This window comes from Streptomyces sp. NPDC090022, from assembly GCF_044748145.1.
In the GTDB taxonomy this organism is placed as follows: domain Bacteria; phylum Actinomycetota; class Actinomycetes; order Streptomycetales; family Streptomycetaceae; genus Streptomyces.
Genome location: NZ_JBIVFN010000036.1, coordinates 1 through 57,462, shown reverse-complemented (window position 1 = coordinate 57,462; position 57,462 = coordinate 1). Strand labels below are relative to the sequence as shown.

At 74.1% G+C, this 57,462-nt stretch carries 42 protein-coding genes (1 of these 42 only partly in view); 16 read left to right on the top strand and 26 right to left on the bottom strand.

Features of this window, described 5'->3' with window-relative positions; genetic code table 11:
- From ACIPXB_RS35090 to ACIPXB_RS35055, 8 genes are all read right to left on the bottom strand, one after another.
- Positions 1–235, bottom strand: the 5' portion of a protein-coding gene (locus ACIPXB_RS35090; protein WP_401456705.1) for a GntR family transcriptional regulator. The gene continues 113 nt to the left of window position 1, outside the view; the window shows 235 of its 348 coding nt (coding positions 1–235); it begins with the start codon at positions 233–235; the stop codon falls past the left edge of the window.
- Between the two features lie 69 nt (positions 236–304).
- A complete protein-coding gene (locus ACIPXB_RS35085; protein ID WP_401456704.1) occupies positions 305–817 on the bottom strand; it encodes a carboxymuconolactone decarboxylase family protein in 513 nt (170 codons plus the stop codon).
- Positions 818–927: 110 nt separating this feature from the next.
- Complete coding sequence (locus ACIPXB_RS35080; protein WP_401456703.1) at positions 928–1,146, bottom strand: DUF4287 domain-containing protein; 219 nt, start codon at positions 1,144–1,146, stop codon at positions 928–930.
- Positions 1,147–1,211: 65 nt separating this feature from the next.
- Complete coding sequence (locus tag ACIPXB_RS35075) at positions 1,212–1,889, bottom strand: DUF998 domain-containing protein (RefSeq protein WP_401456702.1); 678 nt, start codon at positions 1,887–1,889, stop codon at positions 1,212–1,214.
- Positions 1,890–2,025: 136 nt separating this feature from the next.
- A complete protein-coding gene (locus tag ACIPXB_RS35070) occupies positions 2,026–4,311 on the bottom strand; it encodes a DPP IV N-terminal domain-containing protein (RefSeq protein ID WP_401456699.1) in 2,286 nt (761 codons plus the stop codon).
- A 78-nt stretch (positions 4,312–4,389) separates the two neighbouring features.
- Positions 4,390–5,061, bottom strand: a complete 672-nt coding sequence (locus tag ACIPXB_RS35065; RefSeq protein ID WP_401456698.1) for a DUF4097 family beta strand repeat-containing protein — start codon at positions 5,059–5,061, stop codon at positions 4,390–4,392.
- 183 nt (positions 5,062–5,244) lie between these two features.
- On the bottom strand, positions 5,245–6,240 hold the full coding sequence (locus tag ACIPXB_RS35060; protein WP_401456696.1) for an NAD(P)H-binding protein: 996 nt from the start codon (positions 6,238–6,240) through the stop codon (positions 5,245–5,247).
- 130 nt (positions 6,241–6,370) lie between these two features.
- Complete coding sequence (locus tag ACIPXB_RS35055) at positions 6,371–6,892, bottom strand: hypothetical protein (RefSeq protein ID WP_401456694.1); 522 nt, start codon at positions 6,890–6,892, stop codon at positions 6,371–6,373.
- Between the two features lie 231 nt (positions 6,893–7,123).
- On the opposite strand from ACIPXB_RS35055, the gene ACIPXB_RS35050 reads away from it, so the two are divergent.
- The 6 genes from ACIPXB_RS35050 to ACIPXB_RS35025 all read left to right on the top strand — a co-directional run bounded on the left by ACIPXB_RS35050 (position 7,124) and on the right by ACIPXB_RS35025 (position 12,567).
- On the top strand, positions 7,124–7,807 hold the full coding sequence (locus tag ACIPXB_RS35050) for a TetR/AcrR family transcriptional regulator (protein WP_401456692.1): 684 nt from the start codon (positions 7,124–7,126) through the stop codon (positions 7,805–7,807).
- A 397-nt stretch (positions 7,808–8,204) separates the two neighbouring features.
- Complete coding sequence (locus ACIPXB_RS35045) at positions 8,205–8,723, top strand: hypothetical protein (protein ID WP_401456690.1); 519 nt, start codon at positions 8,205–8,207, stop codon at positions 8,721–8,723.
- Between the two features lie 121 nt (positions 8,724–8,844).
- Positions 8,845–9,687, top strand: a complete 843-nt coding sequence (locus ACIPXB_RS35040) for a DUF4097 family beta strand repeat-containing protein (protein WP_401456689.1) — start codon at positions 8,845–8,847, stop codon at positions 9,685–9,687.
- A gap of 96 nt (positions 9,688–9,783) precedes the next feature.
- A complete protein-coding gene (locus ACIPXB_RS35035) occupies positions 9,784–10,785 on the top strand; it encodes an ATP-binding cassette domain-containing protein (protein ID WP_401456688.1) in 1,002 nt (333 codons plus the stop codon).
- Positions 10,782–11,597, top strand: a complete 816-nt coding sequence (locus ACIPXB_RS35030; RefSeq protein ID WP_401456687.1) for an ABC transporter permease — start codon at positions 10,782–10,784, stop codon at positions 11,595–11,597. Before ACIPXB_RS35035 ends, ACIPXB_RS35030 begins: the two co-directional genes overlap by 4 nt.
- 100 nt (positions 11,598–11,697) lie before the next feature.
- On the top strand, positions 11,698–12,567 hold the full coding sequence (locus tag ACIPXB_RS35025; protein WP_401456685.1) for an alpha/beta hydrolase: 870 nt from the start codon (positions 11,698–11,700) through the stop codon (positions 12,565–12,567).
- Positions 12,568–12,750: 183 nt separating this feature from the next.
- Here the strand turns inward: ACIPXB_RS35025 and ACIPXB_RS35020 are convergent, their stop codons facing one another.
- The gene (locus ACIPXB_RS35020; RefSeq protein WP_401456683.1) at positions 12,751–12,945 is read right to left on the bottom strand and encodes a hypothetical protein; all 195 of its coding nucleotides are present in this window, start codon (positions 12,943–12,945) and stop codon (positions 12,751–12,753) included.
- Between the two features lie 33 nt (positions 12,946–12,978).
- Here ACIPXB_RS35020 and ACIPXB_RS35015 point away from each other — a divergent pair, with 33 nt between their 5' ends.
- Positions 12,979–14,022, top strand: a complete 1,044-nt coding sequence (locus ACIPXB_RS35015) for a helix-turn-helix domain-containing protein (protein ID WP_401456681.1) — start codon at positions 12,979–12,981, stop codon at positions 14,020–14,022.
- 27 nt (positions 14,023–14,049) lie between these two features.
- Here ACIPXB_RS35015 and ACIPXB_RS35010 read toward each other — a convergent pair whose 3' ends face one another.
- The gene (locus ACIPXB_RS35010) at positions 14,050–15,414 is read right to left on the bottom strand and encodes a serine hydrolase domain-containing protein (protein WP_401456680.1); all 1,365 of its coding nucleotides are present in this window, start codon (positions 15,412–15,414) and stop codon (positions 14,050–14,052) included.
- A gap of 193 nt (positions 15,415–15,607) precedes the next feature.
- On the opposite strand from ACIPXB_RS35010, the gene ACIPXB_RS35005 reads away from it, so the two are divergent.
- Positions 15,608–15,982 (top strand): hypothetical protein, encoded by a 375-nt coding sequence (locus ACIPXB_RS35005; protein WP_401456679.1) that lies wholly within the window; start codon positions 15,608–15,610, stop codon positions 15,980–15,982.
- A 39-nt stretch (positions 15,983–16,021) separates the two neighbouring features.
- On the opposite strand, the gene ACIPXB_RS35000 is transcribed toward ACIPXB_RS35005, so the two are convergent.
- Positions 16,022–17,053: an EamA family transporter gene (locus ACIPXB_RS35000; protein WP_401456678.1), complete on the bottom strand. Its 1,032-nt coding sequence runs from the start codon at positions 17,051–17,053 to the stop codon at positions 16,022–16,024.
- A 70-nt stretch (positions 17,054–17,123) separates the two neighbouring features.
- On the opposite strand from ACIPXB_RS35000, the gene ACIPXB_RS34995 reads away from it, so the two are divergent.
- Positions 17,124–17,996, top strand: coding sequence for a LysR family transcriptional regulator (locus ACIPXB_RS34995; RefSeq protein WP_401456676.1), 873 nt, complete (start codon positions 17,124–17,126; stop codon positions 17,994–17,996).
- 6 nt (positions 17,997–18,002) lie between these two features.
- Here ACIPXB_RS34995 and ACIPXB_RS34990 read toward each other — a convergent pair whose 3' ends face one another.
- Complete coding sequence (locus tag ACIPXB_RS34990) at positions 18,003–19,208, bottom strand: serine hydrolase domain-containing protein (protein WP_401456674.1); 1,206 nt, start codon at positions 19,206–19,208, stop codon at positions 18,003–18,005.
- 129 nt (positions 19,209–19,337) lie between these two features.
- Between ACIPXB_RS34990 and ACIPXB_RS34985 the strand changes: the two genes are divergently transcribed.
- Positions 19,338–20,084, top strand: a complete 747-nt coding sequence (locus tag ACIPXB_RS34985; RefSeq protein ID WP_401456673.1) for a MerR family transcriptional regulator — start codon at positions 19,338–19,340, stop codon at positions 20,082–20,084.
- Between the two features lie 45 nt (positions 20,085–20,129).
- On the opposite strand, the gene ACIPXB_RS34980 is transcribed toward ACIPXB_RS34985, so the two are convergent.
- On the bottom strand, positions 20,130–21,740 hold the full coding sequence (locus tag ACIPXB_RS34980; protein WP_401456671.1) for a tryptophan 7-halogenase: 1,611 nt from the start codon (positions 21,738–21,740) through the stop codon (positions 20,130–20,132).
- 148 nt (positions 21,741–21,888) lie between these two features.
- On the opposite strand from ACIPXB_RS34980, the gene ACIPXB_RS34975 reads away from it, so the two are divergent.
- Positions 21,889–22,116, top strand: a complete 228-nt coding sequence (locus ACIPXB_RS34975) for a DUF6269 family protein (protein ID WP_401456668.1) — start codon at positions 21,889–21,891, stop codon at positions 22,114–22,116.
- A 139-nt stretch (positions 22,117–22,255) separates the two neighbouring features.
- Here the strand turns inward: ACIPXB_RS34975 and ACIPXB_RS34970 are convergent, their stop codons facing one another.
- Positions 22,256–24,844 carry a BTAD domain-containing putative transcriptional regulator gene (locus ACIPXB_RS34970; RefSeq protein ID WP_401456666.1) on the bottom strand — a complete coding sequence of 863 codons (2,589 nt, stop codon included), beginning with the start codon at positions 24,842–24,844 and terminating at the stop codon, positions 22,256–22,258.
- A gap of 206 nt (positions 24,845–25,050) precedes the next feature.
- Between ACIPXB_RS34970 and ACIPXB_RS34965 the strand changes: the two genes are divergently transcribed.
- Positions 25,051–25,356 carry a hypothetical protein gene (locus ACIPXB_RS34965; RefSeq protein ID WP_401456665.1) on the top strand — a complete coding sequence of 102 codons (306 nt, stop codon included), beginning with the start codon at positions 25,051–25,053 and terminating at the stop codon, positions 25,354–25,356.
- A 24-nt stretch (positions 25,357–25,380) separates the two neighbouring features.
- On the opposite strand, the gene ACIPXB_RS34960 is transcribed toward ACIPXB_RS34965, so the two are convergent.
- The 4 genes from ACIPXB_RS34960 to ACIPXB_RS34945 all read right to left on the bottom strand — a co-directional run bounded on the left by ACIPXB_RS34960 (position 25,381) and on the right by ACIPXB_RS34945 (position 31,464).
- On the bottom strand, positions 25,381–28,377 hold the full coding sequence (locus ACIPXB_RS34960; RefSeq protein ID WP_401456664.1) for a BTAD domain-containing putative transcriptional regulator: 2,997 nt from the start codon (positions 28,375–28,377) through the stop codon (positions 25,381–25,383).
- 125 nt (positions 28,378–28,502) lie between these two features.
- Positions 28,503–28,793 carry an acyl-CoA carboxylase epsilon subunit gene (locus tag ACIPXB_RS34955; protein WP_401456662.1) on the bottom strand — a complete coding sequence of 97 codons (291 nt, stop codon included), beginning with the start codon at positions 28,791–28,793 and terminating at the stop codon, positions 28,503–28,505.
- A gap of 12 nt (positions 28,794–28,805) precedes the next feature.
- Positions 28,806–30,353, bottom strand: a complete 1,548-nt coding sequence (locus ACIPXB_RS34950; RefSeq protein WP_401456661.1) for an acyl-CoA carboxylase subunit beta — start codon at positions 30,351–30,353, stop codon at positions 28,806–28,808.
- Between the two features lie 19 nt (positions 30,354–30,372).
- A complete protein-coding gene (locus ACIPXB_RS34945) occupies positions 30,373–31,464 on the bottom strand; it encodes a polyprenyl synthetase family protein (RefSeq protein WP_401456659.1) in 1,092 nt (363 codons plus the stop codon).
- A 331-nt stretch (positions 31,465–31,795) separates the two neighbouring features.
- On the opposite strand from ACIPXB_RS34945, the gene ACIPXB_RS34940 reads away from it, so the two are divergent.
- A complete protein-coding gene (locus tag ACIPXB_RS34940) occupies positions 31,796–33,991 on the top strand; it encodes an MMPL family transporter (RefSeq protein ID WP_401456657.1) in 2,196 nt (731 codons plus the stop codon).
- 141 nt (positions 33,992–34,132) lie between these two features.
- Positions 34,133–34,855 (top strand): hypothetical protein, encoded by a 723-nt coding sequence (locus ACIPXB_RS34935; protein ID WP_401456655.1) that lies wholly within the window; start codon positions 34,133–34,135, stop codon positions 34,853–34,855.
- A 10-nt stretch (positions 34,856–34,865) separates the two neighbouring features.
- Here ACIPXB_RS34935 and ACIPXB_RS34930 read toward each other — a convergent pair whose 3' ends face one another.
- The 4 genes from ACIPXB_RS34930 to ACIPXB_RS34915 are packed head-to-tail and all read right to left on the bottom strand — an operon-like array spanning position 34,866 to position 37,515.
- On the bottom strand, positions 34,866–35,288 hold the full coding sequence (locus ACIPXB_RS34930; RefSeq protein WP_401456654.1) for a lasso peptide biosynthesis B2 protein: 423 nt from the start codon (positions 35,286–35,288) through the stop codon (positions 34,866–34,868).
- Positions 35,285–35,542 (bottom strand): lasso peptide biosynthesis PqqD family chaperone, encoded by a 258-nt coding sequence (locus ACIPXB_RS34925; RefSeq protein WP_401456653.1) that lies wholly within the window; start codon positions 35,540–35,542, stop codon positions 35,285–35,287. The genes ACIPXB_RS34930 and ACIPXB_RS34925 overlap by 4 nt, the downstream gene beginning before the upstream one ends.
- Positions 35,539–37,365 (bottom strand): asparagine synthase-related protein, encoded by a 1,827-nt coding sequence (locus ACIPXB_RS34920; RefSeq protein ID WP_401456651.1) that lies wholly within the window; start codon positions 37,363–37,365, stop codon positions 35,539–35,541. The genes ACIPXB_RS34925 and ACIPXB_RS34920 overlap by 4 nt, the downstream gene beginning before the upstream one ends.
- A gap of 30 nt (positions 37,366–37,395) precedes the next feature.
- Positions 37,396–37,515, bottom strand: a complete 120-nt coding sequence (locus ACIPXB_RS34915; RefSeq protein ID WP_401456649.1) for a keywimysin-related RiPP — start codon at positions 37,513–37,515, stop codon at positions 37,396–37,398.
- Positions 37,516–37,728: 213 nt separating this feature from the next.
- Here ACIPXB_RS34915 and ACIPXB_RS34910 point away from each other — a divergent pair, with 213 nt between their 5' ends.
- Entirely contained in the window at positions 37,729–38,271 is a 543-nt protein-coding gene (locus tag ACIPXB_RS34910) for a hypothetical protein (RefSeq protein ID WP_401456647.1), read from the top strand.
- On the top strand, positions 38,268–40,226 hold the full coding sequence (locus tag ACIPXB_RS34905) for an ABC1 kinase family protein (RefSeq protein ID WP_401456646.1): 1,959 nt from the start codon (positions 38,268–38,270) through the stop codon (positions 40,224–40,226). The genes ACIPXB_RS34910 and ACIPXB_RS34905 overlap by 4 nt, the downstream gene beginning before the upstream one ends.
- Positions 40,227–40,293: 67 nt before the next feature.
- Here the strand turns inward: ACIPXB_RS34905 and ACIPXB_RS34900 are convergent, their stop codons facing one another.
- From ACIPXB_RS34900 to ACIPXB_RS34885, 4 genes are all read right to left on the bottom strand, one after another.
- The gene (locus ACIPXB_RS34900) at positions 40,294–41,088 is read right to left on the bottom strand and encodes an ABC transporter permease (protein ID WP_401456645.1); all 795 of its coding nucleotides are present in this window, start codon (positions 41,086–41,088) and stop codon (positions 40,294–40,296) included.
- Positions 41,085–42,122 carry an ATP-binding cassette domain-containing protein gene (locus tag ACIPXB_RS34895; RefSeq protein ID WP_401456643.1) on the bottom strand — a complete coding sequence of 346 codons (1,038 nt, stop codon included), beginning with the start codon at positions 42,120–42,122 and terminating at the stop codon, positions 41,085–41,087. The genes ACIPXB_RS34900 and ACIPXB_RS34895 overlap by 4 nt, the downstream gene beginning before the upstream one ends.
- Positions 42,123–42,167: 45 nt before the next feature.
- Positions 42,168–52,418, bottom strand: a complete 10,251-nt coding sequence (locus tag ACIPXB_RS34890; RefSeq protein ID WP_401456641.1) for an amino acid adenylation domain-containing protein — start codon at positions 52,416–52,418, stop codon at positions 42,168–42,170.
- 15 nt (positions 52,419–52,433) lie between these two features.
- Positions 52,434–57,462, bottom strand: a 5,029-nt coding sequence (locus ACIPXB_RS34885) for an amino acid adenylation domain-containing protein (RefSeq protein ID WP_401456639.1), incomplete at its 5' end; no start/stop codon positions are given.

The window sequence follows — 57,462 nt, the reverse complement described above, 5'->3', positions numbered from 1 at the left end:
CCGCGGCGACGGTGACGCCGCGGCCGCGCCGGAACTCCAGTACGCCCTCGTCGCGCAGAGTGCGCAGGCCGCGGAGCACGGTGTTCGCGTTGACCCCGAGCGCCCGGGACAGGTCCCGGGCCGGAGGCAGCCGGTCGCCCGGCGCGCATTCGCCCTCGGCGATGGCGCGCCGGATCGCACCCGCCACCTGCTCGTGGAGGGGGCGGCCGTCCGTGGCGTCCAGTCTCAGCAGCATGATGCTAATGGTAATAGCATCATGTGCGTGATGGGTAGCCTCGCCACGGTCGCGGCTCCGGGGTGACCGTCAGCCCCACTGCTGCTCGGCGAGGGAGGTGACCGGCTGGGGCTTGCCGATGAGGGCCAGGGCGATGAAGAAGCTGACCTGGCCGATCGCGATGGTGAGGGTGGCCAGCGCCTTCTCGTCGTAGTGCTCGGCCACCTCGGCGTACAGCTCGTCGGTGACGCGCTCCCGGCCGTGCGGGGCGGGCTGGAGGGTGGCCTCCGTCAGGGCGAGCGCGGCGCGTTCGGCGTCGGTGAAGTACGGGGCGTCCTGCCAGGAGGCCACGGCGGTGATCCGCTCCTCGCTGACGCCGGCCTTGCGCAGGAAGCCGGTGTTCAGGAGGGTCAGGTAGGTGTTGCCCACGATCTGCCCGGCGCGCAGGTGGATGAGGTTCATCGTGGTGCGCGGGACGGATTGGTTGCCCGTGGCCCGGAAGAGGGCGGCGCTGACGTCCTTCAGCTCGGGCACGAACTCGGTCGGGTTCGGCATCCGGGAGATCGAGGGGGCGGTGGGGGTGGTGGCGGTGGCGTCCGTCATGGCTGCTGTGCTCCTTCGGTCGAGGTCTTCACAGCACTGACGGAGGGGGGCGGGTGAATGTGACAGGAAGCGGGAAAGTTTTTTCCGGTGGGCTCTCGGCGGGTCGCTCGTCAGGCCTCCTCGCCGCTGTCCTCGGCGCGCGTGTGCGCGACCAGAGCGTTGGCGTGGCCGTGTCCGAGGCCGTGTTCGGACGTGAGCCAGGAGACGAGCTCCATGTGCTTGGTCAGCGGCGAGGAGCGGATGAGCTCCTGCCACTCGGCGATCGGGCGGCCGTACTTCTTCTCGATGGAGGGGAAGTAGGAGGCGGGGCCCTGTGCGGTGCCGGTCATGCGGATCTCCGTTCTTGAGGAAGGCGGATGGTCGAGGATCGGGTGGTGCGGGGTGGGCTCGGTGGTCAGCTGTTCGCCGTATCCATGAGCAGGCGGGCCGTCAGTGCGGCGAGCCAGGCCAGGCCCAGCCCCGCGCCGGCGGTGAAGGCCAGGACGGTCACGGAGGAGCCGGCGAATCCGGCGAGGACGCCGAACGGGGCGAGGCGGGAGGCCGTGGCCCAGCCGCGATGCCCCCGGGCGGCGAGCGGGCGGGCCAGGACGAGGAAAGCCGCACTCAGGGCGAGGTAGCCGACCATTCCACTGATCATATGCGCGGCGCCGTGCGCGCTGAGGTGCGTGGTCTCGGGGGTGCCCGCGGGGAAGCCGGCGCCGGGGTCGGCGGGGAAGACGGCGGCGGCCAGGAACGAGGCGGCGAACACGCCGACGAGGGCGGGCCCCCGGATCGCGCCCGGTCCGCCGCGCAGCGCCCGGCGCAAGCCGGTCGCGCCCGCGGCGAGGAGGGCTGCGGTGAGCAGGAAGTTCGCCGTCTGGATCCAGCCCGCGTCCCCGAGCGCGAGCTGGCTGATCGCGTTGCGGGTGACGTCGAAGCCGTCGCGCGTGAGGGCCTGGAGGAGTCCCGCGGCGAGGAACAGCGGGCCCGCGGTCACCGCGCCGGCCAGCAGGATCCTCGTCGCCCGGGGTGCCGGGCCCGGCAGGGACGGGCCCGTGCGGTGGGCCGACGGGGCGTCGAGTGTGCGGGGCATTCGTTTCCCTCCTCGTGCGCCGCCTCCGGGGGCGGGGGTACGGCGCTTCGGTGTCGTCGAGGGGTGGACCGGGGCGGGGGCGTGAACTCATCGGTCTCGCGGGCACGTTCTTCCGGCGGCCGCCGGAGGGGCGCGGTCAGGCGAACAGGTCGGCGAGCATGTCCGGGCTGATGGTGATGGGGGCGGGACGGTGGCCGGGGGGCTCGGTGCCCATCAGTTCGCGCACGAGGAAGTCCCAGCAGCGGCCGCGGACGTAGGCCAGGCAGTCGATGAAGGTGTGTTCGGCTCCGGGCACGATGAGCAGCTCGAAGTCCTTGTCGGCGGCGATGAGCCGGTCGGCCAGGCGGAGGGTGTGCTGGGGGTGGACCTGGTCGTCCAGCTCTCCGTGGATCAGCAGGAGCTTGCCCGCGAGGTGGCCGGCGAGGTCCACGTTGGAGGTGCGCCTCCAGGCGTCGGGGTTGCCGGGGCCGTCGTAGGTCTCCACGAAGCCGGGGTTGAAGGTGGGGGCGTCGTGCGAGCCGGAGAGGGCTACGCCGGCCTTGTAGACGTCGGGGTGGTCGAGCATCGCGCGGGCCGCGGCGAAGCCGCCTCCGGAGTGGCCGAGGACGCCCACCCGTTCCAGGTCCATCCACGGCCGGGTCCGGGCCAGTTGGTGGAGGGCGGCCACGTGGTCCTCGAGGTTGCCCGCGTCGGCCAGGTGGCCGTACGAGGCGTCGTGGAAGGCCTTGTCCCGGCCGGGGGTGCCGCGTCCGTCCAGCGCCAGTACGACGAAGCCGAGCGCGGCGAGGGGTTCGGCGTCCATGCCCATCCCGCCGGGGTCGAAGCCGGGGGCGACCCGGTTGACCTGCGGGCCGGGGTAGAGGTTGTCCACCACCGGGTAGCGGCGTGCCGGGTCGAAGCCGCGCGGTCGGTGGAGTACGCCGTACAGGTCCGTCACGCCGTCGGCCGCCTTGACGCGGATCCGCTCCGGCGGGGTCCAGCCGGTGGCGGTGAGGCGGGTGGTGTCCGCGCGCTCCAGTTCGACCAGTACGGTGCCGTTCCAGTCGCGGACGCTGGTCACGGGAGGGGTGTCGACGGTGGAGGCGGAGTCGATGAAGCAGTGGTCGGGGCCGTGGTCGGGGAGGGTGGGGGTGTGGTCCAGGTCGTCCTCGGTGAGCCTGGCGAAGCCGGAGCCGTCCAGGGCCACCCGGCACACCGTGCGCCGGTAGGGGTCCTCCTCGACCAGCCCGGAGGCGGTGAAGTACACCGTGCGCTCGGCCTCGTCGACGCGCAGGATCCGGCGTACGGCCCACGGGCCGGAGGTGACCTGTCCGAGCAGCTCGCCGGTGTGCAGGTCGTACCGGTACAGGTGGCCCCAGCCGTCCCGCTGCGAGTACCACAGCACCTCGTCGGCCAGGATCTTGATGATCGGCGGTTCGAACAGCCACTGGTTGGGCTCCACGCGGGTGGGGCCGCTCTCGCTGAGGACGGTGGTGACCTCGCCGGTGGCGGCGTCGAGGCGGTGGAGGGTGAGCGTGCGCGGGTCGCGGGGGCGGGCGAGGTAGTACACCGCCGAGCTGTCCTCGGCCCACCAGGCCCACTGGGCGGTGATCGGCGAGAACTGCGTCATGAGCAGCGGCTCGGCCTGCGCGCGGATCACCGTGCCCGCGGCGACGTCCAGCACGACCAACTCGGCCCGGGGCAGCCGCTCGTCCCCGGGGTGGGCGTACCGCTGGGTGTGCAGGAGCGGAGCGCCGCCGTCGGCGGGCATGGCCTGGACGAGGTGGGTCTGCCGGACGTCCCGCTCGTCGGTCCGGTGCGCCAGCACTTTCGTCGAGTCGGGCGACCAGGCGACGGCGGGCGGCAGGTGGGGCAGGCCGAGCTTGCGCAGCAGGGTGGTGTTGCCGGTGGCGTCCGGTCCCGGGCCGTAGCCGTGGTCGGGCTCCCCGTCGGTGGTCAGGGGCCAGGTGCGGCCGTCGTCGGACAGTGAGCGGGCGAAGAGGTCGTGGCCGTGTCGGAAGACCGCGGTCCTCCGGTCGGGAGAGGGCACCTCCAGCGGGTTGCCCGGAGGGACGAACTCGGCCCGCTCGCAGGTGTAGTCGTCCAGGTGGCAGCGCCAGTACGCGCCGAAGGCGTCGAACTCGACGGTGTTCCCGGTCAGTCCTATCGCCGTGACCGGCGGGAACTCGGGGTCCGCCTGCTGCCCGGAGGCGACGGACAGCGCGGCGGCGAGCCGGGGGTGGTCGAAGGCCGGCTCACGGGTGCCCGCCGCCGGGTCGACCAGGACGAACCGCTTGCCGGCGCCGTTGCTCACCGCGTACCAGAACCGGGCGCCCCCCTCGATCCAGTGCGGCCTGACCCGGTCCCCGACGACCAGCTCGCCGGGGCGGGCGGGGCGCCGCAGCAGCCGCTCCGCGGCCTGGTAGTCCTCGAGGGTGCTCATGTGGTGCTGCTCCTTCTGGGGTTGGGGGGTTGGGGGGGTTGGGGGGGAGGGTCGGGGGGCGGGGTCGGGTGGGGTGCTTCAGAGGCTGCGGGCCGTGATGTCGCCGTAGGACGTGGTGGCCTGGATGGTGAGGCCGGCGGCGGCGCCGTCGGTGTTCACGAGCGCGTTGTGGATCCGGCCGTAGGCGGTGCCGGCGTCCAGGGAGGCGGAGACGCCGCGGGCGGCGCCGACCGAGATCTCGCCGGCCTCGGTGCCCAGCACGACCGTGCCGCGCATGGCCTCCGCGATACGGATGTCGCCCTTCTGGACGGCGATCTGCGCGGGGCCGCCCAGGCGGCCGATGGTGACGTCGCCCGCGGCGAGGGTGACGCGGGCGCCCTCGGTCTCGTCGAGCTTGACCGTGCCCTGTGCCCCCTCCAGGGTGACGTCGCCGAGCCGTCCGACGCCGCGGAACTCGGCACTGGCGGCCTTGGCCCGGACGTGGGAGCCGGCGGGCATCTGGATGGTGATCTCGACGGAGCCGGTGTCGCCCAGGAGCCGGATCTCGGCCGGCGCGGCGCCGACGTGCAGGACGCCGTCGGCGCAGGCGACCGTGACCCGCTCCGCCGCCTTCACGTCGCGGCTCTTGGAGGCGTCGGCCGGCAGGACCTCGACGGTGGTGTCGGTCCGGTCGGCGGCGATGAAGCGGATACGGCCGGCGGGGATGTCCAGAACGGCGGAGACCGGGGCGGGGGTGGTGAACGTGTGCATCGTGCTCTCCTTCGAGGTGGTGTTTCTGACATGAGAAAAGCTACGTTGCGTTCAAGAATTCGGCAACGCATTCGTTGCGCAAGATTTATGTATTCGCAGGTCAGATAGGCGAAATCGTTGCAACTGGTGTTGGGATTAACGCAACAACGGTGAGGGATTCGTTGCAATGATTGAGAGTGAACGCTACCGCTGGTCGGCGGGGCGGCGGAACGCGTCGATGTTCTCGCCCACCCAGTCGTCGTACGTGCGCGGCGGGCGGCCGGTGATGTCCTGTACGGAAGGCCGCTGTTCGAGCGTCCACCGGACGAGCTCGGCGTACCGGGCGCCGTACTCCTCGAGGGCGTACAGCGTCACGTCGATCGCTCCGTCGGGCCAGCCGCGGCGTCGCCAGACCGCCCGGCTCTCGCCGGGCGCCAGATCGACCGTTTCGATGTCGCGGCCGAGAGCGGCGGCGAGGCTCAGCACACGTGAACGCGTGCTCAGCGGCGGGCCCACCGCCTCGACGACCGTCCCGGTGCGGATGTCGCCGGTCAGGGCCGCGGCCGCGACGGCGGCGAGGTCCTCCTCGTGGATGAAGGGGTAGTGGCCCCGGTCGAGGAAGGCCTCCCGGACCACCCCTTCGGCGCGGATGGTCTCGGGCCAGTCGGACCCCGTCGCCGGGTAGGTCCCTTCGATGACGGAACCCATCACGGCCGACGGCCGGATGTGCGTCCAGGCGAGGCCCGAGCGCTCCACCGCCTTCTCGATCGCCAGCCAGTACCAGGTCTCCGGCGGGTACGCCGCCTCGTACTCCGGCCCGTGGGACGACAGCACCACGACCCGGGTGGCGCCGCCTTCGCGCGCGAGGGTCAGGGCGTCCTCGACCGTCGACGGATGGGCGCCGGCGAGGAACAGGCGCCCGGCACCGTCGAAGGCCCGGGCGCACTCCAGCGGGCGGGTGATGGAGCCTTCGACGACTTCGGTCGTGTCGGGCCAGTCGTCGAGCTGGTCCGCCTCGGCGATCACCCGTACGCGAAGGCCCATGGCGAGGAGGTGTCGTGCCAGGCACCGGCCGACGATCCCGGTCGGGCTGTTGCCTTCTTCCTTGCGCGGGCTGACGGCGGTCAGCAGGCAGACGCCGTCGGATGTCGGGGGCGTGGGGGTGGGCGTGGGCGTCCCGTGCTGCTCGAACCTTTTCACGGCAAGACCTTTCGACGCGTGAGCGGAGATCTTGCACCTGCCCCGGGCACCGGACGGCCCCTGCCGCACCGACGGCCGCGGGATCGAGGCTGCGGATCGAGGCCGGGAAGGCTACCAGGGGTGGGGCGGTTCAGAGCCAGAGCAGGACCAGTACGAGGGCGGATCCGAGGGTGGCGAGGGCGAATCGGGTCAGGACCACGGGGCGGAGCCAGGCGGGGAAGGCGGTGTTGGCGGCGGCGATGAGGGCGGGGGCGTCGACGGTGTGCAGGGCGGGGTCGGCGGAGCGGGCGAACGCGGCGCGGGTGTAGGCGGTGGAGAAGACCTGGCCGGCGGTGATGAAGCCGACGACGACGAGGACGACCGGCTCGATGATCCAGGAGAGCAGGCGGCCGGTGGGGTTCGCGGTGAGGTTGAGGACGCCGAGCACGGTGAGGGTGACGCCGATGGCCAGGGCGAGGGCGAGTTCCCAGGGCTTCTCTCGGAAGGCGATGCCGTGGCGGGCGAGGACCGAGGGGCTGTGGCCCTGGCGGCGGATCTCGGCCTCGGCGGCGTCCTGCGAGGCGCCGCCGCGGAACCAGGCGACGACGGGGATGACGAAGAAGGTGCCGGCGAGCAGGAGCTGGAGGGTGGCGACGAGGGCGATGGAGTCCATGGTGGGGCCTTTCGGGAGCTGGGTGGGGTGGGCCGACCGGGCGGGGCGGGTGTCAGGCGAGGGCGACGGCGGCGAGCGTGTTCACGGGGTTCCTCTTTCTCGGGGTTCGGCGGACTGGCTTTTACTAAGTTCAAGCCCCGACACCGAGAACTGTAGGCCCAGACTTGAACGGTGTGCAAGTGGTCTCTCGAACTTTGTACAAGTCGGCCCTCGGTGACCTATCGTGAGCGCATGCCACGTGACACGCTGACCCGCGAACAGATCGTCCGTACCGCCGTCGAGCTGCTCGACACCGAAGGCCTGGAAGGCCTCAACATGCGCGCCCTGGGCAAGCGGCTGAACTCGGCCGCCACGGCCGTCTACTGGCACGTCAAGAACAAGGACGACCTGCTGACGCTCGCCGGGGACCAGGTCTGGGACGAGGTCCGGCTGCCCGACCCGGACACGGACGGCTGGCGCGCCGCCGCCACCGCCATGGCGCACGACCTGTACGCGATGTTCACCCGCCACCCCTGGCTGGTGCAGGCCTTCGCCACCCACCTCTTCCACGGCGTCGGCAAGGCCCGCCACGACGATCACTGCATCGCCGTCTACGAGCAGGCCGGCTTCGTCGGTCCGCAGGCCGACCGGGCCGTCGCCGCGGTCTTCACGTACGTCCTCGGCAATGCCGCGCCCGCCGCGGCCACCGCCTCGCTCACCCGCCGGATCGAACGCGACGGCGGCGACCCCGAGGAGGTGTTCGGGGCCGTGATGAAGGAGGCCGTCGAGGCCGCCTCGCACTTCCCGCGGCTGCGGGCCCGGATCGACGCGGCCACCGACGCCGGGTACGCCGAGGCGCCCGACGACACCTTCGACTTCGGCCTCCAGTCCCTCCTGGACGGCCTGGAGGCCCGCCTGCCGGGGGCGGACGGCTGACCGCCGCCGGCCCGTCCGGGGAATCCGCCCGGTTCTTCGCGCGGGGCGGGCGGGCCGAGGGGCCGGCCCGGCTGGTTCCGGGGCGAGGACACCGCGGACACGGGGCCCCTCGGGGCCGGGTTCTGTCGTACGGCCACCGGGGCACGACGGTGACGGTTCCCGGACCGGGCGATGACAGGAGGGGGCGGGTGTGGCGCCGGGTGGTGTCATGTGGCGCCATGGGGTGCCAGTGGGCGCCAGGGTGGCTCTTTCTCGGGGTGAGAGTGGGGGTGGCGCCATCGTGAGGCGGGCGGATTGGTTTGCGTTTTCGCAGGTCAGGTGCGGCTGCGGAGTGCGGTGACAGGTCGGGTGCGCTCCGGGGTTGCACATGGCGCCATAGTGGTGCCATGATGACGTCATGGACCTCACCCCGTACGTCGAAAACCTCCACCGTGAACTTGCGGTGGCCGCCGAGGCCGGCGGCGACGCGGCCCGCGAGCTGGCCGAACGACTCACCGCTCCCCTGGAGTCGGCGACCCGGCTGACCATGCTGAACGTGCTCTCCGCCGCCATGGACGAGATCACTCGCGAGCTCGCCCCCGGCTCTGTCGACGTACGACTGCGCGGGCTCGACCCCGATTTCGTGGTGACCCTGCCGCCCGCCGATGCCGGTGTCCACCGGGAGCCGGACGCGCCCGCCGAACCGTTGCCGGCGCCGGTCCCGGCCGAGGGCGACGAAGGGGGCACCGCCCGCGTCAACCTGCGACTGCCCGCCCACCTGAAGGCGCGCGCCGAGGAGGCCGCCGGCCGCGAGGGCCTGTCGGTCAACGCGTGGCTGGTGCGGGCCGTGGCGGCCGCCGTCGACGGTGGCGCCCGGCCGCGGACGGCCGAGAAGGCCCAGAGCGTCGGAACGAGCTTCACGGGGTGGGTGCGCTAGCCCCCCCCGGCCCCGCCCCCGCGCCAACGCAGGTCGCGGGTCGCGGGTCGCACCACACACGTCACCCACATCACGTCCCACCAGCGGGGACGACCCCAGGACTCATGAGGACGGGACAGCCATGCCTTCTTTCGACACCCCCGGAACGATCTCGGTCACGGCCCGCGTGGAGGCCGGTTCCATTCAGTTCACCGCCGACGACCGCCTCGACACCGTCGTCGAGGTGCGGCCCCGCAACCCGCAGAAGGACCTGGACGTACGGGCGGCCGACCAGACCGAGGTCACCTGCGTGAACGGCGTGCTGACGATCCGTACGCCCAAGTCCAACCTGTTCGGCCGCACCGGCGTCGTGGACGTGTCGGTCGACCTGCCCACGGGCTCCAGCATCGGTATGACCGGCGCCTGGACCCAGGTGCTCGGCGAGGGGCGGCTCGGTGAGGTCCAGGTGAAGACCTCGTCCGGTGACGTCCGCCTCGACGAGACCGGCCCCCTGAAGCTGACCGCCTCGCACGGGTCGATCACCGTGGACCGCGTCGAGGGCCCGGCCGAGATCACCACCAGCTCCGGCAGCCTGCGTGTCGGTGTCGTCGCCGGCTCGGCCGTCCTGAAGAACTCGCACGGCGGCACGACCGTCGACGCCGTGACCGGCGAGCTGAGGGTGAGCGGTGCCCACGGCGACATCGAGATCCGGCGCGCCGAGGACTCGGTCACCGCCACCACCGCCCACGGCACCCTGCGCGTGTACGACGTGGCCCGGGGCACCGTCCAGTTGGAGACCTCGTACGGCGCCATCGACGTCGGTGTCCGCGCGGGCACGGCCGCCTGGCTCGACGTCAGCGCCGGCTCCGGACAGGTGCGCAACGCGCTCACCGAGTCGGGGGCCCCCGAGGGTGCCGAGGACAGCGTCAAGATCCTCGCCCGTACCCGGCACGGCAACATCGACATCCGGCGCGCCAGGGTCTGACCGTCCGCCGGGCCGCCGGGCCGCAGAGCGGCCCGGCTCCCGCTCCCCCTCTCGCCCCTCCCCCCTCAACTCCACCCCTTCTTACGGGAGAGCCCCATGCCTTCTTCTGTCATGCCCATGCCCCAAAGGGCGGACGGCTGGCCGGCGCAGGACGCCGTCTCCGCCGTCGGTCTGCGCAAGTCGTACGGCGACAAGACCGTCCTCGACGGCATCGACCTGCGGATTCCGGCCGGATCGATCTTCGCGCTGCTGGGACCGAACGGCGCCGGCAAGACCACCGTCGTGAAGATCCTGTCCACGCTCATCTCCGCCGACGGCGGCCAGGCCAAGGTCGCGGGCCACGACATCGCCACGGCCGCGGACGCGGTGCGCGGCGAGATCGGGGTCACCGGGCAGTTCTCCGCCGTCGACGGGCTGATCACCGGTGAGGAGAACATGCTCCTCATGGCGGACCTGCACCACCTGTCCAAGAGCGAGGGCCGGCGGACCGCCGCCGAACTGCTGGAGCGCTTCGACCTCGTGGAGGCCGCGAAGAAGCCGGCCTCCACCTACTCCGGCGGCATGAAGCGCCGCCTCGACATCGCCATGACGCTGGTCGGGAACCCGCGGATCATCTTCCTCGACGAGCCGACCACCGGCCTGGACCCGCGCAGCCGCCACAACATGTGGCAGATCATCCGCGAGCTGGTCACGGGCGGCGTCACCGTCTTCCTCACGACGCAGTACCTGGAGGAGGCCGACCAGCTCGCCGACCGGATCGCCGTCCTCGACGACGGCAGGATCGCGGCCGAGGGCAGCGCCGAGGAGCTGAAGCGGCTGGTCCCCGGCGGGCACGTCCGGCTCCGCTTCTCCGACCCGGCCGCCTATCAGAACGCCGCCTTCAGCCTCGGCGAGGCCGCCCGGGACGACGAGGCGCTGTCGCTGCAGATCCCCAGCGACGGCAGCCAGCGCGAGCTGCGCTCCATCCTCGACTGGCTGGACTCCGCCGGAGTCGAGGCGGACGAGCTGACCGTGCACACCCCCGACCTCGACGACGTGTTCTTCGCCCTCACCAGCGGCTCCGGCCGCCCCGACTCGAAAGGTACGGCTGTCCGATGAGCGCCCCCGCCGCCACCGCCCGCCCGTCCCGGTTCTCCCTCGCCGTACGGGACTCGTCCACGATGCTGCGCCGCAACCTCCTGCACGCGCGGCGCTATCCGTCCCTCACCCTGAACCTGCTGCTGACGCCGATCGTCCTGCTGCTGCTCTTCGTCTACGTCTTCGGTGACGTGATGAGCGCGGGCATGGGCGCCGGCGCCGACCGCTCGGCGTACATCGCCTACGTCGTACCGGGCATCCTGATGATGACCATCGGCGGCACCGTGGTGGGCACCGCGGTGTCCGTCTCCAACGACATGACCGAGGGCATCATCGCCCGCTTCCGCACGATGGCGATCCACCGCGGGTCCGTGCTCATCGGGCACGTCATCGGCAGCGTGCTGCAGGCGGTCACCAGTGTGGCCCTGGTGGGTGCCGTCGCCGTGGCCATCGGCTTCCGGGCCACGGACGCCACGGCCCTGGAGTGGCTGGCGGCGTTCGGGCTGATGGCGATGGTCGCCCTGGCGCTGACCTGGATCGCGGTCGGGATGGGCATGGTCAGCCCGAACGCGGAGGCGGCCAGCAACAACGCACTGCCGCTGATCGTCCTGCCGCTCATCTCGAGCGCGTTCGTCCCGGTCGACGCGATGCCGGGCTGGTTCCAGCCGATCGCCGAGTACCAGCCGTTCACCCCGGCCATCGAGACCCTGCGCGGGCTGCTGCTCGGCACGGAGATCGGGCACAACGGGTGGCTCGCGGTGGGCTGGTGCGTGGTGCTGTCCGTGCTCGGCTACTTCTGGTCCAAGGCCACGTTCAACCGCGACCCGAAGTAGGGGCGGCGCGATCGACGGGCACAGCGGAATGGGTTGATGATCTTCATATCGGTAGGGTGACGGCGATCGACACGTCCCGGCGCCAGGAGTGAGCAGACACATGCAACCGACGTTCGTACTCGTCCACGGAGCCTTCGCGAACTCCTTCTCGCTGGCGCCGCTGCAGGCCGAGCTCGGCCTCCTGGGGCACCGTTCGGTCGCCGTCGACCTGCCGGGGCACGGCTTCGGGGCGACGTACACCCGGGCCTACCAGACCCCGCAGGATCCGGCGGAGCTCGCGACGGCGCCCGGTGCGATCAAGGGGGTGACGCTCGCCGACAACGCCGCCCACCTGATCGGGATCCTGGAGCGGGCCAAGCGCAACGGCCCGGTCATCCTCGTCTCCCACAGCCGCGGCGGCGTGACGGCGACGGCCGCGGCCAACGCGCGGCCGGATCTGATCGACCGCATCGTGTACGTGTCGGCGTGGTGCCCGGTGGACCTCCCGGTCGGCGACTACTACGCCGAGCCGGAGATGGCCACGGTCGACGCCGCTGCCCTGATGGGGGCGCTGGCGGGCGACCCCGCCGAACTCGGCCTGCTGCGCGTCAATTTCCGTACGGCGGACCCGGACGTGCTCGCCTCGTTCAAGGCGGCGTTCCTGGCGGACGGCACCGACGAGGAGTTCCTGGCCTTCCTGAACACCTTCCAGCCCGACGAGAACCTGGACGCCGGCACCTCGGACGACCGGGCGCAGGCGGCGACCTGGGGGCGGATCCCGAAGACGTACGTGCGGCTGACCGAGGACGCGAGCCTGCCGCTCGCCCTGCAGGACCGGCTGATCCGGGAGGGCGACGCGCTGACGCCGGAGAACCCGTACGACGTGCGCACGCTCGGGGGCAGCCACCTGAAGTGGCTGGTGGACCCGGCGCCGGCGGCGCGGGTGCTGGCCGACCTCGCGGGGCTGGGCGGTACGGGTACGGACGGCTGAGCGTCTGCTCGTCCGAGCGTCTGCTCGTCCGAGCGTCCGCCGCGGGCACAAGAGTGCGGCCCGGGACCACAGGGGATGTGGTTCCGGGCCGCTTCGTCGTCCTGCCGCGGCGGGAGGTCCGCCCGCACCGCTCCCCCGCGGCGCACGTGCTTCGCTCCCTGCCGCCTTCCCGTGGACGGCGGCTCAGGTGCACCACGCTAGGGCCGCGCGGGCCGGCCGGCCCCGGGCCGTACGCGCCAGGCGGAGGACCATCCGCGCCATCGGGCGGGCCGAGTGCGTCATCGGGCGGGCCGAGTGCGTCGTCAGGGGGCCGAGGGCGTCGTCGGGGGGACTCTTGGCGTCATGGTCGGGGCACTCCGCGCCGAGTCCGGTGATCATCTGGTCATTTCCGCTGGTCTATGCTCTGCCCCCGTGGTATCGCAAGCACAAACGCACCGGGGAACGAACTCCGCCGCCCTCACCCGTCTGAGCGTCAACGCCGCGCGGATGCTCGGCGTCCCGGCGAGCGGGTACGCCCAGCTCCTGGGCGTGGCCCCGGAGCACCTGGACGACGACCGGTACCGGGCCCCGGCGGCCACGACCAACCGCATCGCGGAACTGACGACCGGTCACGCCCACTGGAGCGAGCTGGCCCTGGTGCTGGCCCAGCAGCCGGGCCTCGGCACGCTGGGGGTCTGGGACTACCTGATCACCTCCGCGCGCACACCGCTCGAAGGGATCCGGGACGCCGCGGCCTACCTCGCCACCGTCGTCGACCCCGCCACGGACACGCTGCACATCGCGGAGGACGGCGGGCAGGTCACCGTCACCCACCACAACCGGGCCGACGTCGCCCACGAGGCGGCCAACGCCATCCGCGCCGGCGCCCTCGGCATCTACCAGCGGCGGCTGAGCGACGCCGCGCAGCGTCACCTCGTGCCCGTCCGCGTCACCCTGACGGCCCGGGCGCCCCGGCGGCTGGGCAGCCTCACGGAGCTGTACGGCACCCGGGCCATCGCGTTCGAGGCCCCCGCCAGCTCCGTCACCTTCCTCGCCGCCGATCTGAGGGCGCCGGCGCCGCGCGCCCAGCCGGGCCTGTCGGCCGTACTGCGCAGCCACGCGGAGCAGAGCCTGGCCGCCGCGATCCCCCTGCACAACTGGCTGGACCTCTTCCGTACGGCCCTGGCGTCCGTCCACGACGGGGCCGCGCCCACCCTGCCCGCCGTGGCGCAGCGCATGAACCTCAGTACGCGAACCCTCCAGCGCCGCCTCGACGAACACGCCACCACCTGGAGCCACGAGGTCGAGACCGTGCGCCGCGCGCACGTCACCCGGCTGCTGCGCACCACCGACCTCGGCATCGACGCGATCGCCGCCCGCAGCGGCTACGCCGACGCCCGCGCCCTGCGCCGCGCGGTGCAACGGTGGTACGGCACCACGCCCCACGCCCTGCGGCAGGCCCCTGAGGGAGGTTGACCCCGGTCCGGCGCGGCGGTCCGGCGGTCAGGGGCGGCGGGGGAAGAGGCGGCCGGCCAGGTCGACGCCGGTGACGGTGCCGTGCGCGTCACGGGTGAAGAAGCCGAGCTGGCCCTGGAGTCCGCCGTCGGTGACGATGTACTCGTCGCCGTCGCCGGGCAGGAACCCGATGGTGGCCGCGGGGTAGTCCTGCGGCATCTCGACGTCCGACGCCGCCCGGATCTCCGGCTTGATGCCGACCGCGAGGGTGAGGCGCTCCCCGTCCGTGGCGATGTCGAGGTTCATGACGTCGATCTCGTAGCGGCCGCTGACCTCCTGCGCGCGGGCCGCGTCGTACGGGACGGGCTCGGGGTCGCGGTCGACGACGCCGAGGTAGTGCTCCAGGGCCCAGCGGACGACGGACTGGTTGAAGGTGTAGCCGTCCGGGCCGGCGTTGGCGAGGCTGACGACGGCGAAGTTCCGCTCGGGCACGATGAGGATCTCGGAGAACTGGCCGTTGCCCGATCCGCCCTGCCCGAGTGTGCGGACGCCGTCGACCTCGCGCAGGAACCAGCAGATGCCGAGGCCGTCGCCGAGCGAGCTGGCGCGCACTTCGACCGTCTGCTCGCGCATGCGGTGCAGGGCCTCGGTGGGCAGGGCGCCGTCGCCGGTGCCCAGGTGGAACCGGGCCCAGCGCAGCAGGTCGGCGGCCGTGGAGACGGCGCCGCCGCCGGGGTTGTTGCCGCGCTGGCCGGCGGCGTACGCCTTCCACGGCGTCGCGGGGCTCAGGGTGCCGTCCTCGGCGCTGTGGTAGCCCACGGCGAACGAGCGGACCATGACGTCGTCGTGGTCGAAGAAGGTGTGCGACAGGCCCGCGGGTTCGAGGACCAGCTGGGCCACGGCCTTCTCGTACGGCAGGCCGGTGACCTTCTCGATGACGTACCCGGCGAGGTTGTAGCCGGCCTGGCTGTACGAGGCGCGGGTGCCGGGCTCGGCGACGAGGGCCAGTGCGTCCATCTTCGCGACGAAGCTCGCGAGCGAGCCGTCCCCGTCGGTGTCGAGGAGGTTCCAGTCCAGGCCCGCGGTGTGGTTGAGCAGGTTCATCACGGTGATGCTCCGCGTGGCCGTCTCGTCGGCGAGGGCGAGCTCGGGGACGTAGTGGTGCACCGGCGCGTCCAGGTCGACCTTCCCTTCCGCGGCCAGGCGGACCAGGGCGGTGGCGGTGATGGTCTTGGTGGCGGAGGCGATGGGGAACAGCGTGTTCTCGTCCACCGGCCGGGGGTGCTCGACGCTGGTCACGCCGTGGGAGGCGTAGTGCTCCTGACCGTCGGTCAGGACGGCGACGGATACGCCCGGGATACCGAACCGCTGGGCGGTGGCGGCGACATGGGCGGCGAGGTCTTCGTACGGCATGGTGGTGGCTCCTCGGGCTGGCCTTGAACTAAGTACAAGTGGAGCGTAGAGGGTGATTGAACTAAGTGCAAGGAGATATTGCACTTAGTTCAGGAAGCTGGGGGTGGGGGAGCGGGTTACGGTCGCGTCAGCACGCGTGTCAGCACGCGTGACGCGTGTGAGCGCACTGGTGAGGACGGCCGAGGGAGTGGCGATGACGTGGACGGAAGGGCAGCGGGTGCAGCTGGCGGCCGACACCCGGCTGACCGATCCGGTCGAGGTGTCGGGGCTGGTGATGGGGTTCCTGTCGCTGGCCGAGGGCACGGAGGGGACGGTCGAGCGGGTGGTGGAGCACCACCGGGCGAGCGAGGGCGTCCGCGAGTACGAGCGGCTGGGGTCCCTGCTCGACGCCTACGGCCGCGACATGCCCCCGGGGAGCAGGAAGCAGCTGGAGGAGCAGGTCGCCGCCCTGGAACCCGAGTGGCGCGCCTTCCGGGAACGGGGGCCGCGCGTGACGGTGCGCGTGCGGTTCGACAACGGGTTCATCCTCGACGGGGCGGACGAGGAGGTGTTCACCGCGGCCCGCTGACCGGGCGTTCCGGCCGCGGCCCGCGAGGGCCGGTCGTCCTCAGGACGGCCGGCCGGTGTGCCGGGGCGGGCGGTGGGCGGTGCGGGACGCGCCCGTGGTGGCCGCGACGACCAGGGCGATCGCCGCGCACTGGAGGGGTGAGAGCGTCTGGTGCAGGACCAGGAAGCCCGCCAGGGCGGCGAGGGCCGGGGCCAGAGGGGTCAGGACCGCGAACGTGGCGGGCGGGAGGCGGCGCAGGGCCAGGAGTTCCAGGGCGTAGGGCAGGCCCGAGGAGAGCACGGCGATCGCCAGGCCCAGGCACAGGACGTCCGGCCGCAGCAGGGCGGTGCCGGCCGAGCCGATACCGAGGGGGAGGGTCAGGGCCGTGGCCACGGCCAGGGCGACGGCCAGGCCGTCGAGGCCGGGGAAGCGGGCGCCCGAGCGGGCGCCCAGGACGATGTACGCCGCCCACAGGGCGCCCGCCGCGAGGGCGAAGCCGACGCCCGCGGGGTCGAGTCCGGCGAAGGCGAGGCCGTCGCCGCCGCCGACGGCCCCGCCGCCGACGCCGCCGAGGAGGCCGACCCCGGCCAGGGCCAGGGCGGCCCAGAGCAGGCTGAGGGCGCGGCGGGCCATCACCACGGACAGCAGGAGCGGGCCGAGGACCTCCAGGGTGACGGCCGGGCCCAGTGGGATGCGGTCGATGGCCTGGTAGAAGAGCAGGTTCATGCCGCCGAGGGCGAGGCCGAAGGCGACGGCCACGGACCAGTCCGTACGGCTGTGACCGCGCAGCCGCGGGCGGCAGACCAGCAGCAGGAGCAGGGCCGCGAGGGTCACGCGCAGGGCGACGACGCCGAGGGCGCCGGCGCGCGGGAGGAGGAGGGCGGCGAGCGCGGAGCCGAACTGTCCCGAGACCATGCCCGCCAGGACCAGGGTGATGCCGGTGACGCGGCCGGCCGTGGGGCGGGGGGTGTCGGGTGCCGGGAGGGTCGTGGGCTCCGGGGGTGCGGGGGCCGTGGGCGCGGGGGTGGTGGGCGCGGGGGCCGGGGGCGCGGGCGGGGGCGGGGGTGTCGTCGCGGGCGGCGGGGGTGTCATGGGATCGACGTTAGGGATGCGGGCGTACGGTGTGAAATGCCGTTTTGCTCACTGGTTATGCTTGGCAGGCATGACCATCGAGCTGCGGCACCTGAGGGCCTTTCTCGCCATCGCCGACGAGGGCACGATCACGCGGGCCGCGGCGCGGCTGCACACCGGCCAGCCCGCGGTGTCCCGTACGCTGCGTCAGCTGGAGACGCATCTGGGCGTGACCCTGGTCGACCGGTCCACGCACCACCTGGAGCTGACGGCGCAGGGCCGGACGTTCCGGGCCAAGGCCGCCGCGGCCGTGGCCGCCGTCGACGCGGCGCTCGACCCGGGCGCGCTGACGGCGTGGCCGTTGCGGCTCGGCCATCCGTGGGCGGCGCTCGGCGACCACACCATCCCGCTGCTGCGGCGCTGGGACGAACGGCATCCCGGCGTTCCGCTCCAGTTGCGGCGGGTCGACGACCGTCTCGCCGGGCTCGCGCAGGGCGCGGTGGACGTGGCGCTGCTGCGCGGGCCGCTGGCGGAACCGGGGCTCGTCACGGTGCGGCTGCTGGAGGAGGATCGGGTCGCCGTGGTGCCCGCCGGCAGCGAACTCGCGGACCGGGAGTCGCTGACGCTGGCGGACATCGCGGCGTGGCCGGTGGCGCTGAACACGGTGGCGGGGACGACCACGCTGGACCTGTGGCCGCCGCACGCGCGCCCGGCGGCGACGATCGAGGTGACCAATACGGACGAGTGGCTCACCGCCATCGCCGTGGGCCGGGCGGTGGGCATCTCGACGGCGGCGACGCCGCGGATGCACACGCACCCGGCGATCGCCTACCGGCCGTTGACCGACGCGCCGCCGGTGCCGGTCGTGCTGGCCTGGCGCGCCGGTCCGCCGGCGCACCCGGCGATCCCGGACCTGGTGGCGCTGGCACGGGCCGTGGTGGCCGGCGGTCAGGCGGTCGGCTAGGCGCGGCTAGGCGGTCGGGCAGAACTCGGTGCCGAGGAGGTCGGTGAAGGTGGCGATCGGGTCGTTCCAGTCGCCGTTGACGTTGACCGAGAGCACGCGGCGGCCGTCGCGGGTGCCGTAGGTGAAGGTCCAGGAGCCGTTGACCGCGCCGCCCATGCCCCAGACCGTCTCACCGCACGCGAGCCGTACCGAGGAGACGCCGAGGCCGTACGTGGTGCCGGGGATCCAGTTCTCGGTGGGCAGCATGGTGAACATCTCCTCCTGCTGGGCCGGCGGGAGGAGGCGTCCGCCCAGGAGCGCGCCGAAGAAGCGGTCGAGGTCGCCGGTGGTGGAGACGATGCCGCCGGCGGCCCAGCCCCAGGACGGGTTGAGTTCGGTCACGTCGTGGACGCCCGCGTCCGGGGCGGTCAGCATCAGCTTCGAGTAGTGGCGGCCGTGGGGGCCGTGGATCCGCGGGTCGTCGCCGCGCGGCAGGTACGTCGCCGTGAGGCCGAGGGGGCGGGTGATGCGCTGGGCGATGGCGTCGGCGAGCGGCCCGCCGGTCACCCGTTCGACGATCATTCCGGCGAGGACGTAGTTGGTGTTGGAGTACGCCCAGCGCGTGCCCGGCGCGAAGACGGGCGGGCGGGAGAGGGCGATCGCCACGAGGTCCTGCGGGCGGTAGCTGTCGAAGCGGTGCTCCAGGAACGGCAGGCCCACGCTGCGGGAGACGATGACCGGGTCCGTGACGTAGTCCGGGATGCCGCTGGTGTGGCCCAGCAGCTGGCGGACGGTCACGTCCGCGGGCGCCTCGGGGATCCAGGTGCGCACCGGGTCGTCGAGGGTCAGGCGGTGTTCGGCCACGAGTTGCAGCAGCACGGTGGCCGTGAACGTCTTGGTGGTGCTCCCGATGCGGAAGCGGTCCCGCGGGTGGCGTTCGCGGCCGGTCGTGGTGTCCGCCACTCCCGCCGTACCGGTCCAGCGGTCGCGGCCGTCACGGAGCTCGGCGACGATGCCGGGCACTCCGCCGTCGGCCACGGCCCGGTCCAGCACGCGCTGGGCGGCCGCGTGGTCGGGGCGGGGCGTCGTCGCGGACGCGGAGGACGCGGACGCGGTGGGGGCGGACGCGGAGGACGCGGACGCGGTGGGGGCGGCGACGGCGAGGGCGGTCAGGGCGGCGGCCGCGGCGGTGAGGGCGGTGCGGGTACCCGCGGGGAGGAGTCGGGTGAGCATGATGGGGTCCTTGTCCGTGTGATCCGTCGAGCACGGTCTCGTCGCCGTGTTCGTGAGGAGATCGTCCGACCCTGACGCAGGGTCAAGGTCAAGCGGCTGCGGCCGACGGATGTGCGGGGAGGACGTGCGGTGCTGACGATCGGCCAGGTGGCGACGTATCTCGGTGTGACGGTGCGGACCGTCCGCCACTACCACCAGAAGGGGCTGCTGCCCGAGCCGGAGCGCGACGTCTCGGGCTACCGGCGCTACGGCGCCGACGCGATCGTCGCGCTGGTGCGGATCAGGACCCTGGCGGACGCCGGTGTGCCGCTGGCGCGCATCGAGGAGCTGATGCGCGCCCCGGCCGACGAGTTCGCGGTGTCGGTCGCCGCGATCGACGAGGAGTTGGTGGGCCAGGTCCGGGAGCTGGAGCGGCGCCGTGGCAGGATCGCCGAACTGTCCGCCGGGGACCGGATGTTCCTGCCGGAGGAGGTCGTCGTCCTGCTGGAGGGGCTGCGGGAGATGGGGCTCAGCCCGCAGAGCGTACGGACCGAGCGCGACACGTGGATCCTGCTGGCGGCCCAGCACCCCGACCAGGTGCCGGGGTGGGCGCTGCGGAAGCAGGCCTTGTTCGAGGACCCCGCCTTCCGGCGGCTGTACCTGACGGCCGACCGGGCGGCGGGCTGGGAGCGCGACGATCCGCGTCTGGAGCGGCTCGCGGACGAGGTGAACGCCTTCGGCGGGCTGCGGGCGCCGGAGGCGGACGGCGGCGCCGAACCGGTCCTGGCCCTCGACGCCCTGGTCGCGGTCACCCTCATGGCGGCGCAGACGGGCAGGCCGGTGCCGGCCTGGGAGCGGCTGATCGAACTGTGCCGCGCGCGGGCGACGTCCGCCTGAGTCCCGCCACGGGCGAGCCGCCGCCCGCGTCGGCAACGGTCGTGATCAGTACGCCCGGACCCACTGCGGGGAGGCCGCGAGGAGGGTCCGGGTGGCGGCGGCCGGGGCGTGGAGGCGGGTGAGGTAGGCGTGGGCCGGGGGGAGGGTCTCCAGGAGGGTGCGCTGGTGGCGTTCGATCCGGGCGAAGTGGTCCGCGGCCGTGCGCAGGGCGTGCGGGTGGTGGGCCAGGGCCGGGGGCGGGGCGGCCGTGTGGGGCGTGAGGGCCAGCAGCAGGGTGCGCAGCGGGAGTTCGTCGGGGGTGGGCGCGAGGCCATGGCGGTGGGCGTCGAGGGTGGCGAGGGTCAGGGGGGTGGGGGTCAGGGGAGTGAGGGTCAGGGGGGTGGGGGTCAGGGGGGTCGGGGTCAGGGGGGTCGGGGTCCGGGGCGGTTGCCATGTGGTCGGGGTGCGGAGCTGGGTGAGGGCCACGGCGTGGTCGTGGTGGTGGGCGGCGGCCTCGTTGAAGCGGGCGGCGGGCGTCTCGCGGGCGGCCGCCGACGGGAAGTTGCGGACCAGGCGGTCGAGGAGGGCGAGGGTGGCGGCGTGGTCCTCGGCCAGGGGATCGACGACGGAGGCGGCCTCGCCGAGGGCGATGCAGTTCCCGGCCCAGGGGCGGCGGATGTGGCCCGGCCGGTACGGGGTGTGGGTGAGGGCCGGCTCCCGCCGCTGCGGGGTGAGGGTGGCGAGGAGGGTCCGGGCCGCCTCGTCGGGGGCGGTGCGGGCGGCGGCGTAGGCCAGGCCCGCGCCGGTGCGGTCCAGGAGGGGGCGGCGCCAGGTCCAGCCGTGCTCGACGGCGGTGACGGTGGTGTACGGCTCGACGGTACGGGCGCCCGCCTCCCGGGGGAGGGTGAGGGTGACCGCGGTGTCGGTGGGGACGTGGTCGGCGTCGCTGGTGAAGGGTTCGGCGAGGACCCCGGTGATCAGGAGCCGGTCGGCGCCCGTGCAGTCGAGGAACAGGTCGGCGTACAAGGTGCCGCGGGTGGTGTGCAGCGCGGTCAGCATGCCGTGCTCGTCGCGCTCGGCGCGCTCGGGGCCGCCCCGGAGGGTGCCCGTCAGCATGCGTACGCCGCAGGAACGTACCGCCGTCGCGCGCAGGAAATGGGTCAGCATTCCGGTGTCGGCGTGCCACCCGTAGGAAAAGGCTGAGCGGCCGTCCAGCCAGCGCGGGGATTTCCCGGCGGCGAGGAGCGGGGTTTCACGGAAACAGGCTCCGTCGACGGGTGTGCGGGTCTGTCCGGTGGCGTACAGGTAATTCCACACGTGGGTGAGGGGGAATCCCTCGCAGTCCGGTGCCACCGCGTTCCGCAGAATGAAGGCGGGGGGCCGGGGCGCAGTCCGCTTTTCGTCCGCGGCGGGCGTCATGTCGTAGGTGACGGCCGCGTCGAAGGACGCCGCACTCGCCCGCATCCATACGTTCTCGGGAATGCCGAGGTGGTCGAAGAGGTCGCGCTGCGCCGTCGCGGCGAGTGCGGTGACCTGGGCGGTCGGGCGGTGGGGGGTTTCCAGCACCGTGACCTCGACCGTGTCGCGGAAGGCCGAGGCCAGCCGGGTGGCGGCGATCCAGGCGGTGAGGGTTCCGCCGACGATCAGCACGCGGGTGATGGGGGTGGGTGCGTCCATGGGGGAAGGGTCGGGGATTCCCCTATAGGGCGTCTGTATCGCGCCTGTACGGGGGGCGCTGGATTTCGCGGACATCGTGTAGAGGGAGTGCGCCGAATCTGTTGGTGCGGGGCCGGAAAGGGGCCCGAACCAACAGGAGGAAATGACGATGTCCGAGACGCCCCAGGTCCAGCACCCCCTCGACGTTCTGACCGAGATCGAGCGCGGCGCGGCAATGGATCAGGAATTGCTGCTGCGGGACGGCGCGACGCCGTGGGCGGAAATCCTCGCGGATTACGTCGACGCGCTGAACGAACTGGCCACGCGGGGCACCGCGGAGAACGGCTACATCGCCACGTACGGGCTGGACGAGGGCCACGCCGGCGGGTGCGGGTGAGTCCGGTGCCGGGCCCGGGCCAGGCCCGGGGCCGGGCCCGGGGGCAGGCCCGGGGGCAGGTCCGGGGGCAACGCGAGCGGCCCGGTCGGGTGACGACCGGGCCGGGAGGTGTGACGAGTGGGCCGGGAAGGCCGGTTGGTCACGCGGTGAGGACGCGGGTGGCGGCCAGCAGCCGGACCAGCGGGAGCAGGCGGTAGCGGGGGAAGGCGTCCGCGGTCGCCAGGGGTTCCAGCAGGCGGGCGTCGGCGAGGCGGTCCAGGGTGTCCTCGGCCTCGGGGAGCGGGAGGTCGAGCAGGGCGGCCGCGTCCACGGGGGTCAGGACGGGAAGACCGGTGGTGGCCAGGGCGGCGAGGGCTGCCGCCGCGGGACTGTCGAGGGCGTCCAGGGCGGGGCGCAGGGCGGCGGTGATGTCGAGGCTGCCGATACGGAGTTCGGCCAGCCGCCGGTCCTCGGCGGCGAGGCGGTCGGCGAGCCGGGCCGGCGGCCGGTCGGGGCGGTCGGCGAGCCGTGCGGCGGCGATGCGCAGGGCCAGCGGGAGGCGGTCGCAGTACTCGGCGATGCGGGCGACCGATTCGGGGTCGGCGGCGAGCCGCGGGGTGCCGGCGATCCGGGCGAGGAGGCCGGTGGCCTCGGCCGGGGTCAGCGGGCCCAGCCGGATCAGGCGGGTGCCCTCGAGGGCGGCCAGGGCGGGCCGGACGCCGGTGATGACCGTGCGGGCCCGGCCGCCGCCGGGGAGCAGGGGGCGTACCTGGGCGTCGTCGGTGGCGTTGTCGAGGACGATCAGCATGCGGCGGCCGGCAAGCAGGGTGCGGTAGAGGGCGGTCCGTTCGGCGGGGCCCGCGGGGATGCGGTGGGGCGGTGTGCCGAGGGCCTGGAGAAGCCCGCCGAGGACATCGCCGGGGGTGCGGGGGGCGCCGTCGGGGGTGCGCAGGTCGGCGTAGAGCTGGCCGTCGGGGAAGTCGGCGCGGGCGTGTTCGGCGGCCCACAGGGCGAGCGCGGACTTGCCGGTGCCCGGGGCTCCGGTGATGGCGACGTCCTGGTGGGCGGCGAGCGCGTCGAGGACGTCCCGGGTCTGGGGGCGGCGTCCGGTGAAGTCCCGGGGGGCCGCGGGGAGCGAGGCGGGGGTGGGCCCCGCGGCGCCCCGGGGGACCGCCGCGGGGAACGGGGCAGCGGCAGCGGGGACAGCGGCCGGTCCGTCGGCGGCGGGTCCGGCACCGGCCCCACGGGCATGGGGAACGGGAACGGCGGCGCCGGGGGCGGTGGCAGCGGCCTCGACGGCGGGGAGCGTGGCGCCGGCGCCAGCCGGGAGGGCGGACCCGGCGCCACGGGCCGCAGCAACCCCGGCGTGCAGGCCGTCCGCAGCGGGAGCCGCAACCGCACCGACGGCAGCCAGGAGGGCGGACCCGGCACCCGGAGCCGCAGCGGCCCCGGCGTGCAGGCCATCCGCAACGGGAGCCGCAACCGCGCCGACGGCAGCGAGGAGACCGGCCTCGGCACCGGGGGCCGCAGCAGCCCCGACGGGCACGCCATCCGCAACGGGAGCCGCAACCGCACCGACGGCAGCCGGGAATGCGCACCCGGCACCGGGGGCCGCAGCAACGCCGGTGGGCACGCCATCAGCAGCCGGAGCACCCGCAACCGCACCGGTGGCAGCCAAAAGTGCGGCCTTGACGGTCGGGAGCGTGGCACCGACGGCAGCCCCGAGGGCGGACCCGGCACCCGGGGCCGCAGCGGCCCCCGCGGGCAGGCCGTCCGCCGTCGGAGCACCGACAACCGGGCCGGCGCCGGCCGGGAATGCGCACCCGGCGCCAGGGGCAGCAGCGGCCCCGATGGGCAGGGCAGCGGCAGCGGGGTCGGCGGCAGCCGGGAGGGCGGATCCGGCACCGGGAGCCGTAGCGGCCCCAGTGGGCAGGGCAGCGGCAGCGGGAGGGCCGGCAACCCGGGCGGTGGCCGCCGGGAAGCCGGACCCGGGCGTCGGCGGGGCGGCGGGTGGGGGCGGGAGGGTGTCCATCAGGAGGTGGTGGTGCAGGGTGCGCAGGTCCGGGCCCGGGTCGATGCCCAGGTCGTCCGCGAGGGTGCGGCGGGCGTCCTCGTACGTGGCGAGGGCGTCGGCGCGGCGGCCGCAGCGGAAGAGGGCGGTCATCAGCTGGGCGCGCAGCCGTTCGCGGACCGGGTGGCGGCCGACCTGCCGGGTGAGGGCGGGGACGAGTTCGGCGTGGCGGCCGAGGGCGAGGGCGGCCTCGGTGTGGTCCTCGGTGGCGGCCAAGTGGGCCTCGGCCAGCCGGGGGCCCTCGGCGGCGGCGAGGTGTTCGGTGACGTCGGTCAGGGCCGGGCCGTGCCACAGGGCGAGGGCCTGGGCGAAGTGGCGCTCGGCGTCGGCGTGGTGGCCGGCGCGCAGGGCGGCGCGGCCGTCGGCGGTGAGCCGCTGGAAGGCGTGCCAGTCGACGGTGGCGGCGGAGGTGTCCATGCGGTATCCGGCGCCGTGGCGGTGCAGGCCGTGGCCGGGGCCGAGGCGGGTGCGCAGCCGGGAGACGTACGTGTAGAGCTGGCTGGTGCTGGTGGCGGGCGGGTCCCAGCCCCACAGCAGGGTGGTCAGCCGTTCGTCGGTGAGGACCTGGCCGTCGGCGAGCAGCAGGGCGGCCAGCGCGGTGCGCTGCTTGGAGCCGTCCAGGGCGACCGGGCGGCCGTCGCGTTCGGCCGCCACGGGTCCGAGGAGCTTGAAGTCCATGGGGGTCCCCCGCCGTTGGCAATGGCCCGCTGCTGCTCGCGGGCCGCTCCCGAAAACGGTATTGACCTGCGGTTTTTCATCGCTTCCAGTTCGATTTCGCGTGGGCGAAAGCGCTTTGAAAGCGCGTGAAAACGCCGGCTCCGTAGCGTTCGTGGCGTACCGCAGGGCACCGGCCCACGGCGGGCACCGGCCGCACGGAGGACACCATGAACCGCATGATCCACACCGCCCGCAGGACCGCCCACACCGCCACGGTCGTCCCGGCGGGCCGGCTCGCGGCGACGGTGGCCGTACTCGTCGCGGCGATGGGTGCGGTCGCGGTGGAGCAGGGGATGACGCCATGGGGGGACCGCGCGGCCGCCGCCGTCGCCAAGGACGACCCGTGGACGTCGGTGCGGGCCGGGGCCGTGCTCAAGGACGACCCGTGGACGTCGGCCCCCGCCGGTGCGTCGAAGGACGACCCGTGGACCGCCGCTCCGGCCGGTGCGTCGAAGGACGACCCGTGGACCTGAGCCGCGCCGCCGAGGGGGCCGCCGTCAGGGTTGTACGAGCGCGAAGAGCCGCCCCGAGTCGGCCGGTCCGTCTTCCGCGAGCGCCACCAGAAGGGCGTCGACCCGCCTCCGCCAGCTTCCCGCGCCGACCTCGGTGAAGAGGTCAGCCGCCTGCCTGAACGTGCCCGCCGCGCCGCCGCGGTCCGCACGCAGCGCCCGCACGCAGCCGAGTACGACGGCCGCCCGTGCCTGGAGATAGACGTCCGGCACCTGCTCCGCGGCCAGCAGCGCACTGCGCAGTACCGGCTCCGCCTCCTCGAACTTCCCCTGGCACCACAGCGCCTCGCCCAGTGCGCGCAGGACGTGTGTCTCGCCCCGCCGGTCGCCGCTGCCGAGCACCAGTTCCAGGGCCCGGCGGCAGGCCTCCTCGGCCCGCTCCCCCTCACCCCGGTGGATCAGGGCCTCCGCGAGCCGTACCGTGCTCTGCGCCTCGCCGCGCACCGTGCCCAGTCCTCTGCTGCGGGCCACCGCCTCCGCCGACAGCACCAGGCTGGCCTGCGCGTCGCCCCGCTCCAGTTCGATCTGCGCCAGCAGGCCCAGCACATGGGCCTCGGCGTACTGGTCCCCGATCGCCCGGAAGATCTCCAGCGACCGGCGTCCGGTGTCCACGGCCCCTTCCAGGTCCCCGCGATGGCGTTCGCACAGCGCCAGGTTGCGCAGGACCAGGGCCCTGCCGGCCTCCTGGCCCTGCTCCTCGAACAGGCGCAGGGCCAGGCGGAGCCGCTCGTACGCACGGGTGTGCTCGTACTGGATGATCTCCAGCGTGCCCAGGGACTGCAACATCGCCGCCTCACCCAGGCGGTCGCCGGTGCGGCGGGTGGCCGACAGGGCCGCCTCCGCGCACTCCCGCCAGTCCTCCAGGTAGTTGCGGTTCTGGAAGAGCGTGACGCTCGTCATCGTCAGGTCCCACGCGTAGCCGGACTCGTCGTCGCGCGCGGCCTGCTGGACCAGGCCCGTGATCGCCGGGCGCTCCGCCTCCAGCCACTCCATGGGGTCCTCGACCAGGCACTCCACGAGGTGGGAGGGCAGGTCCCCCAGCGGGGCGGCACCGGGCACCACCGTGTAGTCGCCGCCGTAGACCCGCCGGTGGGCCTCCTTCGCCAGCGCCAGCCACACGCCGCACGCGCGGCGCAGCGCGCCCCGCAGTTCCTCCTCGCCGTCCTCGGCAAGCCCGCACTCGCGGGCGAAGAGGCGCAGGAGGTCCTGGAAGCGGTAGCGGACGTGGCCGGCGCTGGCGCTGAGGGGTTCCAGGAGCTGGGCGTCGACGAGCTGCTCGATGAGGTCCTCGGCGTCGACGGGGTCGATGCCGAGGAGGGCGGCGCCCGCCCAGGCGGAGAACTCGGGGACGTTGAGGGAGCCCAGCAGGCGGAACATGCGGGCGGTGTCGGCGGGCAGGTCCCGGTAGCTCAGGCGCAGGCCGGCGCGTACGCCGCGGGCGTCGAGGCTGAGTTCGTCGAGCCGCCGGTGCTGGTCCTCCAGGCGGGAGACGAGGGTACGGACGGTCCAGTGCGGTTTGGCGGCGAGCCGGGCGGCGGCGATGCGCAGGGCGAGCGGCAGGCGGTCGCAGAGCTCGCTCAGCCGGGCGGCGCCGACGGGGTCGGCGGCGAGCCGGTCGTCGCCCGCCACCCGGGCGAGCAGGGTGACGGACTCGTCCTGGCCCAGGGAGCCCAGGTGCAGGGGTACGAAGGCGTAGTCGCCGGCGAGGCTGCTGCTGAGGCTGTCGCGGCTGGTGACGAGCACGCAGCTGGTGGAGCTGCCGGGCAGCAGCGGCCGGATCTGCTGGTAGGAGCGGGCGTTGTCCAGGACGATCAGCATCCGGCGGCCGTCCAGGACGCTGCGGAAGAGGGCGGTGCGTTCGACCTGGTCGGCGGGGATCTGCGGGCCGGGGACGCCGAGGGCGCGCAGGAAGCGGTCCAGGACGGCGGCGGGGCGGCGCGGTTCCTCCTCCTCGTCGTAGCCGCGCAGGTCGGCGAAGAGCTGGCCGTCGGGGAAGCGGGCGGCGACCTGGTGGGACCAGTGGACGGCGAGCGCGGACTTGCCGACGCCGCCGGTGCCGGTGATCGAGCCGATGGGCAGAGAGGGGCCGCCGACGCTGTCCAGCAGCCGGTCGAGGGCGGCCAGTTCGCCGTGGCGTCCGGTGAAGGAGGCGGGGGCCGGGGGCAGGTGGGCGGGGACCGCGGTGGCCGGGGCGGCCACGGCCGGCCCGCCGGTGCCGGCGGGCGGGGTCAGCTGGGGCGCGTCGGCGAGGATGTCCTCGTGGAGCTGCTGGACGGCGGGCCCGGGGTCGATGCCCAGTTCGTCGGCGAGGAGGCGGGCGCCGTCCCGGTAGGCCTCCAGGGCTTCGGCGCGGCGCCCGGAGCGGTAGTGGGCGAGCATCAGCTGGGCCAGGGCGGCCTCGCGCAGCGGGTGGGCGCGGACGAAGGCGGAGAGCTCGCCGATGAGTTCGCGGTGCTGGCCCAGCTCCATGCGCAGCGCCGTGAGCTGCTCGTACACGTCGAGGCGGAGCTCGGTCAGGCGCTCGGCCTCGGCTTCGACGCGTTCGGCGGTGACGCCGGCCAGGGCCGGGCCGCGCCACATGGCGAGGGCGTCCTCGAAGTGGGCGCGGGCCTCCTCGGTACGGCCGCGGCGGGCGGCCTCGCGGCCCTCGGCGGCGCGTTCCTCGAACTCGACGGCGTCGATGCGGTGTTCGCCGGGGTGGAGGAGGTAGCCGGGGTGGCTGGTGACGAGGAGGTCGTCGATGCCGGCGTCGGTCTTGAGGATCTTGCGGAGCGCGGAGACGCAGATGGCGATCTGGTTGCGGGCGGTGGCGGGCGGGCTGCCGTTCCAGACGGCGTCGGCGAGGGTGTCGACGGAGACCACCCGGCCGGGGGCCAGGAGCAGCATGGACATGATGGTGCGCTGGCGGGCGCCCTGGAGGGCGACCGGCCGTCCGTCGGCGCTGATGTCCAGCGGCCCCAGGATCCGGAACACCAGCTGTAGCACGCTGCCCTCCCTCGCTCCGGCCGCGGTCGTACCCGAACGACCGGTTCGCGCCTTCACTCTGAGTTACAGGCCGCGTTTCGCGGGCCGCAACGAGGGCGGCAGGAAACTGCCACGCGGGCGGCTGATCAGGGGCGGGTCGCCCAGGAGGCCGGGGGGAGGAGGTCACTCCGCTCCCACCGGGCGGCGGGTGCGACCGCTGGGGCGGGGGTGGCGGGGGTGGGAGCAGCGGCGCTGAGGGCGCTGAGGAGAGCGGCGACGGCGGCCAGTTCCTCCGGGGTCGGCCGACCCTTGATGATCTTGAACAGGGTGGGCCCCAGCGGCCCGTCGAGCGCGGAGGCGGAGGCGGGGCCGGGGGCGGTGGTCGGGGCGGGGCCGGGGGCGGTGGTCGGGGCGGGTGCGGTGGTCGGGGCGGGCATGGCGGGCACTCCTCACATCGGGGGGTTGCCGTGCTTGCGGGTCGGTGTCGCGGCGTGCTTCGTACGGAGCATGGCGAGTGCGGTGATGAGGGTGGCTCGCGTGTCGGCGGGGTCGATGACGTCGTCGACGAGGCCGCGCTCGGCCGCGTAGTAGGGGTGCATCAGCTCGGCCCTGTACTCCTTGACCAGCTGCTCGCGCGTGGCCTCGGGGTCCTCGGCCTGTGCGATCTGCCGGCGGAAGACCACGTTGGCCGCGCCCTCGGCGCCCATCACGGCGATCTCGTTGGCGGGCCAGGCGTACGTGAGGTCCGCGCCGATGGACTGGGAGTCCATGACGATGTACGCGCCGCCGTAGGCCTTGCGCAGGATCAGGGAGATCCGCGGCACGGTGGCGTTGCAGTAGGCGTAGAGCAGCTTGGCGCCGTGCCGGATGATGCCGCCGTGCTCCTGGTCCACGCCCGGCAGGAAGCCGGGTACGTCGACCAGGGTGACCAGCGGGATCGAGAACGCGTCGCACATCTGGACGAAGCGGGCGGCCTTCTCGGAGGAGTGGATGTCGAGCACACCGGCGAGGGCCCGGGGCTGGCTGGCGACGATCCCGACGACCTGGCCGCCGAGCCGGGCGAGGGTGGTGATGACGCTGGTCGCCCAGCGTTCGTGGACCTCCATGTGCTCGCCGTCGTCGACGACCTCCTCGATGACCTCGCGCATGTCGTACGGGCGGCTGCCGTCGAGCGGGACCAGGTCCAGCAGCCGCTCGGTGCGGCGGTCCACCGGGTCGTCGCAGGGCGCGGCGGGCGGGGTGGCCCGGTTGTTGGCGGGGAGCATCGACAGCAGGTAGCGGACCTCGGCGATGCAGGTCTCCTCGTCGTCGTACGCGAAGTGCGCGACGCCGGAGGTCGCGGCGTGCACGTCGGCGCCGCCGAGCCCGTTCTGGGTGATCTCCTCGCCGGTCACCGCCCGCACCACGTCCGGGCCGGTGATGAACATCTGCGAGGTGTCCCGCACCATGAACACGAAGTCCGTCAGCGCCGGGGAGTACGCCGCCCCGCCCGCGCACGGACCCAGCATCACCGAGATCTGCGGGATGACCCCCGAGGCGCGGGTGTTGCGCTGGAAGATGCCGCCGTAGCCGGCGAGCGCCGAGACGCCCTCCTGGATCCGGGCGCCCGCGCCGTCGTTGAGCGAGACCAGCGGGGCACCGGCCGCGATGGCCATGTCCATGATCTTGTGGATCTTCGTCGCGTGGGCCTCGCCCAGCGCACCGCCGAAGATCCGGAAGTCGTGCGCGTACACGAAGACGGTCCGCCCCTCGACCGTGCCCCAGCCGGTGATCACACCGTCCGTGTAGGGCTTCTTCGCCTCCAGGCCGAAGCCGGTCGCCCGGTGCCGGCGCAGCTGCTCGACCTCCTGGAAGGAGCCCTCGTCCAGCAGCAGGGCGATGCGCTCGCGGGCGGTCAGCTTGCCCTTGGCGTGCTGGGCGTCGGTCGCGGCGGGCACGCCGTCGAGGACGTCCTGGCGGATGCGGACGAGTTCGGCGACCCGTTCGGCCATGGTCATGCGTGCGGCTCCTTGGGGTTCAGCTGGTGCGGAGGGCGACGTAGTCGCAGAGGGCGAGCAGGGCGCGGCGGGCCGGGAGGTCGGGCAGCACGCACAGGGCCGTGCGGGCGCGGTCGAGGCGGCGGTGCATCACGGCCTCGGTCTCGGCGAGCGCGCCCGACCGCTCGAAGAGGTCCAGGGCGCGCGGCAGGTCGGCGGGCGGGACCGGGCCGGCGGCGAGGAGGGCGCGCAGTTCGGCGTCGGCCCCCTCGACACCCGAGCTGTCCGAAGCGGTGGAGCCGTCCGGCCCGGCGCCCTCGCGGGCGAGCAGGACGGGCAGGCTGGCCACGCCGGCCAGCAGGTCCTTGCCCCGCTCCTTGCCGGTGAGTTCGGCGGGCGCGCGCAGGTCGAGGAGGTCGTCGGCTATCTGGAAGGCGATGCCGAGCTGGTCGCCGTACTCGGTGAGCGCGGCGATCGCGGGCGCGGGCGCGCCGGCCTGGACGGCGCCGATGCCCAGCGACATCGCGAGCAGGGCCGCGGTCTTGCCGGCGGCCACGTGGAAGTAGTGGGTGACGGGGTCCTCGTCGGGCCCGGGGCCGGCCAGTTCGCGCAGCTGCCCGGCGACCAGGCGGCCCGCGGCCTGCGCGTTGAGGTGGACGGCGGCGGGTCCGAGGTCGGCGGCGAGCTGGGCGGCGCGCACGAGCAGCCAGTCGCCGCCGAGGACGGCCGCGCGCTCGCCGAAGCGGGCGTGGGCGCTGGGGACGCCGTGCCGGGTGGCGGCGCCGTCCATCACGTCGTCGTGGTAGAGCGAGGCGATGTGGACGAGCTCGGCGATGGCGGCGGCCTGGGTGACGCCGTCGGCCCAGGGGTCGCCGAACTCGGCACCGAGCAGCACCAGCAGGGGCCGCAGGCGCTTGCCGCCGGCCGCGGCGAGATGGCCGGTGAGGGCGCCGACCCGGGGGTCCAGGGCGTCGTGCGAGCAGGCCTGGAGCCATTTCTCGGCCCGTTCGAGGGCTTCGCGCATCCGGATCTCGAACTCGGGATCGTCCAGGGCGAGCCGGCCGAGGAGCCGGGCCGCGGGAAGGCCGGAGGGTGCTGCCGTCCCGGCCGCGTACTCGTGTCCAGCACCCATGTGCCCCTCCGCGACAAAAAAGCGAACAGTGATTTCACGTATATGCATTCGACAGCGTCGTGGGAGGCAGTGGGCCCCTACAACAGGGCTGTCAGGAAGGTGCCACTACGGCGCGGGCACTCCTCCGACCAGAGCTTTGGCAGCTTCCTGCCACCCCGTTCGACTGCGGGAATTCCGATCCCGCAGCACATCCGCGCCGCCGGCCTCGGGAAAACGATCCGACGTTCCGGCGGAATTGACAGCAACCGGACACCACCGGCCGCGCATTTCTCTTCCGTGGCTAGGATCCGCGAGTCATTTCCCTGCCCCGAAACGCTTGTGAAGGAGTCTCATGTTCGGACGGATCGGACGCTTCGCCGTCCTCCGGCCCTGGGTGACCATCTCGGCCTGGCTCGTCGCGGCGGTGGCACTCGCCGCACTCGCCCCGCAGCTGAAGTCCACGAGCGACCAGGCCGAATTCCTCCCCTCCCACTACGAGTCCGTCCAGGCGGCCCGGGCGCAGGAACGCGCATTCCCCCAGAACGAGCAGCCGGCGGCCGTCGCCGTCTTCCAGCGGACGGACCGGAAGGCGCTGACCGAGGCCGACAAGGCGGCGGTGGCCAAGGCCGCGGCCGGTCTGCAGGACAAGGGCCTGCCGAAGATCAAGGCCGTGACGAGCAGTCCGGAGGCCGTCTCCGCCAACGGCGAGATAGCACTCGCGCAGGTCCTCGCCTCGGTGAAGGATCCCTACGACCCGGAGCTCGGGGAGTCGGTCGAGAAGCTGCGCGAGGAGGCCCGTTCGCTGCTCGCCGGCACGGACCTGACCGTGGGTCTCACGGGTGCGGCGGCGAGCGCGGTGGACGCCAAGGAGGCCTCCGGCGACACCGATGCGATGATCATGTCGGCGACGCTGGTCCTGATCGTGGTCCTGCTGCTGGTCATCTTCCGCAGCCCGCTGATCGCCATCCTGCCCGTCGTCGTCATCAGTCTGGCGTTCATGGTGGCCACCGGGCTGATCTCGACCGCCGCGGAGCTCGGCGGGCTGAAGGCGGACGCCTCCATCTCGGCGATCCTGATCGTGGTCCTCTTCGGCGTCGGCACCGACTACATCCTCTTCCTGCTCTTCCGCTACCGCGAGCAGCTGCGCGGCGGCCAGGACCCCAAGCAGGCCATGATCAGCGCCGTCGCGCTGGTGGGCGAGACCATCACCTCGGCCGCCGCCGCGGTCGTGGTCGCGTTCCTGGCCCTGCTGCTGTCCACGATGGGCATGCTGCGGGCGATGGGGCCCTCGCTCGCGATCTCGGTGGCGGTGGCGCTGGTGGCCGGACTGACCCTGGTTCCCGCGGTGTTCTCGCTGCTCGGTACGAAGGCGTTCTGGCCGTCGAAGGCGTGGCGCAAGGAGCCCCGCAACGCCCTGGCCGGCTCGATCGGCTCGGTCGCGGCCAAGCGTCCGGGCATCGTGGCGGGGGTCACGGCCGCGGTGCTCGCGGTGCTCGCCGTCGGAGCGCTCGGCTTCCAGCCGAAGTTCGACACCGACAGTTCCCTGCCGCAGGACCTCGAGTCCGTGACGGCGATGAAGGATCTCCAGCGCGGTTTCGCGGCCGGTCAGACCGACCCCACCGCGGTCTTCCTGGAGAAGCGTGACGGCACCGCCCTGGACCCGGCCCAGCTGGAGGCGTTCGGCGCCGCCCTGAAGATCGAGGGCGTCGGCCAGGTCTCCCCCGCCCGGACCGGTGCGAACGGCGCCGTCGCGCAGTACAGCGTGGTCCTGGAGTACCGCCCCACCGAGGACAAGGCCCTCGACCTGGTCGCCGGGCCGCTGCGCGACGCCGCCCACCGGGCCGCGCCGGAGGGCACCCGTGCGCTGGTCGGGGGGACTTCGGCCGTGCTCGGCGACATCAGCACGGCCGTCAGCCGCGACTACACCGTGGTCTTCCCGGCCGCCGGACTCGCCATCATGCTGATCCTGGGTCTGCTGCTGCGCAGTGTGGTCGCCCCGCTGTACCTGATGGCGTCGGTGGCCCTCGGATTCGCCGCCACGCTCGGGGCGACGGTCTGGGTCTTCCAGGAGGGTGCGGGCGAGCAGGGTCTGCTGTTCACCCTGCCCGTGATCGTCTACCTGTTCGTGGTGGCCATCGGTACGGACTACAACATCCTCATGGTGTCCCGGCTCCGGGAGGAGATCGGCGCCGGACGGGCCCCGCGCGAGGCGGTCCGCCGCGCCGTCACCGCGTCCGCACCCACCATCACCGCCGCGGCGATCATCCTGGCCGGCACGTTCGGCGTCCTGATGCTCGCGAAGAACTCCATGCTCCAGCAGATGGGCTTCGCCGTCGCGTTCGGCATCCTGCTCACCGCCTTCATCATGGCGCTGCTGCTCGTACCGACCCTGACCAGCCTGCTCGGCCACCGGGCCTGGTGGCCCGGGCACCGCGACACGCTGCCGGCGGCGCCGGGCGGCGCGGGCGCGGCGCCGGGTACGGGTACGGGTACGGGCGGGTCCGCCGCCGGGGACGGCCCCCGGGCGGACGACCGGAGCCTGGTCTGACGGTTCCCCGGGCCTGGTCCTTCCCGGCCGTCCGCCCGACGCCACCGGCAGCTTCCTGCCAAGGTGGTGACGGTCCGGCCGGCCGGGAAAGATCGCCGCCTACGCTCCCTTGCGACCACTCACGAGGGAAGGCTTGGGGAATTGCGCAACCGAACCACGCTCGCCGCGGTACTGGCCGCCGGCGCGCTGACACTCACGTTCACGGCCACCACCGCCGCCACCGCCTCGGCCGCCCCCACGGGGGCGGCGGGCGGGCCGTCCGGCCGGGCGGCGACGTCCTGCGGCGACGTGCGCCTGACCGGTGAACTGCCCGCGCCTCCGGCCGGGATGGCCGTGCGACAGCAGGTCACGATCGGCGAGGACTGCCGGCCCGTCCTCGGCGAGGTCACCTACGTACCGGCCGGCGACGGCGCGGCGGCGAAGTCCGCCGCCGCGCCCACGACGGTGGCCGCGGCGGCCGCCGGTACCACGCGGCAGTTCAAGAGCTGGAACGAGATGTTCGACTGCTGCAACATCCGGATGACCGGCCTGTACACGACCTCGCAGTGGACGACGGAGGGCAACCGCGTCACGTCGGCGACCACCGAGGCCACGCAGGCGTGGAACCGTGAGCCGTGGAACGCCGGCTGGAACCTGAAGTCCGCGACCAAGAGCACCGACTGCGCCACCGACTGCGCCGTCTCGCGCACGGAGGCGCACGCCGACTTCACCTACAAGGGGATCTTCGACCCCTCGGGCGACTGGTACGCCAACACGCACCACTCGTACGTCGACCTGAACGCGGACGGGACCGCCACCTGCCGGTTCGACGTGTCCCTGCGCCACACGTTCATCGGCTGGAACTGGCAGCGCGGCTGCCAGTGACCCAGGCCGTCTAGCCCGGCGCGGCGACCGTGATCAGCCGCGCCCAGTGCGCGGGAGTGCCCTTCTCGCCGATGAGCCTGCCCTCGGCCTCCACCCACGCGTGGGGGCTGAACGGCGGGCTCATCAGCGTTCCCACGCACCAGGTGGGCCAGGTGCCGCCGAGCCGGCAGGTCAGCGCCACGGCCACGGACCGGGGCAGGCAGGCGCGGTGCCCGTTCATGGACACGCTGGCGGCCAGCACCAGTTCGCGCGCGCCGGCCGCCTGTGCCTCGGTCGCCGGCACGGCGCCGCGCGCGATGCGGGTCAGCGCCCGTTCCAGGCGGTGCGGGGCCAGGCAGGCCAGGAGGCGGGCGGCCCCGACCGTCGTACGGGCCGCCAGCCGGCGGCGCAGCGGGAAGGCCGCCCGGGCCGGCAGGGCGGTGGTGACGCTCACGCCGCCACCACTCCGGCCTCGGCCATCGCCGCGAGCAGCGCGTGGACGTCCGCGGCCGCGCGTTCGGCGTCGACGTCGTACTCCTCGGTGAGGCGGCGCGTGGCGTCCTCGGCGTGCCCGCCGTCGAGCAGGGTGCCCACGATCGTCGCCGACGTGGGGTTGAGCTCCCAGTAGGCGCCCGACTTGGAGTCGAGCAGGACGGCGCCGTACGCGGTGGGTGCGAGCCTGAGGTACTCGCGGTGGACCAGTTTCATGCCAGGGCTCCTCGGGTGGTCGTGGTCGTGCGCAGCCACATCTCGGCGGCGAGGGTGGACACGAAGCGCTCGTCGCGCAGCTCCGGCGAGGAGGACGCGGCGCACAGGCGGCGCAGCTCGGCCTCGTCGACCAGGCCGGCGCGGCCGAGCATGCTGTCCTCCCACAGTCCGGTCAGTGCCGCACGGTTGCGGTAGAGGCCGGCGGCCGCGTCCATGGTGCCCTCGCCCTTCGTGGCGCGGGACAGGGAGCGGCGGGGCACCAGTCCGTCCATCGCGCGGACCAGCACCGGCTTGTACGCCCAGGGGTCGACCCGGTCCTCGACGCGGACCGAGAAGGCGGCCTCCACGACCCGGTCGTCGAGGAAGGGGGCCGACATCGGCACGCCGGCCAGTCGGCCGGCCTCCTCGACGGCCTGGTTGTCGCGGGCCAGCTGGTGGAGGGCCGCCAGTTCCATGTGGCGGCCGGGGGTGGGCCCGTACGGCTCGGCGGTACGCGCGGCGGCGGCGAGTTCCGCCTCCAGCAGGCGCAGGCAGTCCTCGGTCAGCCAGGAGGCCGGGGAGGGCGGCCACAGCCAGCCGAGCGCGGGCCTGCCGGACACCGGCGGCGGTGGCCGGCGCAGGGAGACGGCGGCCAGTGCCCCGCGGTAGCCGCGCCGGTCGGCGAGCTGGCGGAGGGCGGGCGCCAGCGGCCAGGAGAGCATCGCGCGGAAGCCGCCCAGGCGGCGCAGGGCGAGCAGCGGGCGGCGGGCGACCAGCGCGTGCAGGTGGTGCGGGAGGCCGACGAAGAGGTTGTCGCCGCCGTTGCCGGTCAGGTGGAGCCGGGAGCCGCGGGCGGCCATCTTGGCGGTGAGGACGGTGACGCGGTGGCGGGAGGCGATCAGCGCGTTGGGGGCGTCGAGCGCGAGTCCGGGGTCGTCGAACCCGTCGTAGAACGTGGGCAGTTCCTCGTTCGGCAGGATGTAGTGCTCGACGCCGGGCAGGTCCTCGGCGGCCCAGCGCGCCCACCGGCCGTCCTCGTTGAAGGCCTCGTCGCCGGTGGAGGTGCAGGCGATGAGCCGCGCGCTGGGGTCCCGGGCGGCCAGGAAGCACACGCTGGTGGAGTCCAGGCCGCCGGAGAGGTCGGCGCTGATCAGCCCGCCGGGGGCGGTACGGACCTCGACCGCGTCCAGCAGGGCGTCCCGGACGGCCGCGGCTGCGCGGTCGATCGGCGTGTCCGGCTCCGGCGGCCGGTGCCAGCGCCGGTGGGAGGGGATGCCGTCGGGGCCGGCCAGCAGGGCCGTCCCCGCGGGGACGGCGGTGATCCGCGACCACAGGGGGCGCTGGTCGAGGGGGGCCGGGGCCATGCCCAGCAGGTGGACCGCCACGGCGACGGGGTCCGGTTCCAGGTGCGCCAGGCGGGCGAGTTCGACGGCCCGGTCGCCGGCCACGAGCGTGCCGCCGACGCGGGTGTGGAAGACGCGCCGGGCCCCGTAGGCGGAGCCCTGGACGCGCAGGGCCCCGTCGACGGAGGCGAGCAGGTGGAACTGGCCGGGCAGGGTGAGTGCCAGGCCGTCCAGGTCGGCCGGGTCGCGCAGCAGGCCGGCGCGGCGGGTGAGCGGGCCGGCCACGGCCCTGCTGACGGTACCGAGCACGGCGAGGGCGGTACGGCCCGCCCTCGCCACGATGAGGTCGGCCGGCTCCCACCGGCCGACGATCCAGTCGCGTCCGGAGGCGTGGGGCACGGACGACAGACCGGGCCGTTCCTCGCGCAGGTGCCGGGCCGCGGCGGCCGCCGCCTCGTTGTCAGGGAATACGAAGAAGAACGGTGCGCCGTGGTCCGGCATGGTCAGCTCCTGCGCAGAGATCCGGGCGATTTAGAAGAAGCCGCGAACGCCCTTCCAGTCCCAGCCGCCGATCGGCAGACCCATACCGGTGTCGGCGCGGAAAGAGCCGGCCGCGGAGAAAACGGGAACCTCGTACACCTTCTTCATCATGGCTTTTCCTTTTCTGACGGGCCGGGAGGATTTCCCGGCGACCCTGTCGCTTGCCGTACCAATTTCGCAGCGGCGCGTCCCGTGCCTCAATATGTCTGTCCGCTTCGGGCCGCGGTGGCAGCAACCTGACAGGGCGACAGAAATGGACCGGTTCGTTCCTTAGAATTCCGGTCCGGTTGTGTGCCTTACGATCAGATTGGCAGCCTTGACGACATGACGACACACGTCAGCACCCCGGCCCGTTCGGCAGCCCTGGCCACACCGCCGCCACCGAGGTGGGCGGTCTGGGCCGCTCATGCCGTTCCCCTGATCGTGCTCCCCTCCACCCTCTGGCGCCTGGCCATGGCCGCCGGTGTGCCCGTCGGGTACAGCGAGGAGGTGCTGCGCACCGACTACGGGCTGCCCGGCACCGGTTATCTGATCCTGCCGGCGATCTCGCTGGCCCAGGAGGGCGCGGCCCTGCTGACGCTCGGGCTGGTCCGCGACTGGGGCCTGGTCGCGCCGCGCCGGCTGCCGTTCATCGGCGGGCGCCCGGTGCGTACCGGGGCCGCGGTGACGGCGGCGCTGCTCGGCGCCCTGGTCCTCACCGCGGTGACGGTCAGCCAGCTGATCCTCTGGGACACCGTCGACCAGGGCCACCTGACGGGCACGCACCGGACCGTCATGGGCTGGCTGTACGCGCCGCTGCTGCTGTGGGGGCCGCTGCTGGCGCTGGTGACCCTCTCGTACGCCGCGCGGCGGCGACGTCAGCGATGAACACGGCCGTTCTCGTCCTGCTGGCCGCGCTGTCCCTGACGGTCTTCGTCGCCGGACTCGCCTCCGGGGCGCGGCGGCTGCTCGGCGTCCAGCTGGGCAAGGGACGCGCGCTGCTGACGGGCAGCGTCGGGCTGGCCTCGGCCACCCTGGTCAGCTATCCGCTGCGCGACGTGCAGCCACTCGCCCTGATCTCCCTGGAGATCGGGGTGTCGCTCGTGGTCGCCATGCTGTTCCTGGCGGCCACCGAGGTGCTGGTGCCCTCGGGCGCGGTGCGCGGTCTGGTGCGGCTGCCGCGCTCGCTGCGCCGCAGCTTCGCCCGCACCCGCCGGTACGGGCGGCTCAGCCGGATCTTCGTCCGGCACGGGCTCGGCCGCTTCATCAGCGGCCGCTCCCGGCGCGGGCCCGGGGCCGCGGCCGAGCGTGCGGTGCTCGCGCCGTCGCTGCGGCTGGCGCTGGAGGAGGCCGGGGTCACCTTCGTCAAGCTGGGACAGGTGATGTCCACCCGGTACGACCTGCTGCCGCCGGAGTTCATCGACGAGCTGAGCTCGCTCCAGGACCAGGCCTCCCCGGAGCCGTGGGAGGCCGTCGAGCAGGTGCTGCACGAGGAGTTGGGGGCGCCGCCCGGGGAGGTGTTCGCCGAGTTCGATCCCCGCCCGGTGGCCGCCGGGTCGATCGCGCAGGTGCACCGGGCGCGGCTGGCGTGCGGGAAGCAGGTCGCGGTGAAGGTGCAGCGGCCGGGCGCGCGCGAGATCGTCGTGGACGACCTGGACATCCTCTACCGGTTCGCGGCCCGGCTGGAGAAGCACACCGACTGGGGGCGCAGCGTGGGCGCGCTCGCGCTGGCCCAGGGGTTCGCCGTGTCGATCCAGGAGGAGCTGGACTTCCGTATCGAGGCCCGCAACACGCTGTCCGTGGCGGCCGCGATCGAGGCGGCCGGCGGGGACTCGGTGATCCGCGTGCCCGAGGTCCACGAGGACCTGTCGGGCAAGCGGGTCCTGGTCACGGAGTGGATGGCGGGCACGGCCCTGCACAGCGTGTCGCAGGTGCTGGACGAGCGCGGCCTGGACCGCCAGGCTCTGGCCACCGCCATGCTGGAGTGCCTGCTGGGGCAGATCATGACCAGTGGTGTCTTCCACGCCGACCCGCACCCGGGCAACCTGCTGCTGCTGGACGACGGCCGGCTCGGCATGCTCGACTTCGGCTCGGTCGGCCGCATCGACCGCTCGCTGCGCGGCACGCTCGGCGGCATGCTGCTGGCGCTGCACCGGGGTGACCCGGCGGGGCTGTCGGACGCGCTGCTGGCGCTGGTGGTGCACCCCGAGCACATAGACGAGCGGAAGCTGGAGCGGGCGCTCGGGCAGTTCCTGGCCCGGCACTTCGCACCCGGGATCAAGCCGGACCGGGAGATGTTCGCCGACCTGTTCGCGATCGTGTCGCGGCACGGGATCAGCGTGCCCCCGGAGATCGCGGCCGTCTTCCGGGCGCTGGCCACCATGGAGGGGTCGCTGGACCGCCTGGTGCCGGGCTTCGACATCGTCGCGGAGGCCCGGTCCTTCGCCGTCACCCAGCACCTGCGCAAGCTCCGGCCGGAGGCGCTGGGCCGGTCGGTGACCGAGGAGCTGCTGGGGCTCGTGCCCATGCTGCGCCGACTGCCGCGGCGGATCGAGCGGATCGGCGCGGCGGTGGAGGGCGGTCAGCTGACGGTCGGCGTACGGCTGTTCGCGGACGCCGACGACCGGCGGTTCCTGCGCTCGCTGGTGCACGAGGTGCTGCTGGCGTTCCTGGGCGGGATGATCGGGCTGGTCGGGGTGCAGCTGCTGCGTACCGAGGGCGGGCCGATGCTGGGCAAGAACTTCGGGCTGTTCGAACTGTTCGGCTACAACCTGCTGGTGATCAGCTCGGTGCTGGTGCTGCGGGTGCTGTTCCTGATGATCGGCTCCGGCCAGCGGCGCTGAGCTGCCGCCGCGCCGCCCGGGGAGGCCCGGCCCCGTGACGGGGTCCGGGCCTCCCGCGCGTACGGCCTCAGCGGCGGGCGGCGGCCCGCTGGTAGGCGCGGCCGGCCAGCGGGACCACCACGGCGAGCAGGACGACCAGCACCACGAGGGCGGCGATGACCGGGTGCTCGGAGGGGAAGGCGCCGCTGGAGGCGCCCCGTTCGTTGCCGAACAGGTCACGGGCGGCGGACACCACCGCGCTGACGGGGTTCCACTCCACGATCACGCGCATCCAGCCGGGCAGGCCCTCCGGCGGCACGAAGGCGTTGGAGAGGAAGGCCAGCGGCATCATCACCACGCCGGAGAGCGCGCTCACCGCCTCCGGGCTGCGCAGGCTCAGGCCCAGCAGGGCGCCCAGCCAGGACATGGCGAAGCCCATCAGCAGCAGCAGCCCGAAGCCGGCCAGGGTCTGGAGCACGCCGTTGTGCGCCCGCCAGCCGATCAGGTAGCCGACCAGGGCCATGATCGCGCTGGTCCAGGCGACCAGGACGAGGTCGGCGGAGGTACGGCCGAGCAGGACCGAGGAGCGGGAGATGGGCAACGCCCGGAAGCGGTCCACCAGGCCGTTGTTGAGGTCCTCGACCACGCCGATGGCGGTGGTCGTGAGGTTGGCGAGCATCACCTGGGCGAAGATGCCGGCCATGATGTATTCCTTGTAGCCGCCCTGGCCGGGGACCTCCATGGCGCTGCCGAAGAGGTAGCCGAAGACGAGGACGAAGGCCACCGGCATCACGGTGATGCCGAGCAGCTGCTCCGGCATCCGCCGGATGTGCCGCATCTGGCGGCCCGCGAGTGCGAACGAGTCGCTGAGCACCTCGGTCATGCCGCCTGCATCTCCTTCTGCTCCTTCTTCTCCCCCGCCGGCGCGGGCTGTGGGTCCTGCTGGGCCGGTCCGGCGGGGCCGGCCGGCTGCTCGTCCGCGCCCCGCTGGCCCGTCAGCGCCAGGAAGACGTCGTCGAGGGAGGAGCGGCGGACCGCGAAGTCCTGCGGCTCGATGCCGAGGCGCTCGAGGCCGGTGGCCGCCGCGGCGATGGTGTTGACCCCGCCCGCCAGCGGCACCGAGACCGTGCGGTGCTCCTGGTCGACCACCGGCTCCTGCGGCGAGACGTCGCAGAGCACCCGGGTGGCGGCGGCCAGGTCGGCGGCGGAGGCGACCGAGATCTCCAGCCGCTCGCCGCCGACCTTCCGCTTGAGTTCGTCGGGGGTGCCGTCGGCGATGACCACGCCCTTGTCGATGACCGCGATCCGGTCGGCGAGCTGGTCGGCCTCCTCCAGGTACTGGGTGGTCAGCAGCACGGTCACGCCGTTGTCGACCTGCTCCTTGATCATCTCCCAGAGGGCGAGCCGGCTGGTGAGGTCCAGACCGGTGGTCGGCTCGTCCAGGAAGAGCACCGGTGGGCTCGCCACGAGGCTCGCGGCGAGGTCGAGGCGCCGGCGCATGCCGCCGGAGTACGTCTTGGCCATCCGGCCGGCGGCGTCCACCAGGCCGAACTTCTCCAGCAGTTCGTCGGCGCGGGCCCGGGCGCCCTTGCGGCCCAGGCGCAGCAGGGTGCCGATGAGCTGGAGGTTCTCGCGGCCGGTGAGCCGCTCGTCGACGGCGGCGTACTGGCCGGTGAGGCCCACGTTGGCGCGGATCAGCCTGGCCTGGGTGGCCAGGTCGTAGCCCGCGACGGTGGCGCGGCCCTCGTCCGCGTCGAGCAGTGTCGCGAGGATCCGCACGGTGGTGGTCTTGCCCGCCCCGTTGGGCCCGAGCACCCCGAGGATGGTGCCCGCGGGCACCTCCAGGTCGATGCCGTCGAGCGCCTGGTGGTCGCCGTAGCGCTTGCGGAGGCCCTCCGCCGAGATTGCCGTTTCCATGACGGCCACTCCTTTGCTGTGTCGCGTCTGTGTGGTCGGGGCGGGTCAGCGGACGGAGGTCAGCTGACCGGCGAGCTTCGCGAGGACGACCCGGCCGATCTCGGCCGCCGGTTCCGGCTGGAGCAGGTGTCCGTGGTGCGCGTGCACCGGGTGGGTGGTGATGGCACCGGCCACGTACGGCTCCCAGGCGGCGACGGAGTCCACCGTCCTGGCCTCGGGGTCGTCGGTGCCGGCGGTGGAGACGAAGAGCAGCAGCTCGCCGTCGAAGCGGCGCGGCCGGTAGGCGGCGCTGAGCACGTGGTTGTTGATGCCGACCTTCACGAAGGCCGAGATGTGGTGCTCCTCCAGGCTGCCGAGTGCGCTGTCCCGGCCCCGGATGAGCTCCATCGCCCGCTGGTGGTCGAGGGGCTGCGAGCGCAGCTCGGCGAGGTCGTAGCCGACGAAGTCGAGGAGGGTCTCCAGGACGTCCCGCTCCGTGGGGAGGGTGTAGTCGTCGTCCTTCCAGGACTCGTCGTACGGGGTCTGGTCGAGGTTGGCCAGCAGGGCCACCCGCTCCCCCGCCTCCGTGAGCTGGGTGGCGATCTCGTGGGCGACGAGGCCGCCGAAGGACCAGCCGATGAGGTGGTAGGGGCCGGCGGGCTGCACCGAGCGGATCTGCTCGACGTAGTCCGCGGCCATCTCCGGGACGCTGGTGGCGATCGTCCCCTCGCCGTTCAGGCCCCGGGCCTGGAGGCCGTAGACCGGGTACTCGGCCGCGATGTGCGCCAGCAGGGTCGAGTACGGCCAGCTGAGGCCGCCCGCGCCGTGGACGCAGAACAGCGGGGGCCGCTCGCCGCCGGTGCGCAGCGGGAGCAGTACCTCGAAGCCGTCGCCGTCCTGGCCGGTGCCGAGCCTGTCGGTGAGCTGGGCGACGGTCGGGGTCTCGAAGATGCCGCGGTTGCTGAGCTTGACTCCGAGGACGGAGCGGATGCGGCTGACCAGCTGGATGGACGTGATGCTGTCGCCGCCCAGCTCGAAGAAGCTGTCGTCGATCCCGACCCGGGCGACCCCCAGCACCTCGGCGAACAGGCCGCAGAGGACCTCTTCCTGGGCCGAGCGGGGACCACGGCCGCCGGGGGTGGTCTCGGCACCGGGGGCGGGGAGCTGCTTGCGGTCGAGCTTGCCGTTGACGGTGAGCGGGAGGGCGTCCAGGGCGACGAAGGCGGCCGGGATCATGTAGTCGGGGAGGGCGGCGCCGATGTGGGCGCGCAGCGCGTCGGCGTCCAGGGCGGTGCCGGACGCCGGGACGACGTACGCGGCCAGGCGCTTGATGCCGGGGGTGTCCTCGCGGACGATCACGGCGTTGTGCGCGACCGAGGGGTGGGTGGCCAGGACCGTCTCGATCTCACCGAGCTCGATGCGGAAACCGCGCACCTTGACCTGGTCGTCGGAGCGGCCGAGGTAGTCGAGCTGTCCGTCGCGGGTCCAGCGGGCCACGTCACCGGTGCGGTACATCCGTGCACCGGCCGGACCGTAGGGGTCGGCGACGAAACGTTCCGCCGTCAGGCCGGGGCGGCCCAGGTAGCCGCGCGCCAGACCGGCGCCCGCCAGGTACAGCTCGCCGGCCACGCCGGCCGGGACCGGGCGGAGGGCGGCGTCGAGGACGTACGTCCGGGTGCCGGGGACGGGCGAGCCGATGACCGGCGCACCCGAACCGGCGCCGAGCGGGCCGGACGTGGCGGCCATGACCGTGGATTCGGTGGGGCCGTACGCGTTGACCATGCGGCGGCCCGGCGCCCAGCGGTCCACCAGCTCCGCCGACGTGGCGTCACCGCCAACGATCAGCGAGCGGAACTCCGGGAACTCGCCCACCGGGACGCTGGCGAGGGCGGCCGGCGGGATCAGCGCGTGCGTCACGCGTCCGGCCGTCAGGACCTCGGCCAGCACCTCACCGGCCAGCGGACCCGCCGGCGGCACCACCAGGGCCGCACCCGCGGCGAAGGTCATCACCAGCTCCAGCACCGACGCGTCGAAGCTCGGGGAGGCGAACTGCAGCACCCGGGCCGACGCGTCGACCTTGAACCGCTCGATCTCGGCCTCCGCGAAGGCGGCGAGACCGGCGTGCGTCACCACGACGCCCTTCGGGCGGCCCGTCGACCCCGAGGTGTAGATCACGTACGCCGGGGAGTCCAGGGCGACCGGGACCGTCGGGCGGGCCGTGGACTGCGCTCCGGTGTCCGGGAGTTCGCGCAGGACCAGGACCGGGCGGGCGTCGTCCAGCATGTACGCGATGCGCTCGGCCGGGTACTCCGGGTCCACCGGCAGGTAGGCGCCACCGGCCTTCAGCACGGCCAGCTGCGCGATGACGATGTCCACCGAACGCGGCAGCACCAACGCCACCACCGCCTCCGGACCGACGCCCTGGCCGGCGAGCCAGTGCGCCAGCCGGTTCGCCCACGCCTCCACCTCCCCGTAGGAGAGGACGACATCGCCGGACACCACGGCCGGGGCCTGCGGCGTGGCATCCACCGCCGCCTCGAACAGACCGTGGAACGTCACCGGAGCCAGCCCGGCATCCGGACCCACGGCCCACGCGCCCAGGACCCGGTCACGCTCGACGTCCTCCAGGACGTCCACCGCGCCGACCCGGACCTCCGGATCCGCCGCGACCGCCTCCAGGACGGCCACCAGACGACCCGCCAGTTCCTCGGCGGTCACCCGGTCGAACAGGTCCACGGCGTACTCGACACTGCCCTCCAGACCCGACTCCCCCTCCCCGAGCTGGAAGGTCAGGTCGAACTTCGCCGCGTCGAGGCTGATGTCCTCCGGGGCGATGCGCACGCCGCCGCCGAGGTCCAGGGTGGCCCCGCCGGTGTTCTGGAAGGCGAGCATGACCTGGAAGAGCGGGTGGCGGGCCATGGACCGCTCGGGGTTGAGCACCTCAACGAGCCGCTCGAAGGGCACGTCCTGGTTCGCGTACGCCGCCAGGTCCGCCTCCCGCACCCGCGCCAGCAGCTCGCGGAACGTCGGCTCGCCCGACACGTCCGTGCGCAGCACCAGGGTGTTCACGAAGAAGCCCACGAGGTCGTCGAGGGACTCGTCGGTCCGCCCTGCGATCGGCGAGCCGAGCGGGATGTCGGTACCGGCGCCCAGGCGGTGCAGCAGCGTCGCCAGAGCCGCCTGCACCACCATGAACAGGCTCGTCCCGGACGTCCGGGCCAGCTCGTCCAGGCGGGCGCGGGTGTCCTCGCGGACCTGGAAGGGGACCGTGGCACCGCGGTAGCTCATCCGGGCCGGCCGCGGCCGGTCGGCGGGCAGCGCCAGCTCCTCCGGCAGGCCCGCCAGCGCCTCGCGCCAGAAGTCCACCTGCCGGGACAGCTCGCTGACCGGGTCGTCCTCCTCCCCCAGGACCTCGCGCTGCCACAGCGTGTAGTCCGCGTACTGCACCGGCAGCGGCGCGAACTGCGGCGCCGCGCCGCCCAGCCGGGCCGCGTAGGCGCGGCCCAGGTCCCGGGCGAGGGGGCCCATGGACCAGCCGTCGCCCGCGATGTGGTGGACGACCAGGAGCAGGACGTGCGTGGTGGCGTCCACCGTGAACAGGTGGGCGCGCACCGGCAGGTCGGTGGCCAGGTCGAAGCCTCGGGAGACCTCGGCGGCCAGCGCGGCCGCGTCGTAGGGCGCCGTGGTCAGGACCGGGCGGGCGGCGCCGGGCGCCAGGATCAGCTGGTGCGGGCGGCCGCCGGTGTCGGGGAAGACGGTGCGCAGGCTCTCGTGGCGGGCCACGACGTCGCCGAGCGCGGCTTCGAGCGCGGCGGGGTCGAGGGCGCCGGTGAGACGGACGGCGAGCGGCATGTTGTACGTCGCCCCGGGCCCCTCGAAGCGGTCGAGGAACCACAGCCGCCGCTGGGCCGGCGAGAGCGGGATCTCGGCGGGCCGCTCCCGTACCGTCAGGGCGGGCCGGCCGGTGCCCTGCTCGCCCAGGCGTTCGGCGAGCGCGGCGGCGGTGGGCGCCTCGAAGAGGGTGCGGACGGAGACCTCCGCGCCGAGCCGGGAGCGGATGCGGCCGGTGACGCGGACGGCGAGCAGCGAGTGGCCGCCGAGGTCGAAGAAACTGTCGTCGACGGAGACCTTGTCCAGGCCGAGGACCTCGGCGTAGATCTCGCACAGGGCCTTCTCCCGCGCGGTGCGCGGGGCACGGCCGGCCGGGCCGGTGCGCGGTCCGGGGGCGGGCAGGGCCTTGCGGTCGAGCTTGCCGTTGACGGTGAGCGGCAGCCGGGGCAGGGCGACGCAGGCGGCCGGGACCATGTAGTCGGGCAGCCGCTCGCCGAGGGCGCGGCGCACCTGCTCCGGCTCGGGGGCGCCGGTGCCCGGGGCGGGTACGAGGTAGGCGACGAGCTCCTGGATGCCGGGGCGGTCCTCGCGGACGAGGACGGCGCTGTGGGCGATGCCGGGCAGGGCCTCCAGGGCGGCCTCGATCTCGCCGAGCTCGATGCGGAAGCCGCGGATCTTGACCTGGTCGTCGGCGCGGCCGAGGCAGTCGATCCGGCCGTCGCGGGTCCAGCGGGCGCGGTCGCCGGTGCGGTACATACGGGTGCCGGGGGCGCCGTACGGGTCGGCGGTGAAGCGTTCGGCGGTCAGGGCGGGGCGGCCCAGGTAGCCGCGGGCCAGGCCGGCGCCCGCGAGGTACAGCTCGCCGGCGACGCCGGGCGGGACGGGGCGCAGGGCCGCGTCGAGGACGTAGGCGCGGTAGTTGTCGAGCGGGCGGCCGACCAGGACGCGGTCGCTGTCGGTGACGCGCTGGCCGAGGGCGTCGACGGTGGTCTCGGTGGGGCCGTACAGGTTGTACGTCACCAGGCCGGGGGTGCGGGCGAGTTCGCCGCGCAGGGCTTCGCCGAGGGCCTCGCCGCCGAGGCTGACCAGGAGCGGGCGGATCTCCTCGTCCGTGGTCAGGCCCAGCTCGTGGAGCTGCTGGAAGTGTCCGGGGGTGGTGTCGATGTGGTCGAGGCCGCCGACCCGGCGGGCGTAGTCGAGGAGGGCGGCGGGGTCCTGGCGGGCCTCGTCGTCCATGAGGTGCAGTTCGTGGCCGGCGAGCAGCCACAGCAGCGGGTCGACCGCCGCGTCGAAGGAGAAGGAGGCGGCGAGGGCGACCTTGAGGGGGCGCCCGCCCGCGGCGGCGATCACGTCGGCGTACAGCCGGCCGAAGTGGTCGTGGAAGAGGTTGCCGACGCTGCGGTGCTGGACGGTGACGCCCTTGGGCCGGCCGGTGGAGCCGGAGGTGTAGATGACGTACGCGGCGCTGTCCGGGTGGCCGGCGCCGGGCGCCTCGTCGGGGCCGAGGTCGTGGCCGGGCCAGGCGCGGTCGCGGTCGAGGGCGTGCAGGTCGGCGACGGAGGCCAGTTCGGCGACGGGCCGGGCGTCTTCGAGGACGTACGCGATCCGCTCGGCCGGGTAGGCGGGGTCGACGGGGACGTAGACGGCGCCGGCCTTCATGACGGCGAGCAGCGCCACGATGTGCTCGGCGGAGCGCGGCAGCCGTACGGCGACGGCCTGTTCGGGCCGGACCCCGTCGGCGACGAGCTGGCGGGCGAGGCGGTTGGCCCAGGCGTTGAGGGCGGCGTAGCTGAGGCGGACGTCGCGGAAGACCAGGGCGGTGGCGTCGGGGGTGCGGGCGGCCTGGGCCTCGAAGAGCCGGGGCAGGGTGGCGGTGGGGTGGGCGCGGGCGGTGTCGTTCCAGTCCTCCAGGACCTGCCGGCGCTCCTCGGCGGTGAGGACGTCCACGGTGGACAGGGGCCGGTCGGGGTCGGTGACGAGGTCGGTGACCAGGCGGACCAGGCGGTCGGCGAGCGCCTGGGCGCTGTCGCGGTCGAAGAGGTCGGTGGCGAACTCGATGCCGCCCTCGATGCCGTCGGGGGTGCCGTCGGCGGTGAACCGTTCGGCGAGGACGACGGACAGGTCGAAGTTGGAGGTCTTCAGGCCCACGGGCCGGGCGGCGGTGCGCGGCCCGCCGAGGTCGAGGGTGGCCTCGGCGTTGTTCTGGAAGGAGAGCATGACCTGGAAGAGCGGGTGGCGGGCCAGGGAGCGGCCGGGGTTGAGGGTCTCGACCAGCTGCTCGAAGGGGACGTCCTGGTGGGCGTACGCGGCCAGGTCGCTCTCGCGGACCCGCTCCAGCAGTTCGCGGAAGGTGGGGTCGGCGGACACGTCGGTGCGCAGCACCAGCGTGTTGACGAAGAAGCCGACGAGCTCGTCGAGGGCCTGGTCGGTGCGGCCGGCGACGGGCGTGCCCAGGGGGATGTCCTCGCCGGCGCCGAGGCGGTGCAGCAGCGCGGCGAGCGCGGCCTGGGCGGCCATGAAGACGCTGGCGCGGCAGGTGCGGGCCAGGCCCGTCAGCGCCCGGTGGGTGGCGGCGTCGATGGTGAGGTCCACGGTGTCGCCGCGGTAGCTCATCTCGGCGGGGCGGGGGCGGTCGACGGGCAGCGACAGCTCTTCGGGGAGGTCGGCGAGGGTGGTGCGCCAGAAGTCGATCTGGCGGGCGAGTTCGCCGCCGGGGGTGTCCTCGTCGCCGAGGACCTCCTCGCGCCACAGGGTGTAGTCGGCGTACTGGACCGGCAGCGGCTCCCAGGCGGGGGCCGTGCCCGCCGCGCGGGCGCGGTAGGCGGCGCCGAGGTCGCGGGCGAGGGGGGCCATGGACCAGCCGTCGGCGGCGATGTGGTGGACGACCAGGAGCAGGACGTACTCGGTGCCGCCGAGCGCGAAGAGCCGGGTGCGCAGCGGGAGGTCGGTGGTGAGGTCGAACTCCTTGCCGGAGGCGGCGGCCAGGGCCCGGTCGAGCGCGTCGTCGGCGACGCCGATGACGGGCAGGGCGGGGACGGCGTCGGCCGGGTCGAGGACGTGCTGGCGGGGGCGGCCGTCGGTGTCGGGGAAGACGGTGCGCAGCGCCTCGTGGCGGGCGACGAGGTCGCCGAGGGCGGCGCGCAGGGCCGGGACGTCGAGTTCGCCGGAGATCCGTACGGCCAGCGGCAGGTTGTAGTTGCCGCCGGCGTCCTCGAAGCGGCCGAGGAACCACAGCCGCCGCTGGGCGGGCGAGAGCGGGACGGCGTCGGGGCGCGGCCGGGCGGTCAGGGCCTGGCGGGCGCGGCCGGCACCGGCGATCCGTGCGTCGAGGGCGGCGACGGTGGGGGCCTCGAAGAGGGTGCGTACGGCGATCTCCGCGCCGAGGTCGGCGCGGATGCGGCTGACCAGGCGGGTGGCGAGCAGGGAGTGGCCGCCGAGGTCGAAGAAGCTGTCGTCGACCGAGACCCGCTCCAGGCCGAGCACGTCGGCGAAGAGTGCGCACAGCTGGGCCTCGCGGGCGGTGCGCGGGGGCCGGCCGGCGGCGGCCGCGCCGTCGGGCACGGGCAGGGCGCGGCGGTCGAGCTTGCGGTTGGGGGTGAGGGGCAGGGCGGGCAGCGTGACGTAGGCGGAGGGCACCATGTAGTCGGGCAGGGTGCCGTCGAGGTGGGCGCGCAGCGCGTCGGCGGCGGGCACGGTGCGGCCGTCGGCGGGGACCAGGTAGGCGGCGATGGTCTTGATGCCGGGGCGGTCCTCGCGGGCGATGACGGCGGCCTGGCCGATCGCGGGGTGGGTGGTGAGCGCGGCCTCGATCTCGCCGAGTTCGATGCGGAAGCCGCGGATCTTGACCTGGTGGTCGGAGCGGCCGAGGTAGTCGAGCTCGCCGTCGGCGGTCCAGCGGACCACGTCGCCGGTGCGGTACATGCGGGTGCCGGCCGGACCGTAGGGGTCGGCGACGAAGCGCTCGGCGGTCAGGCCGGGCCGGCCCAGGTAGCCGCGGGCCAGGCCGGCGCCCGCGAGGTAGAGCTCGCCGGGGACACCGGGCTGGACCGGGCGCAGCGCGCTGTCCAGGACGTACGTGCGGGTGCCCCGGATGGGGCGGCCGATGGTGGGGCGGGCCGGCCAGGCGTCGGTGTCGGCGGGGAGGGTGGCGGCGGTGACCACGTGGGTCTCGGTGGGCCCGTAGTGGTTGTGCAGGACGCGCCCGGTGCCGTGGTGGAAGTCGCGGACCCGCTTGCTCAGGACGAGGGCTTCACCGGCCTGGGCGAGGTGGCGCAGGTCGGGGAGGTCCAGGCCCTGGCCGACGGCCTCCTCGCAGAGGGCGTCGATGACCAGGTTCGGCGCGTACACCTCGTTGATCCGCTGCTCGGCCAGCCAGGTGACGAAGGCGGCCGGGTCGCGGCGGGTGTCCTCGTCGGGGATCACCAGGGTGCGGCCCGAGAGGGTGGTGGAGAGGATCTCCTGGGCGGAGACGTCGAAGCTGATGGCGGTGAACTGGGCGGTGCGCACGCCCGGGCCGCCGGGCAGCTCCGCCTCGTGCCAGCCGATGAGGTTGGCGAGGGGGGCGCCGGGCATCGCGACGCCCTTGGGGCGGCCGGTGGAGCCGGAGGTGTAGATGACGTAGGCGGGGCTGAGCGCGGTCAGCGGCGCGGTGCGCTCGGCGTCGGTGACCTCGCCGTCGGGGAGGCCGGCGAGCGCGGCGGTCGTGGCCTCGTCGTCCAGGAGCAGCAGCGGGGCGGTGTCGCCGGTGCCCGTCGCCGCGGCCAGTCGCGGCCCGGTGGCGTGGTCGGTGACCACGAGGGCGGGGCGGGCGTCGCCGAGCATGTGGGCGATGCGGTCGGCGGGGTAGGCGGCGTCGACGGGCAGGTAGGCGGCGCCGGACTTCAGGACGGCCCACAGGGCGGTGACCAGGTCCAGGGAGCGGGGCAGGGCCAGGGCGACGGTCCGCTCGGGGCCCGCGCCGCGGGCGATGAGCAGCCGGGCCAGGCGGTTGGCGCGGGCGTCGAGCTCGCGGTAGGTCAGCGCGGAGCCCGCGAACTCGACGGCGACGGCGTCGGGGTGGCGGTCGGCGGTCTGCCGGAAGAGCTCGGGCAGCGGGAGCAGCGGGCCCTCGTGGGCGGTGTCGTTCCAGGTGCGGAGGACCTGTTCGCGCTCGTCGCCGGTGAGCAGGTCGAGCCGGCCCACGGGGGTGTCCTCGGCGCCCGGCAGGGCGGCCAGCAGGCGCAGTACGCGGGTGCCGAGGGCGTGCGCGGCGGCGGTGTCGAGGAGGTCGGGGCGGTGGCTGAGGTCCAGCGCAAGGGTCCGGCCGGCGTTGACCAGCAGGCTCAGCGGGTAGTGGGTGCCCTCGTGGCTGCGGCCGTCGACGACGCCCAGGCCGCCGGCGGAGCGGCGCAGGCCCTCGGTGTCGACGGGGTAGTTCTCGAACACCAGGAGGGTGTCGAAGAGTTCACCGGCCGCCGGGGTCAGGCGCTGGATGTCGCCGAGGCCGAGGAACTGGTGGTCCATCAGGGCGGCCTGCTGGTCCTGGAGGCGCTCCAGGAGGGCGCCGACGGGCTCGGCCGGGTCCAGCGTGACCCGGACGGGCAGGGTGTTGATGAACAGGCCGATCATGGATTCGACGCCGGGCAGCTGCGGCGGGCGGCCCGAGACCGTACCGCCGAAGACGACGTCGTCGCGGCCGGTCAGCCGGCCCAGGACGATCGCCCAGGCGACCTGCACCACGGTGTTGACCGTGATGCCGCGTGCGCGCGCCCAGCGGGTCAGTTCGGCGGTCGCCGCGGCCGGCAGCTCGACGCGGGTGAGCGTGGGGGCGAGGGGTTCGCGGCCGGCGTCGGGGGCCGCGAGCAGGGTGGGTTCGGCCACGCCGTCCAGGACCTGGCGCCAGGCGTCCTCGGCGGCGGTGCGGTCCTGGGCGGCGACCCAGGCGAGGTAGTCGCGGTACGGGGTGACCGCGGGCAGCGCCCGCTCGTCGGAGCCGGTCCCCAGCAGCCCGTACAGCTCGAAGAGCTCACCGATGAGCAGGGCGCGGGACCAGCCGTCGAGCAGGATGTGGTGCGCGGTGACGAGGAACTGGAAGCGGTCCTCGCCCAGGTCCACGAGGGTGAAGCGGATCAGCGGCGGGCGGGCCGGGTCGAAGCGGCGGGCCCGGTCCGCGGCGGCGGTCTCCTCGGCCGCCGCGGCCCGCTCGCCGGCTGGTCGGCCGGACAGGTCGGTGACGGTGAAGTCGGGTGCCAGCTCGAAGGGGATGAGCTGGACCGGCTCGCCGTTCTTGCGGTAGCGGAACGCGGCGCGCAGGCCGGCGTGCCGGCGCAGCAGGGCCGCGCAGGCGGAGCGCAGCCGCCCGGTGTCCACGCCGCCCTCGATGTCGAGGACGAACTGCATGGTGTAGACGTCGGGGCCCTGCTCGTCGTACTGCGCGTGGAACAGCAGGCCCTGCTGGAGCGGGGAGAGCGGGAGGATGCCCTCCAGGCGCGGCTTCTGCTTGGTCATGACGCTTCTCTCCACTCAGAACTCGAAGTCTTCTTCGAACGCGTCGATCTCGTCCTGGGCGAGATCGAGCAGCGGTGCCGGTCCGGCCGCCGCGGGGTGCGGGACCACCACCTGCACCGGCCCGGCCGCGGGGTCCGCGGCGTGGGCCACCAGGGCGCGCAGCGCCCGGAACCAGCCCTCGGCGAGCGCGGCCACCTCGGCCTCGGTGAACAGGCCGTCGGGCCAGGTCCAGGAGGCCACCAGGCGGGGGCCGCCGGGACCGTCCTGGGCCAGGGAGTTGAGCTCCAGGGCGTGGGCGGCGGGCATCGCGGCGTCGCTGCCGCCGAGGCCCCCGTCGCCGGTGCCGGTTCCGGCGCCGTGATCGTCGGTGCCGCCGTCCCCGGCGCCGAACCGGCCCAGGTAGTTGAAGCCGATCTGCGGGACGGGCAGGGCGGCCAGGACGTCGGCCGTCTCGGGGTTGAGATGGCGCAGCAGCCCGTACCCGGCGCCGTTGTCGGGCAGTTCGGCGAGCTGCCCGGCGACGTGGGCCAGGGCCCGGCCGACGGCGGGACCGCCGGCGTAGAGGGCCTCCCAGTCGCCGTCGGGGACGGCGGGGTCGAGGCGCACCGGGAAGAGGCTGGTGAACCAGCCGACGGTGCGGGAGATGTCGGCGTCGGGCAGGACGCCGGTGAGCAGCTCCTCGCGGCCGTGGCCCTCCAGGTCGAGCAGGACGCCCCGCTCGCGCCGCCTGCCGCGGCCGCGGTCCCAGTCGGTGACGGCCAGCGCGAACGCGGTCAGCAGCACCTCGTTGATGCCGGTGCCCAGCGCCGTGGGCACGGTGGTCAGCAGCGGTCCGGTGACGTCGGCGGGCAGCGTGGTGCTGTGCTGCCGGGCCGTGGCGGCCACGTCGCGGGCGGCGTCCAGCGGCCGGGCGCCCAGGACGGGCTCCTGGTAGCCGGCGAGCATGCCGGTCCACACCGGGAGTTCGGCGGCCCGCTCGGGGGCGAGTGCCGCCCGGGCCAGGCCCCGGGCCCAGGCCCGGAAGGAGGTCCACACCGGTTCCAGTACGGGTTCCCGGCCGGCGACGACGGCCTCGTAGGCGGCGGTGAAGTCGGGCATCAGGATGCGCCAGGACACTCCGTCGACCACCAGGTGGTGGACGATCAGCAGCAGCCGGCCCATCGCGTGCGGCCCGGCGTCGAACCAGAGTGCCTGGACCATCAGCCCGGCCGCGGGGTCGAGCCGGTCCTGTGCGGCCCGGCCCTCCAGGTCGATCCGCCCGGCGAGCGCGGCCGGGTCCAGGCCCGCGACGTCGATCCGGTGGACCACGTCGGCGGCGCGCAGGGAGCCCTTCGGCGGCACGTGCAGGATCCACTCGGCGGGCTCGCGCACCAGGCGGGCGCGCAGCGCGTCGTGGTGGTCGAGGACGGCCTGGACGACGGCGCGCAGCGTGTCCTCGGTGAGGTCGCCCGGGACGGGCGCCGTCACCGACTGGTTGAACCCGTCCGTGCGGCCGCCCAGTTCCCGCAGCCAGCGGATGATCGGGGTGGCGGGCAGGGCGCCGATCGCCGGGTCCGCGCCCTCCTCGTCCGGTGCGAGCAGCTCGGCCGGGGACTGCGGCAGGGCGGCGGCGAGCGCCTGGACCGTCTTGTGCCGGAACACCTCGCGCGGGGTCAGCACCAGACCGGCCAGGCGGGCGCGGCCCACCAGCTGCACGGAGGTGATGCTGTCGCCGCCGAGGGTGAAGAAGCTGTCCTCGACGCCGACCGCGGGCAGCCCCAGAACCTCGGCGAACAGGCCCGCGAGGAGCTCCTCGCGCGGGGTGGCGGGGGCGCGTCCCACCGGCCGGTCGGCGAAGTCGGGCGCCGGCAGGGCCTTGCGGTCGAGCTTGCCGTTGGTGTTCAGCGGCAGCGCGTCCAGGGTGACGAACACGGCCGGGACCATGTAGTCGGGCAGGTCGGCGGCGGCGTGGGCGCGCAGCTCCTCGGCGTCGGGCGCCGGGCCGCCGGTGGCCGGGACGACGTACCCCGCCAGCAGCTTGGTGCCGGGCCGGTCCTCGCGGACGACGACCGCGACCCGGGAGACCCCGGGGTGCCGGGCGAGGACGGCCTCGATCTCGCCGAGCTCGATACGGAAGCCGCGCACCTTGACCTGGAAGTCGGTGCGGCCCAGGTACTCGATCTCGCCGTCGGCGCCCCAGCGCACCAGGTCGCCGGTGCGGTACATCCGGGTGCCGGGGGCGCCGTACGGATCGGCGGTGAAGCGTTCGGCGGTCAGGCCGGGCCGGCCCAGGTAGCCGCGGGCCAGGCCCGCGCCCGCGAGGTAGAGCTCGCCGGGCACGCCGGGGGCGGCCGGGCGCAGCGCCCCGTCGAGCACGTACGCACGGGTGTTGAGGATGGGCCGGCCGATGGAAGGGGCGGAGGCCGTCCCGTCGAGCTCGGCGGTGGTGGACCAGATGGTGGTCTCGGTCGGCCCGTACACGTTGAGGACCGACCGGCCGGCCGCAGCCATGGCCGCGGCCAGTGCACCCGGGACTGCCTCGCCGCCGACCAGCATCCGCAGGCCCGCCAGGGCCTGCGGCACCTGGCCGGTGAGGGTCTGCCAGAGCGAGGGGGTCGCCTGGAGGACGGTGCCGCCGTGTCCGGTGATCAGCGCGGCGAGCGCGTCGGGGTCGAGGACCTCGTCCTTGCCCGCGATCACCACGGCGGCGCCGGCCAGCAGCGGCAGGTACAGCTCCAGGGCGGCGATGTCGAAGGAGACGGTGGTGACGGCGACCAGCCGGTCGGCGGCGTCCATCGGCACCCGCTCGGCCATGTCCGCCAGGAAGTTGTCCAGGGCGGCGCGCGGGATGACCACGCCCTTGGGGCGGCCGGTGGAGCCGGAGGTGTAGATGGCGTACGCCGGGGTCCGGCCGTCGGCCCGGTCCGCCGGGGCGGCGTCGGCCGGGTACGCGGCGAGGGCCGCGCCGGTGGCCGGGTCGTCCAGCAGCAGCGCCGGGGTGCCGGTGGCCGGCAGGGCGGCGGCGGTGGCGGCGGTGGTCAGCAGCAGCGAGGGGCGGGCGTCGTCGAGGACGTAGCCCAGCCGCTCGGCCGGGTGCTCGGGGTCCAGTGGTACGTAGCCGGCGCCGGACTTGAGCACCGCGAGGAGCGCGACCAGCAGGTCGGCGCCGCGGGGCAGGGCGACGGCGACGTACGCCTCGGGGCCCGCGCCGCGGTCGGCGAGCAGGTGCGCCAGGCGCGTGGAGCGCTCGTCCAGTTCGGCGTACGTGAGCCGGTCCGTACCGCTGATCACGGCGGTGGCCCCGGGTGTCGCGGCCGCCCGGCGGGCGAACCGGGCGGTCAGCGGCTCCTGGCCCGGCTCGGCCTCGGCCCGGCCGGCCCAGTCGACCAGCACCCGGTGCTCGTCGGCGGCGGGCAGCAGCCGCAGCCGTCCGACGGGGACACCGGCCTGTCCGGCCGCCTCGCCGAGCAGCCGCACCAGGGTGGCGGCGACGTCGTCGACGCGGGCCCGGTCGATCAGGTCCGGGCGGTGGGCGAGGTCGAGGCCGAGGGAGCGGCCCAGGCTCACGGTGAGGCTGAGCGGGTAGTGGGTGCTCTCGTGGTTGTCCCCGCCCACGATGCCCAGGCCGCCGGCGGCGCCCCGCAGCCCGTCGGCGTCGAGGGGGTAGTTCTCGAAGACGACGAGGGTGTCGAAGAGCTCCCCGAGCCCGGTGATCCGCTGGATGTCGGCGAGCGGCAGGAACTGGTGGTCCATCAGGCCCGCCTGCTGGGCCTGGAGGCGTTCCAGGAGGGCGGCGAGCGGTTCGGCCGGGTCCAGGGCGACCCGGACCGGGAGGGTGTTGATGAACAGGCCCACCATCGACTCGATGCCGGGGACCTGCGGCGGACGGCCGGAGACCGTACCGCCGAACACCACGTCGCTCCGGCCGGTGAGCCGGCCGAGGACCAGGGCCCAGGCCGCCTGGACGACGGTGTTGACGGTCACCCCGCGCTCGCGCGCCCAGCGGGCGAGCGCGGCGGTCTCGGCCTCGGGCAGCTCCAGCCGGGTGCGTTCGGCCCGGACCGGGGCGCGGGACGGGTCGGGCGCGGCGACCAGCGTGGGTTCCTCCAGCCCGTCGAGCACCTCGCGCCAGGCGGCCTCGGCCGCTCCGCGGTCCTGGCCGTCGATCCAGGTCAGGTAGTCGCGGTACGGGGTCACGCGGGGCAGGGCGCCGAGGTCGTTCCGTCCGGCGTACAGGGTGAACAGCTCGCCGAGGAAGACCGGCATGGACCAGCCGTCGAGCAGCAGGTGGTGGTGGCTGATGATCAGCCGGTGCCGGTCGGCCGCGGTGGAGGCGAGGGTGAACCGCATCAGCGGGGGCCGCGCGAGGTCGAAGCGCCGGGTCCGGTCCTGCTCCACCAGGCGGTCGGCCGCGGCGTCCCGCTCGTCGGCGGGCAGGCCGGTGAGGTCGGCCTCCGTGTACGGCAGCTCGAAGCCGGCGGGCACCGCCTGGACGGGGGCGTCCAGGCCCTCGTGGCGGAAGGCCGCGCGGAGGTTGGCGTGCCGGGTCAGCAGGGTGTGCAGGGCCGCGCGCAGCGCGGGCCGGTCGACCGGGCCTTCGATGTCGAGGGCGAGCTGGACGGTGTAGACGTCCTCGCCCTGGTCGTCGTAGACGGCGTGGAAGAACAGGCCCTGCTGGAGCGGGGACAGCGGCAGCAGGTCGGCCAGGGGACCGTGGTCCGCCTCCAGGACATCGATCTGCTCCTGCGTGACCTGGACGAGCGGACGCACGTCGGACGGCGTCAGGCCGACCGTGTCCTGCGTGGCGGCGTGGGCGGCCAGGTCCCGCAGGGCCGTGAACCAGCCCTCCGCGAGCGCCCGGACCTCGTCCTCCGTGAACAGAGCGGCGGGCCAGGACCAGTCGGCGGTCAGGCGCGGGCCGTCGGCGTGGTCGAGGGTGACGGCGTTGACGTCGAGCGCATGGGCGAGGGGCATGCCGGGTTCGCGGCCGTCGCCGAGGTCGGCGTCCGAGCGCAGGGCCCAGTCGGCGCCGGGGCCGTCACCGGCGGTGGCGTCGAAGCGGCCC

Excerpts from the sequence above, each read along its gene's own strand:
- ACIPXB_RS35085 (WP_401456704.1), bottom strand. The coding sequence starts at position 817 with ATGACGGACGCCACCGCCACCACCCCCACCGCCCCCTCGATCTCCCGG.
- ACIPXB_RS35080 (WP_401456703.1), bottom strand. The coding sequence starts at position 1,146 with ATGACCGGCACCGCACAGGGCCCCGCCTCCTACTTCCCCTCCATCGAG.
- ACIPXB_RS35075 (WP_401456702.1), bottom strand. The coding sequence starts at position 1,889 with ATGCCCCGCACACTCGACGCCCCGTCGGCCCACCGCACGGGCCCGTCC.
- ACIPXB_RS35070 (WP_401456699.1), bottom strand. The coding sequence starts at position 4,311 with ATGAGCACCCTCGAGGACTACCAGGCCGCGGAGCGGCTGCTGCGGCGC.
- ACIPXB_RS35065 (WP_401456698.1), bottom strand. The coding sequence starts at position 5,061 with ATGCACACGTTCACCACCCCCGCCCCGGTCTCCGCCGTTCTGGACATC.
- ACIPXB_RS35055 (WP_401456694.1), bottom strand. The coding sequence starts at position 6,892 with ATGGACTCCATCGCCCTCGTCGCCACCCTCCAGCTCCTGCTCGCCGGC.
- ACIPXB_RS35050 (WP_401456692.1), top strand. The coding sequence starts at position 7,124 with ATGCCACGTGACACGCTGACCCGCGAACAGATCGTCCGTACCGCCGTC.
- ACIPXB_RS35045 (WP_401456690.1), top strand. The coding sequence starts at position 8,205 with ATGGACCTCACCCCGTACGTCGAAAACCTCCACCGTGAACTTGCGGTG.
- ACIPXB_RS35040 (WP_401456689.1), top strand. The coding sequence starts at position 8,845 with ATGCCTTCTTTCGACACCCCCGGAACGATCTCGGTCACGGCCCGCGTG.
- ACIPXB_RS35035 (WP_401456688.1), top strand. The coding sequence starts at position 9,784 with ATGCCTTCTTCTGTCATGCCCATGCCCCAAAGGGCGGACGGCTGGCCG.
- ACIPXB_RS35030 (WP_401456687.1), top strand. The coding sequence starts at position 10,782 with ATGAGCGCCCCCGCCGCCACCGCCCGCCCGTCCCGGTTCTCCCTCGCC.
- ACIPXB_RS35025 (WP_401456685.1), top strand. The coding sequence starts at position 11,698 with ATGCAACCGACGTTCGTACTCGTCCACGGAGCCTTCGCGAACTCCTTC.
- ACIPXB_RS35020 (WP_401456683.1), bottom strand. The coding sequence starts at position 12,945 with ATGATCACCGGACTCGGCGCGGAGTGCCCCGACCATGACGCCAAGAGT.
- ACIPXB_RS35010 (WP_401456680.1), bottom strand. The coding sequence starts at position 15,414 with ATGCCGTACGAAGACCTCGCCGCCCATGTCGCCGCCACCGCCCAGCGG.
- ACIPXB_RS35005 (WP_401456679.1), top strand. The coding sequence starts at position 15,608 with ATGACGTGGACGGAAGGGCAGCGGGTGCAGCTGGCGGCCGACACCCGG.
- ACIPXB_RS35000 (WP_401456678.1), bottom strand. The coding sequence starts at position 17,053 with ATGACACCCCCGCCGCCCGCGACGACACCCCCGCCCCCGCCCGCGCCC.
- ACIPXB_RS34995 (WP_401456676.1), top strand. The coding sequence starts at position 17,124 with ATGACCATCGAGCTGCGGCACCTGAGGGCCTTTCTCGCCATCGCCGAC.
- ACIPXB_RS34990 (WP_401456674.1), bottom strand. The coding sequence starts at position 19,208 with ATGCTCACCCGACTCCTCCCCGCGGGTACCCGCACCGCCCTCACCGCC.
- ACIPXB_RS34980 (WP_401456671.1), bottom strand. The coding sequence starts at position 21,740 with ATGGACGCACCCACCCCCATCACCCGCGTGCTGATCGTCGGCGGAACC.
- ACIPXB_RS34975 (WP_401456668.1), top strand. The coding sequence starts at position 21,889 with ATGTCCGAGACGCCCCAGGTCCAGCACCCCCTCGACGTTCTGACCGAG.
- ACIPXB_RS34970 (WP_401456666.1), bottom strand. The coding sequence starts at position 24,844 with ATGGACTTCAAGCTCCTCGGACCCGTGGCGGCCGAACGCGACGGCCGC.
- ACIPXB_RS34965 (WP_401456665.1), top strand. The coding sequence starts at position 25,051 with ATGAACCGCATGATCCACACCGCCCGCAGGACCGCCCACACCGCCACG.
- ACIPXB_RS34955 (WP_401456662.1), bottom strand. The coding sequence starts at position 28,793 with ATGCCCGCCCCGACCACCGCACCCGCCCCGACCACCGCCCCCGGCCCC.
- ACIPXB_RS34950 (WP_401456661.1), bottom strand. The coding sequence starts at position 30,353 with ATGACCATGGCCGAACGGGTCGCCGAACTCGTCCGCATCCGCCAGGAC.
- ACIPXB_RS34945 (WP_401456659.1), bottom strand. The coding sequence starts at position 31,464 with ATGGGTGCTGGACACGAGTACGCGGCCGGGACGGCAGCACCCTCCGGC.
- ACIPXB_RS34940 (WP_401456657.1), top strand. The coding sequence starts at position 31,796 with ATGTTCGGACGGATCGGACGCTTCGCCGTCCTCCGGCCCTGGGTGACC.
- ACIPXB_RS34925 (WP_401456653.1), bottom strand. The coding sequence starts at position 35,542 with ATGAAACTGGTCCACCGCGAGTACCTCAGGCTCGCACCCACCGCGTAC.
- ACIPXB_RS34920 (WP_401456651.1), bottom strand. The coding sequence starts at position 37,365 with ATGCCGGACCACGGCGCACCGTTCTTCTTCGTATTCCCTGACAACGAG.
- ACIPXB_RS34915 (WP_401456649.1), bottom strand. The coding sequence starts at position 37,515 with ATGATGAAGAAGGTGTACGAGGTTCCCGTTTTCTCCGCGGCCGGCTCT.
- ACIPXB_RS34910 (WP_401456647.1), top strand. The coding sequence starts at position 37,729 with ATGACGACACACGTCAGCACCCCGGCCCGTTCGGCAGCCCTGGCCACA.
- ACIPXB_RS34905 (WP_401456646.1), top strand. The coding sequence starts at position 38,268 with ATGAACACGGCCGTTCTCGTCCTGCTGGCCGCGCTGTCCCTGACGGTC.
- ACIPXB_RS34900 (WP_401456645.1), bottom strand. The coding sequence starts at position 41,088 with ATGACCGAGGTGCTCAGCGACTCGTTCGCACTCGCGGGCCGCCAGATG.
- ACIPXB_RS34895 (WP_401456643.1), bottom strand. The coding sequence starts at position 42,122 with ATGGAAACGGCAATCTCGGCGGAGGGCCTCCGCAAGCGCTACGGCGAC.
- ACIPXB_RS34890 (WP_401456641.1), bottom strand. The coding sequence starts at position 52,418 with ATGACCAAGCAGAAGCCGCGCCTGGAGGGCATCCTCCCGCTCTCCCCG.